Source organism: Burkholderia sp. L27(2015), assembly GCF_009765705.1.
In the GTDB taxonomy this organism is placed as follows: Bacteria; Pseudomonadota; Gammaproteobacteria; order Burkholderiales; family Burkholderiaceae; genus LMUX01.
In genome coordinates, this window is the sequence record NZ_LMUX01000016.1 from 1,030,471 (window position 1) to 1,086,661 (window position 56,191).

A 56,191-nucleotide genomic window follows, 5' to 3' on the forward strand; every position below is an offset into this window, starting at 1 on the left:
CTGCGCCAATTGCAGCAGCCGGAAGGCAATCTGCGGAGCGACGTTGGTCGCGGTGGGGTTATGAAATACGGTGTTGATGAAGAACAACTTCGGCTGGACGCTCTTGAGTAGATATTCCGCGACATCGACATCGGGCCCGGTCGCCAGACGCGGCACACCGATGATCCTCACGCCTTGAAGCTTGAGCAAGCCGACCAGATTGTAGTAACCGGGATCCTCGACGAATACCGTGTCGCCCGGCTTAAGCATGAACCGCACGATCAGATCGAGCGCCTGGCTGGCGCCGCTCGTCACGATGATGTTGGACATCTCGGCTTCGATGCCGATGGGCCCCAGGCGCATCTGGATTTGATTCCTGAGGTTCGCGTCGCCGTGCGGCATCGCATAGTCGATCACGCTGCTGATATCCATGCGCATGACTTGGCGCATGGCCTGGGTGATGCCTTCGAGGTCGCGCCACGCTTCAGGCACGAAGCCGCTGCTTAACTTCAAGGTCTCGCCCGGGTAGTTGAATTGCTGCAGTATTTGATGCGATTCCTCTTCGGCCAGGCGCGGATCGGATCCTCCCGAGCGCATTTCGTGGCCGACGTGAGCCGCGACGTAAAAGCCGGAGCCGTGTTTCGGCACGATCAGACCCAGCGAAGAGAGCCTGTCGTAAGCCTCGATGACCGGAAAGCGGCTGATGTGCTGGTCGGCCGCGAGCCCTCGGATCGACGGCAACTTTACGCCGGGCAGCAGTTGACGAGAGCGGATCAGCGCGGTGATGCCGGTGACGAGCTGATCTGTCATGGGCACACCATTGTGCGCATCTATAACGAAATTCATCGCGCCTGTGCTCCAAGTGTTCGAGAGAATTGACTGAACAGTATGGCGAAAGTGTTCGCTACTGTGCATTCTCAAAATTAGAGTTTAACGAAATAATGCTGTCAAGGGGTTGCCTCTTTGCGCGGCCGTCATTGGGAGAACGTTATGCGTGAGATCCGGACACTGGAGCTGCAACAAAGTGATGTACCGGTAAGCTGGTTCATCGACCGTACGCATACTTTGAGGGTTTGCCAGGGCTTGCTGTGGCTCACGCTCGAGGGTGAGCCCGACGACAGGTGGCTGCGGGCGGGGGAGTCGGTCACGTTGCCGGCCAATTCGACTATCTGGATCAGCTCGCCCGAAGCTGATAGCCGTTTCGCATTGGCATCGACGCCGCCGAAGCCGTGGATCGGCGCGATCGCTTCTTACTTGCCGAGGATATCGTTCGGCCGGGGGCGCCCACGCGTTTTATAAATCTTTCACCGCGTAGAAGGCGGCGGTTTCATAGGGGAGTGTCACGACTTCCCGGCCGCTGAGTTCCGGTTCGGCCGCAATCAACGCGCTTACCTGCTCGTCGATTTTCGCGCGCCCCTCGGGCGGCAGCGTTGCGATAAAGCTGACCGACCTTACCCGGTTCATGATCACGTCTTCGGGCGCGCCGGTATGACCATGAGAGAAGTGCTCTTCATGCAGTGCACCGAAACCCTGAAACGGAAACACCGTGCGCCAGGCGCCTGTGTAATAGCGAGGCGTGTCACCTTCGGCCTGGCTCACGATCGCGTCGAGCTGTGCTACCCAGGGAACGCGCGCATCGCGCATGTTCCACACCAGTCCGAGCTTGCCACCCGGCTTCAGCACACGATGAATTTCGGCCAAGGCTTCGGCGGTGGCAAACCAATGGAACGCCTGCGCACAGACTACGGCATCGACTGAAGCGTCGGGCAATGGAATGGATTGCGCTGAGCCGCAGAGTGCTTCGACGTCAGGCAATGCCGCAGACAACTGACCGCGCATCTGTGAAACGGGCTCGATGGCAATGACCTTGGCGCCCGTGCCCACCAAGCGAGGCGTGAACTTGCCGGTGCCCGCGCCGAGATCCACGACGGTGACGCCGGGCCGCAGGCCGAGGCTGTCGCGCAACCAGTCCGCAACACCGGGCGGATAGTCGGGACGACCGCGAACGTACTTGTCGGCCATCGTCGTGTAGCCGTCAGCGGCGGTATGGTGGACAGATTGCGTGGCATTTGTCATCGGTGCACTCCTGTTCGATAGATCGGTCTATATCGCGAGCTGCAGGCGGCCCCGCATGGAGCCGTCGGACTTGCCATCAGCATAAACAAGAACGCCCGGCTTTGCCATGCCGAAGGGTGACGGGGCACGGGCAGCGTAACGTAAGCGTAACTGTGCTCTGCTATTCTCGAGGATTGCCTCGTTCATTTCCAACGAAACCATGTTCGTCAGACCCGCAGTCGTAGAAGACAAAAACGCCATCCCCGCCTTTCTGTTGCAATTGGATTACCCAGGCACAGAGTTGTTCATCGCCGAAAAAATCGAGCGCCTGCTCGCACACCCGGATGCGGTGCTGCTGGTGGCAGAGGAAAACAACCAAGTCGTGGGCGTCATTTCTCTGCATTTCATTCCCCAATTGGCAGTGAGCGGCGACTTCTGTCGCATCAGTTACTTCTGTGTCGGGGAGGGCGCGCGCGGCAAAGGCGTGGGCGACATGTTGGAAGCCGCGGCTATGCAGGAAGCTGTGGCTCGCGGTTGTGATCGAATCGAAGTGCACTGCCACTCGCGACGATCTCGAGCGCATGCATTTTATTTTCGCCAGGGATTTGAAGAGTCTCCCAAGTATTTGATGAAGATGCTGTGAGCGCGAGCGTCGTCACATTGCGATCATAAATTCCAAGTACGGTGGGCCGTGCATCGTCTGCGGCGCATCGCGCGGGGTAGGCGACTACTGCTTGGAGACGATCGTGGTGAACAAAGTGACGAATCAACTCGGAAAAATCGAACACATCGTCTATCTGATGCTGGAAAACCGATCGTTCGACCAGATGCTCGGTTTTCTCTACAGCGACAGCGGCAACACCTCGCCAGCGGGCCACGCCTTCGACGGACTCACCGGCGAGGAATGGAACCCCGACGACCTGGGCCGGCAGATCCCTGTCTACAAAATCACGGCAAACGACCCGCATCCCTATCTGATGCCAGGCGCCGATCCGGGCGAAGGGTTCCAAAATACGAATTACCAACTCTACTCGACGGACGACCCGACGCCCGGTGCGCAAGCGGACAACAAGGGCTTTGTCCTGAACTTCAAGTCGGCGGTGGCGTCCGATCTCGCCAAGCATTACACGGACACGCTGCCCGGCACCCAGTCCTCGCAGATCATGGGCATGTACACGCCCGAGCTGTTGCCGATCTTGTCTGGGTTGGCCAAGGGTTACGCGGTCTGCGATGCGTGGTTCGCCTCGGCGCCTACCATGACGATGCCCAATCGCGCCTTCGCGTTGGCCGGCACCTCGCAGGGGCATCTGGACGATCATGTGAAGATTTTCACCTGCCCCAGTATCTTCGGGCGGCTGTCGGACAAGAATATCGATTGGGCGATCTTCGGCTACAACCGCGAGCCGCTCACGCGTCACGATTTCCCGGATGTGCAGAACGCCGCAGAAAGTCATTTCGGACATTTCCGTGATTTTCAAGAGCGCGCGGCGCACGGCACGCTACCCGCGTTGAGTTTCCTCGAACCTAGTTGGGACGCCAGCGGCAACAGCCAGCATCCAAACTATGACGTGGCGGCAGGCGAACAGTTTATCCACGATGCTTACTATGCGGTGCGCAATGGTAAAGCGTGGGCCTCGACGCTACTGATCATCACGTACGACGAGCATGGCGGAAACTACGATCACGTCGCCCCGCCGTCCGATGCGACGCCACCGGGCGACGGTACGGTAGGTGAGTACGGTTTCGATTTCACGCGCTTCGGCCTTCGGGTGCCGGCGGTGCTGGTTTCGCCGCTGATCGCGGCGGGCACGGTTTATCGCGCTGCAAGCGGGCGCATCGACCACACATCGGTACTGAAGACGATCCAGGAACGCTGGGGAACCGAAGCGCTTACGCAACGCGATCGGGCCGCCGCGTCGCTGGCCGATGTCCTGACGCTCCATAAGCCCCGCACGACCGACGACGACCCGCTCAAGGGCGTCGCGGTGCCCGTGTCGGGCGTCCATCATCCGAATGCCGCTACGCCATCCAAGCTCGATAAGATCCACGCGGCTCGCGTCGCGGCGCTGCCTCTGCGCAATGAGAAAGGACATTACCAGGAGGCAGCGCCGATGCTGACGTCTACTTCAGAACTCGGCGATTTCATTCGCGACCGGACGGCGGCTTGGAGTCAGCATATCCAGCGCCAGCAGAATCGACGCAAATGAGTGACGTGCGCGATTATTCCCGTTTTGCGCCCGTGACCTTGACGACATTCGCCCAGCGCACGATCTCAGTGTGCAGGTAGTCCTTGAAATACTCAGGCGTTCCGCCGACCGGCGTCAACGCCTGGGAATCGAACAAGGTCTTGACGGCCGGGGTCTTCAGCGCTTTGTCGATCGCATCGCTCATGATCTTGACGTTTGCGGGCGGCGTGCCCTTGGGCGCGAGCACGGCGGTCCAGTTGTAATCCTGGATATCCTTGTAGCCCAATTCATAAAGCGTGGGCACGTTAGGCAGGCTTGCAACGCGTTCCTTGCTGGACACCGCCAAGGCCCGGACCTTGCCGGTCTTGATATAAGGCAGCACCGACGCGAGAGCCACCGAAGCCACTGGCGTTTCGCCGCCCAATACCGCCACCGCCGCCGGCCCTGCGCCACGATAGGGGATGCTCGTCATGTTCGATTTCCAGACGACTTGAAACAAGTAGTCGGCTGAGAGTGCAGGGGTGGTGCCGGCCCCCGGGGTTGCATACCCAAGCGGGCGCTGGGTCGCCAGGACCTTCAAGTCGGCGAGTGTTTTAGCCGGTACCGCATCGTTCACCACGATCACGTTGGGCTGTGAACTGACGAGCGAAACCGGGATGAAGTCTTCCTCGGCGTTATAGCCCGCGTCCTTGCCCCACAGCGCGGGGTTGACGGCAAACGAAGTGGTCGTGACGAGGTACGTGTAGCCATCGGGTGCGGTGATCGCGACGGCGTGCGCGCCGACGTTGCCGCCTGCGCCACCGCGGTTTTCTATGACCACCGACTGGCCCAGGATTTCCGTGAGCTTGGGCGCCACCATCCGTGCCGTGATGTCGGAAATGCCGCCCGGCGGATAGGCGACGATCATTCTGATGGTCTTGTCCGGATAGCCGGCAGCGTGAACCACGCCTGGCGCTGTCGAACCGGCGACTGCCAGGGCAAGCCAACTGAATGCCAGCCACGCCCGCTTGATAATGTGCATCCTCTCCTCCCTATTTATGGTGTGGATACAGTGTACACATTTCGCGGCAATCTTGAATGCTACGTGGACGCGTGGCAACGCGGTAGGGCTCAGCCGATCAAGGGATATCGCCTTCGTCGAACAATTTATGCTGGACCGCATATCGCACCAACATTGCGTCGCTTTGCATCTGCATTTTTTCGAGGATCCGTGCTTTATAAGTGCTCACGGTTTTCGCGCTGATCGAAAGCTGCAGCGCGATATTATTCACCGAATGACCCTCCACCAAGCGACGTAACACGTCGAATTCGCGATCGGACAGCCGCTCGTGCGGTTGGGCGGCAACCGGGCTGCTCAGGTCCCTGGCGAGCCGCTCGGCCATCGGCACGCTGACATAAATGCCGCCACCGGCAATCCGCGCGACGGCCGCGACCAGTTCCTCGCGGGCGGCTTCCTTCGTCATGTAACCGGATGCGCCCGCGGCAAATGCGCGCTTCGCATATTGTTGCTCCGCGTGCATGGTCAAGACCAGGATCTTCAAGTGCGGATGTTCGTCCCTCAATTGTTTGATGATATCGAGACCATTGCGTCCCGGCATCGATAAATCGAGTATCAGTACATCGGCGGATTGCACGCGCGCCAACGCGATGATGGAAGGGCCATCGGCGGCGTCGCCCGCGATTTCGAACTGGCCAGCTTTCGTCAGCAGGTAGCGCAGGCCGTCGCGCACCAGCGCGTGATCGTCGGCGATCAAGACACGGATCATGGTTTTCCTCCGCTGAGTTGACCTTTGAGCGCGGCAGCCGATAACACCACGGTCAGCCGAAAGCCTTTGCCGGGCGCGCTGATGATATCGAGATCACCGTCCAGCAAATGCGCCCGCTCGCGCACGCCGAGCAGCCCAAAGGAATTACTGGGGCTACTCGCATCGCTGGCTATGCCACAGCCGTCATCGCTTACCTGGACGACAAAGCCACGGTCTTCGAGCCGCAGCTCCACATTGACCGTCGTCGCGTGCGCATGGCGAGCCACGTTGGTCAACGCCTCCTGCACGATCCTGAAAATTGCGCTTGCTGCGTCCGGCGAGAAGTCGATGTGGTGAATGTCGACGCCATTCGTCACGGCAATGCCATAGCGCTCGGAAAAATCGGTGATCAGCCATTCGATTGCGGATTCCAGCCCGAGATCGTCGAGCATTGCGGGACGCAAATCCGCCGCGATACGTCGCACCGACGAAACGGCCCGGTCGAGCAGCGTGTAGATCTGCTGCACCTGCTCGAGCAGCACTGCTTTGTCGGCGTCCGCGCGTAATTCGTATTCGAGGATGGTGACATTCAAGTTGAGCGCTGTCAGTTGTTGGCCAAAGTCGTCATGAATTTCGCGCGCAATGCGCTTTTTTTCTTCTTCGCGAGCGGCCTGAATGCCGCCCGACAAGCGCCGCAAGTCTTCGCGCGACGCGTGCAGCGCATTTTCGGCGCGCACGCGCTCCGAAATATCGCGCAGCATCACGGTGTAAAGCTTGCCGTCGCCGACCTTGATTTGGGAGATCGATGCATCGACGGGAAACTCCTCGCCGTTCGCACGCAGGCCGAACAATCGACGCTGGCCGCCCATGGGCCGGTCGGAAACGCCGGTAGCACCGAAACGCTCGACGTGGGCGCGGTGTTCGACCCGATAACGTTCAGGCATGAAACGCTCGAGCGGCGCGCCTATCATGTCCGCCGCCGCGTAGCCAAACACGCGTTCGGCCATCGGGTTGAAAATAACGACGTGTTGGGTTTCGTCGACCACGATGATGACCTCCATCGCGGAGCGAATGATGGCGCGTAGACGCGCTTCGTCTGTTATTGCGCGCGAGTTGGGCATTGAAGGGTCCACGGCGGAAAGTTTGCCTGCACGGCGACTCCGTACAGGCATGAGGGCATGGACGGGATCGTGCTGCCCATAACGGCGCAACGATGGTACGCAGTCGCGACATTCGTCGACGCGACGTCGAGACAATAAGACTCAATTGTCGATACTGCGCCATTCTCCTTCAATTTTCCAGCACATTCAGGCGGGTGGTCGGGTGCGGGCCGAACGGCACCTGAGCGCACTCGACGGCATCCGAGGCTACCTCGCCGCAGGCGGCGGCATCCCGCTGTGCTCTAGGGAATTCCCTACACGCGGCGTAGCCGTACCCTACGCGAACATCCGTCACGTCCGATATCCAAAAAAATGACGTGCGCCGATACTGCTTATAGGGAGCCACTCCCATCGTTCGTCGCGATGAAACCCGTGCAGTATGCGACGCGTGCCATTTCTTCGACAAGCCCATGAAGCTCTACCGATTCGCGATGCGATCGGGATGAGGGTCGGGAAATCAATGTAGCAAGCAGGAGAAATGCCATGATGTCGCTCGATAGTACGTTGGCTCAGCCCCTGGCGTATCGGCCCCTAGCCGGTCGTCGATCCGCCGACGCGGTGCATTGTTCGAATTGCGCGACCCGCAATATCTGCATGCCTAGCGGGCTGAGCGTGGCGGACTTTGTTCAGCTGGACGCAATGATCTGCACCACGCGCAGGATCAGCCAGGGCGAAGCGCTGTATCGCGCTGGAGATCTGTTCCAAAGCCTCTATACGATCAAGGCCGGTTCTTTCAAGACCGTCATGGTGTTACGCGACGGGCGCGAGCAGATTACCGGGTTTCAACTGGTGGGCGAGCCGCTGGGCATCGATGGCGTCAGCACCGAGCGGCACATGTGTGACGCGATCGCACTGGAAGACAGCGTGTTGTGCATCATCCCGTTCCAGATGCTCGAAGCCGTTTGCCACGAAGTCGTGACCATGCAGCGCCATCTGCACCGATTGATGTGTAGTGAAATCGCGCGTGAGTCGGGGCTGCTCACGCTGTTGGGCAGCATGCGTGCGGAAGAGCGCGTGTCGGCGTTTCTGCTGAATTTGTCGCTGCGTCTTCAGGTACGCGGCTATTCGCCTACCGAGTTTCAGTTGCGCATGAAGCGCGAGGAAATCGGCAGTTTTTTGGGCATGAAGCTCGAAACCGTGAGCCGCATGCTCTCGAAATTTCAGAAAGACCATTTGATCGAGGTGCAAGGCCGTCAGATCAAGATTCTCGATGTCGACGCATTACGCCGCGTCAGTGCGGACGGCCCGATGCCGTCGTTGGCACCGGTTCGTGAATGTGTGTCCCAATAAGCGAATCGCGACTTGCCCCGCATTTGATCCATATCAACAGGGCGACTTCTCCCTACTCTTAATCTCGAATGTATCCAGACGGCGCACATGACGCATTCCGTGTCGCCGCAGTGCTCGCGCGGCTCAAGCGCGCGACAGGATCTTGGAGAAAGCCATGGACCCGTCACACAGTGTTGCTCTCGAAGTCGCCGCGAAAGCCCCCCTTGCAGCCAAAGCCAACACCCGAAAGCTCGGCTTGCCGCTGCTCACCGGGGTGGTCATTGCATCGATGATCGGTGGCGGCGCCTTTAGCCTGCCTCAAAACATGGCCCAGGGCGCGGGGCTGGCCGCGGTCATCATCGCTTGGATCATCACGCTCTTCGGCATGTTCTTCCTGTCGAACACGTTTCGCACGCTGGCCGACAAAAGGCCTGACCTGAAGGCCGGGATCTATTCCTACGCGAAAGAAGGATTCGGCTCGCTGGCAGGCTTCGAGATGGCCTGGGGGTACTGGTTGTCCGCTGCGTTCGGCAACGTTGCATTCGCAGTGCTGATCATGAAGACGGTCGGTTATTTCTTTCCCATGTTCGCCAGCGGCAGCAATTGGCCCTCGATCGCCGGCGCGTCGGCGCTGATCTGGGTGATGCATTTCACTGTGCTCTCGGGGGTCAAACGGGCCGCCGTGTTGAACGTGATTTCAAGCGTGCTCAATATCGGCACGATTACCGTCGCGCTGTGCGCCATGGCGGTGGCCATCAAGGGCGGCATGTTTTCGTACGATTTCTGGGGCGCGCAGGAACATCTGGGTGGCCTGCTCGGGCAGGTCAAGAGCACCATGCTGGTCACCTTATGGGTGTTTATCGGCATCGAGGGAGCAGTGGTGGTATCGGATCGGGCAAGCAAGACGTCGCAGGTCGGTGCCGCCACCTTTCTCGGGCTCATCGTATGTACCGTGCTCTATTTCCTGCTGTCCGCGTTGCCGTTCGGCGTGATGCACCAGGCGCAACTCGCTGGCCTCGCGGCGCCGTCCGCCGCCTATGTGCTCAAAGCCGCCGTCGGTGATTGGGGCGCCGTGTTCATCGCCGTATCGCTGCTGATCTCGCTGCTCAGTTGCTGGCTGGCCTGGACCATCCTGGTTGCCGAATTACCGTACGAAGGGGCGAAAGACGGCGTATTTCCGAAGTTTCTTGCTTACGAAAATCGCCATCATGCCGCGGCACCGTCGCTCTGGGTGTCCAGCGCCACCATGCAATTGGCCGTCTTCGTGGTGCTGTTCGCACAAGACGCCTGGACCTGGCTGATTTCGATCACCGGCGTCATGATCTTGCCGCCCTATCTTGCCAGTACCGCATTTTTGTGGCGCTTCGCGGCGCAATCGAAGTATGTGGCCAGCGCTGGCGAAACCGCTCGCGAATCGATCTGGACGGGCGTGCTCGCCACCATTTATGCGCTGTGGTTGCTTTACGCGGCCGGCCCACAGTTCATCCTGATGTCGACCATCCTGTTCGCGCTTGGGTTCCCCGTCTTCTGGTGGGCACGGCGCGAGCATGCACCGGATCAACCCGTTTTCAGCCGCAGCGAAGCCGTGGTGGCCGCAGTGCTTGTGCTCGCCGCGCTTGCCGCGATCGTGTTGTTCATGCTTGGCAAGGTGAAGATCAGTTAGCCCAATGTTTTCCTGGAGATGGCCATGTTGTACGACCGGATGTTCGGCTTTCTGTTTTGCTGCACGATGCCGCTCCCGCCGTCAGTCGCGCCATCGCGTTTGCAGCGCATTGTCGATGAGCTAGGGCGCCTCGGTTACGCCACCACGCTCACCGCAACGCCCGCACAAGCCTGTTCGGCAATTCGCAGCGATGCGGCGCTCGGATGCGTGATCGTGGAATGGTCGTTGACCGAATCGGAAAGCGAGGTCGAGACGTTCGTCCGTTATGTGCGCGATCGCGGTCTGGACATGCCGATTTTTATCCTCGTGGAGCGCCACTTGCTGCAGGAAGTGCCGGTGGCCGTGTTGGGCGATGTGACGGGGTACGTGTTCATCGAAGAGGACACGCCGGAGTTCGTCGCGCGCAATCTGGCGAGCCATCTGCGCAGTTATGCCGAATCGCTGAAAACGCCGTTTTTCGGCGCGATGGTGGATTACGCGGAACAGGCGAACCAGATGTGGACGTGCCCAGGCCATAACGGCGGCGTCTTTTACCAGAAGAGTCCGATTGGGCGAGCGTTCGTGGAGCACCTGGGCGAGGCCGTGTTTCGCAACGACCTCGATAACTCGGTGGTTGAACTGGGCGATTTACTGACTCATGAGGGTCCGGCACTGGCCGCTCAAAAGGCCGCCGCTCGTATCTTCGGTGCCGAGCGCACCTATTTCGTCCTCAATGGCACGTCGACTTCCAACAAGATCGTGCTGACTGCGCTGGTCGCACCCGGCGACCTGGTGCTGTTCGATCGCAATAATCACAAGGCGGCCCATCATGGCGCGCTGATCCTCGGTGGTGGCATTCCCGTCTATCTTCCCACCCAACGCAACGCACACGGCATGATCGGCCCCATCGATTTCGATGCGCTCGACGAACAGCACATACGCGAAAGCATACGTTCCAATCCTTTGATCGAAGACCCGCAGGCCTGGCGGCGCGAGCGACCGTTCCGGGTGGCGGTGATCGAGCAATGTACGTACGACGGCACGATCTACGACGCCCAAATGATCGTGGAGAAGCTCGGCCCCTTATGCGAATACATCATGTTCGATGAGGCCTGGGCCGGATTCATGAAATTCCACCCGCTGTTCAAAGGGCGGTTTGCCATGGGCGTGGAAGGACTGGGTCCGACCACCCCCGGCATTATCGCGACCCAATCGACGCATAAACAATTGGCGGGTTTCTCGCAAGCGTCACAGATCCATATCAAGGACGCTCACCTGGACGGGCAACGTCGGCAGGTCGGCCACCGGCGCTTCAATGAAGTGTTCATGCAGCACGCGTCGACCTCGCCGTTTTATCCCTTGTTCGCATCACTCGATGTGGGCGCGCAGATGATGAAAGGCCGTTCGGGCGAAGTGCTGTGGGACGACACCATCAAGCTCGGCATAGAGATGCGCAAGAAAATGCGCCTGCTGCAACGCGAATTCGAAGCCACCGAAACGGACCCGGCGCGGCAATGGTTTTTCGATCCGTTCGTGCCCGATAGGGTCGACGTGCGCGGCAGCCTGGAGCGCTGGGAGGATGTGCCGACCGACGAGCTGGCCGGCGACGCGCGCTACTGGGCGCTGGTTCCTGGGCAGCAATGGCATGGTTTTGCGCATCTCGCGCCGGGCTATGCGATGACCGATCCGAATAAATTGACGCTGCTGACGCCCGGGTTCGATCGCTGTACGGGCGCGTATGCAGCGCATGGCATTCCGGCAGCACTCTTGGCGCAGTTTCTTCGCGAAAGGCGCATCGTGCCGGAGAAGAACGACCTCAATAGCATTCTATTTTTGTTGACGCCGGGGTTGGAGTCGACGAAAGCGGGCACGTTGCTGTCAGCGTTGGTTCAATTCAAAAAGCTGCACGACGACAATGCATTGCTCGACGACGTGATGCCGTCGTTCGTAGCGACACATTCCGCGCGCTATGCGGGCGTGGGGCTGCGCGACCTGTGCGCCGAAATGCACGGGTTCTATCGTGAGCACAGCGTGAGCCGGCTGCAACGCGAGCAATTTCGTGCGGAGCATTTTCCGACCGTGGCGATGACGCCTCAAGAAGCGACACACGAGATGGTGCGCAACAACGTCGACCTGTTGCCGATCGAGAAAATCGGCGGAAAGATCGCCGCCACCATTGCCTTGGTTTACCCGCCCGGCATCGGCGTGGTGGTGCCGGGCGAGCGGTACGACGAGCGGGCTAGGCCGATGCTCGAGTATTTCCGGATGTTCGAGCAAAGCGCAAACCGCTTTCCGGGTTTCGAAAACGAAATTCAGGGCATTTACCGTAAAGCGGAAGCCGACGGCACGGTTCGTCTCTATACCTACGTAGTGCGCGAGTAACGCCGATAGTAAGAATTAAGGAGCTTGACCATGACTTTAGGCGTGCATTCTGAGGCAGGAAAACTTCGTGCGGTGATGGTCTGCTGCCCGGGCCTCGCGCATCGACGTCTTACGCCCGGTAATCGAGCCTCGCTGTTGTTCGACGACGTCATGTGGGTCGACAAAGCGATCGAGGACCACCAGTTCTTTGCGCGCGTGATGCGCGAACGCGATATCGAGGTGTTGGAGTTTCATCATCTTCTGGCCGAGATATGCCTGGACAGCACGGCGCGCGACTGGATTCTCGATCGACGTATCGTGGAAGAAGAGGTCGGTACGGGCATGTTGCGTGAGCTGCGGTTGTGGCTTGAGGAGATGCCCGCGCAAAAGCTCGCGGACGTGCTGATCGGCGGCGTCGCCAAGGACGAGTTGCCGTTCGACGCGCGCGGGTTGTTCGGCGGATATTTGGAGCATTCGGAGTTCGTGATTCAGCCACTCGTCAACCTGATATTCCAGCGCGACCCCAGTGCGTGGATCTACGGTGGCGTGACCTTGCACCCGATGTTCTGGAATGCGCGCCGCAAAGAGGCGCTGCTGCTTGCGGCAGTGTACCGATTCCACCCCCGCTTTGCGGGCAAGGTCAAGACTTGGTGGGGAGACCCCGACCGCAACTACGGCGTCGAGACCCTGGAAGGCGGCGACGTGCTGGTGATAGGCAACGGTGTCGTGCTTATCGGCATGGGTGAGCGTTCCAGCCCCCAGGCGGTCACGCAAGTGGCGCGGGCCTTGTTCGCAGGTAACGGCGCGAAGCGGGTGATTGCCTGCCAGTTGCCGAAGGAGCGCTCGGCGATGCATCTCGATACCGTGTTCTCGTTTCTCGACATCGATTTCGTCAGCATCTACCCCGACGTTGCCGACGGCATCCGGTGCACGAGCTTGTATCCCGGCGATGCGCTCGGTGAAATCCGCTACGAGCGCCATGACGACAAGTTTCTTTCGGTCGTGACTGCAGCGCTTGGCGTCGGTTCGTTGCGCGTGTTGACCACCGGTGGCGACCGGTACGAAACCGAGCGCGAGCAATGGGACGACGGCAACAACGTGCTGGCGCTGGACCGCCGCGTGGTGCTTGCCTACGACCGCAATACCTACACAAACCGCAAGATGCGTCAGGCAGGCGTGGAAGTCATCGAAATCCCAGGGGGAGAACTGGGTCGCGGCAGAGGCGGCAGCCACTGCCTGAGTTGCCCGATCGAGCGAGACCCTATCCATATTTGATTGCGCATCTGATTTTTCATGTGATCCATCACCGGAACTTGCCATGTTCAACGTACACAACCGCAGCTATCTAAGCCTGATCGAATACACGCCCAAACAAATCCACTACCTGCTGGATTTGTCGCGTGACCTCAAGCGCGCGAAATATGCGGGAACCGAAGTGCCGCGCCTGACCGGGAAAAACATCGCGCTGATCTTCGAAAAGACATCAACGCGCACGCGTTGTGCGTTCGAGGTGGCGGCGCACGATCAAGGGGCACACGTCACGTATATCGATCCGGGCGCGTCGCAGATCGGACACAAGGAGTCGATGAAGGACACTGCGCGCGTGTTGGGGCGCATGTATGACGCGATCGAATATCGAGGCTATGGCCAGGAGGTGGTGGAGGAGCTCGCGAAGTATGCGGGGGTACCCGTGTACAACGGGTTGACCGACGAGTTTCATCCGACGCAAATGCTTGCCGACATGCTCACCATGCGTGAATTCAGCGACAAGCCGTTGCACGAGGTGAGCTACTGCTACATCGGTGATGCGCACAACAACACCGGCAATTCGCTCATGATCGTGGGGGCCAAGCTCGGCATGGATGTGCGTTTGTGCGCGCCGCGCAGCCTGTGGCCGCATGACGCGCTGATTGCGCAATGCCGCGAGATCGCGGCGTCGACCGGCGCGCGGCTCACCTTGACGGATCAGCGCGAGGAAGCGGTGAAGGGCGTCGATTTTATCTATACCGACGTCTGGGTGTCGATGGGCGAACCGTTCGAGACGTGGGGCGAGCGCATCGACGCGCTGCTGCCTTACCAGGTCAACGCCGCGTTGATGGCTGCCAGTGGCAACCCGCGCGTGAAGTTCATGCATTGCCTGCCGGCGCTGCACGATAGCCGCACGGAGGTCGGCAAACAAATCGCCGACAAGTACGGTCTTGCCGACGGCGTGGAAGTGACGGATCAGGTGTTCGAGTCCGACGCGGCTATCATCTTCGAGCAGGCGGAAAACCGTCTGCATACGATCAAGGCGATTCTGGTCGCAACGCTGTCGGCATGAGGAGCGCATCATGAGAATCGTCGTCGCCCTCGGCGGGAACGCACTGCTCAAGCGCGGTGAGCGCATGAGTGCCGATGCGCAACGCGCTAATGTGCGCGTCGCCGCGGCTCAACTCGCCGCGGTGGCGGCCGGCAACGATCTTGTGATCGTGCATGGCAACGGCCCGCAAGTGGGGTTGCTGGCGTTGCAGAGCGTGAGTACGCCGCAGGCCGAGCCGTTTCCGCTGGACGTACTGGATGCGCAAACCGAAGGCATGATCGGCTACATGATCGAGCAGGAGCTCGCGAACTTGCTCCCGCAAGCGCGCGCGTGCGCAACCTTGCTGACGATGGTGGAGGTGGACCGTGCGGATCCGGCCTTCCAACATCCGGACAAGCCGATCGGGCCGCTCTATACCCAGGCCAACGCTGACGCCGCTGCACGTGCCAAGGGCTGGACGATGGCGCGAGACGAGGGTGGGTATCGCCGCGTTGTACCGAGTCCGGCGCCGACGCGGCTGCTCGATCTGCGCCCGGTAAAGTGGCTGCTCGAACACGGCACGATAGTCATTTGCGCAGGCGGCGGCGGGATTCCTGTCGTGGTGGACGAACACGGGTTGCATACCGGCGTGGAGGCTGTCATCGACAAGGATCGCAGCGCTGCGATGCTCGCGCGCGAACTCGATGCCGATCTGTTTGTGATTGCGACCGACGTACGTGCGGTCTACTTGGATTGGGATAGCCCATCGCGCCGGCCCATTGTGCGCGCGAATCCTGGTGCGTTCGGTGCGCTGAATTTTGCGCGCGGCTCGATGAGTCCGAAGGTCGAGGCCGCATGCGATTTCGCGCGCCGCACCGGTCGCCGGGCTGTGATCGGTGCGCTGACCGATATCGAGCAACTCATTGCCGCGACGGCCGGCACATCGATCGTTGCGGATCAGGTCGGGATGGATGTCGGGGTCATGAGCGGGATCGTGAGCGGGGCATCTGCCCCGATAGCTACGGGGATAGTTACCGGATAGCTAGTGGGATAGCTACCGGACAACCGCAGACTCGCCTTAATGCGCCATCAGCACCGGGATCGTCATCGAGGACAGGATGGTGCGCGTGGCGCCTCCCAGCATGACCTCCCTGAACCGCGAATGGCCATATCCGCCCATCACGAGCAGATCGGCGTTGCAATCGAGCGCGTGCGATAGCAGCGCGTTGCCCACGCCCAGATCGGAGGGCGTCGTTTGTTGCGAGACCTCGATGTTGATGCCGTGACGAGCCAGGTAAAGCGCGATGTCCGTACCCGGCTGTTCACCGTGCACCCACGATGGCTTCTCGGCGTTGAAGACCACCACCTGAACGAAGTCCGCCTGCTTGAGTATCGGGATCGCCGCGGTGACCGCGCGCGTTGCGCTCATGCTCGCGTCCCATGCAACGAGTACGCGCTTGCCCACCTGCGCAAAGTGGCCGATATACGGAACCATCAGCACCGGGCGACCGGAATTCACGAGTACGTATTGGGGGAAGTCCGAACCCAGGAAAAGGGCGGGCGCATTGGCATCGATTTGTCCGATCACGACCAGATCAGCATAGCGCGCTTGCAGGCTCAAGGCGGCCCCCGCATCGTCGTCGGCGACGCGTTTCTCGTACGACCTGACGTCGAACTTCTGCGTAATCGTTTCGAATTTCGCGAGTACGTTGTCCGCGCGCTGCCGCAGTGGCTTGAGAATCTCGGCGAAGTTGAACGTGCCTTCGCCCATCGCACCGGGAAATGAAAACTGCGCCGATATCCCGGTCGCGGCCAAGCCGATCAAATGCGCGTCGTATTTCATCGCCAGACGCGCGGCAGTTTCGATTTGCTCGTCGACGTGAGCGGATTCGTCCACATGGACAAGTATGGTTTTATAGGACATGCGACACCCCTGGCGTGGATCGGCTCAGCCTAGCGGCGCCGACAAAATATTTGCGTGCATAGGCCAACAGTTGCAGATCGGTGGGGTGATCGACGGTTTCCAGGCTGATCACCTGTTCTGCAAGATGGTGTTGGTGTTTCAGCAGGTATTTTAGAAAAGCGAGCTTTTCGTTACCTGGCCCCACGATCAAAATCTCAAGCGCACCCTGAAGTGCGTTCGCGATATCGTTGAAGTAGGGTTTGTTCTCGTGACGGCCGCCTCCCGTCTTTTCCGATTTCGTATGGGTCGAGTGCGTCTTGATGATTTCGTTCGCCGCCGTCTCGGGGGTGAAGTGAATAACGTGCGCTTGCGCGTGGTCTAACCACACGATGACGTGGTCGAAAGACATGGTATTAATCCCTGCAATGAGCCTTGCAATGAGCCTTAAAAAGAGGGCGCGGCATGCAAGTGACGGCGCGCCCTATGCGAGTTCAGGACACGGACATCAAGCCACGGACAAATTGTCGACGACTTCCGTGACCCCGGGAACCGCCCATGCCGCGTCTTCTGCGGTACGGCGTTCGTGCCACGCGCCGACCCGGCCATTGAGCGTGATCTTGCCGCCTTCCACGAAAACCTTGATGCCCGACGATTCGAATGCGGCGTTGCGCTGATAGGCTTGGGTGATGCGCGCGTGCACGTCAGCGGTCGTCACCCGCGGTTCGATCTTGATGTGATTGCTCACGAAGACGACGCCTCCGAGGCCGTGCACGGCGTTTTCCACGGCTTGTTTTTGATATTGCCACTTGACGGTGCCGGTGAGCGTCACCCAGCCTTTTTCAACTGTCACCCTGACGCTGTCGGCCGGCAGATAGATGCTCCATGCGAGGACGTCCGCGGCACGGCGCGCGATCTCGTCGTCTTCATATTTCCTGTCGAACGGCAGACGGACTTCGATATCCTCGGCGATGGCCCGCAGGTGTTTCACGTGACCGACCACGCGTTCGACCGCGACCTTCTCGACGTAGGAGGCGACGTGTCCGGTCAGCGTGGCGACGCCGTCCTTGACGGCGACACCGATACCCGCCGCATCGATACTGGGTTCAAAGTCGAGTGCGCGTTCGATGTCGGTGCGAAGTAGGGTGTCGCTGGTCATGATAGGTGCTCCTGTCTGAGTGCGAAAGTACGCTCAGTCATCATCTCAGGCCGGTAGCGGCGCCACTTGATCTAGCGCAAGCCGGCGCCCATAATTTTTTCAAGGCCAGGTATACCGGGTGCTCGGTGACGAAGTGCGCCCGGTTGTGCGCAATTGCTATGCAGCGAACGAGAAATATCCGGGATTTCGCGAAAAATCGTAGATTTGAGGTTCGATTTATCGCTATTCCCAGCTATTGACCATTATGTGGGCGCATACTAGTTGTCTACTCCTTTCGGCGCGACGCTTTCATGTTTGCCATCCCAGCGGCGCTTGCGACCCACTCCAGATTCTCTGCCTCATTAGAGCCTGCTATACCCGATATCGTTGCAATCGGTAGCTCGGCGGGCGCGCTTCCCGTTTTGAAAGCGTTTTTCCGCGCGTTCGGGGCGTTCCAGCATGAGTTTGCCTTCGTGGTGGTGGTTCACTTGCCTCCCGAGGCGCACAGCAACTTTCCCGAATTGTTGGGCATGGATACTGCACTCGCGGTATCGATGATCGAGAACGGCGCGCGGTTACGAGCCAGGCACATCTATGTCATTGCACCGGGAACACGGGTTGAAATTGTCGATGGTGCTTTCGTAACGCATCCGGCCGTCGCGCGGCCTGCGATTCCGATGCCGATTGATTTCTTGTTCCGGTCGTTGGCGAAAGACCAGGGCGAACGCGCGATAGGCATAGTCTTGACAGGGGCGAACGGCGACGGTGCGGCTGGGGTGAAAGCGATTAAGGCCCAGGGCGGCATGGTCATGGCGCAAACACCAGACAGCGCCGAATTCGATGAGATGCCAAAACGCGCCATCGCGACGGGGCTCGTCGATTACACGTTACCGGTTGCAGAAATGCCGGCCGCGCTGCTGGATTACCTCGGTCGTTTTGCCGCGTCGGGTACCACTGCGGCCGCCGCGGTACCCAACGAGGCGAACGTGGACGATCTCGACGAACTGGAGCCCGTAATCGATACGCTGCTAGTCGCGGGGTGCGATTTCCGGGGCTACAAGCGAGGCACGCTGCAAAGGCGCGTCGCTCGCCGCATGACGGTCAATCGCGTCGATGACCTCGCGGCCTATTGCGAAATACTGAAAACCTCGCCTGCGGAGGTAGACGCGTTGGGTCTAGACATGATGATAGGCGTCACGCAGTTCTTTCGCGATCCCGAAGCGTGGGAAGCACTTGCGGAACATGTCCTGAGCCCGTTGCTCGCTGAACCCGATAGCGCCCAACCCGTGAGGATCTGGGTGCCGGGGTGCGCCACCGGTGAAGAAGCGTATTCGATGGCCATGTTGCTCACCGAGCAGATTGAGAAGCGGGGCGTCAAGCGCCCGTTTCTGATACTCGCAACCGATATGAACCGCTTGGCCCTGAGTCGAGCACGGCTCGGTATCTATTCGCCGAGCGTCGCGTCGTCGCTGGGAGGGGCACGGCTGGCGCGTTTTTTCAACGTGCACCGCGACGGATTCCAGATCCGGCAGGAACTGCGCGCAACCATCCTGTTTGCGCCACAGAACTTGATCGCCGATCCGCCATTCTCGCGCATCGATTTGGTCAGTTGTCGAAATTTGCTGATTTATCTCGAGCCTGAGGTGCAGCAGCGGGTTTTCGATTTATTTCACTTTGCGCTGAACCTGAGGAAATATCTGTTCTTGGGGCGCTCAGAAAGCACCGATCCGAGATCTCATCACTTCCAGGAAATATCGAAAGAATGGCGCATCTATCAACGTAGTGCATCGGTTGTCCCCGTGGAAGTCCACTATCCGTTTCCGATCAAAGTGGTTCCTCGGCAGGGTTTTCCCCTGGGCCATCATGCCGGTTCACGCGGCAAGGGGCACGCAGAACTGGTCAATGAAATCCTGCTCGGCCAGGAGCATGCCGCGTCGGTATTGATCAACCACGCGCGTCAGGTGCTCTATGTCAGCGGTGCTGCCGATGAATACCTGAGGCAGCCGGCGGGTGAGCCGACGATGAGCATTCTCGAGATTGCCCGCGAGGAATTGCGCCTTAAATTGCGCGTGGCGTTGCGCCGGGCGTCTGAGCAAAAGACGACCGCCAGCGTGAGCGAAGTGGTACGCGGCGCAGGGGAGCCGGCAGTAAAGATCACCGTGATGCAGTCGCCGGACTCCATGCGCCTGGATCGGGGGCTGCTCGTCGTCTTTTCTCGATTGCCGGAGATAGAGCGCTCGGATGACGTTGTCGTGTTAGGTGAAGAATCGGATATCCGTCACCTTGAATACGAACTTCGCACCACCCAGGTGGAGTTTGGTGGCGCAGTCGAGGAACTCGAAAACAGTAACAGCGATTTGCGCGCGTCGAATGAAGAAATTCTCTCGATTAACGAGGAATTGCGATCGTCCAACGAAGAACTGGAAACCTCCAAAGAGGAACTCCAGTCAGTCAACGAGGAGGTCGTCGCCGTCAACTCCGAGCTGGGCAGAAAGATTCGCGAACTCGAAGTTCTGAGCGCCGACATCTCGAACCTGCTGGCGAGCACGCAAATCGCCACCTTGTTGCTCGACGAAAACGGCGTGATCAAGCGTTTTACCCCAACCGCCGCCCGAATTTTGGGTTTGGGCCAGTCGGATATTGGACGCACGATTATCGATATTCCTTGGAACCCGCTCGGCACCTCCTTGCTCGCCGACGTGCTGCAGGTGGCTTCCAACTCCGCCGAGCAAACTGAAAAGGAAATCGGCACCGCTACGGGCGAATGGTATGTGCGCCGCGTGATGCCTTGTCGTGCCGAAGATGGGACATCGACCGGGGTGGTCGTGACATTGATCGACGTCACCGGCATCAGGCACGCCGACGAACAATCTCGTCGCCTGGCCGCCGTCGTGCGGGACTCGAACGATGCGGTCACCGTATTCGATCTGCAGGGCCACTTCATCGCATGGAATCGGACCGCGACCGCGACGTATGGGTATAGCGAGGCGCAGGCCATGCACATGAACGTGCTCGACTTGCTGCCCAAAGGTGCGCGACAAGATCATCTCGATTTCATCCGGCACGGCTCGCGCGATAAGGCTTTGCATTCGTACGAAACACGACGCGTCGCCAAAAATGGCCAACTGATGGATATGTGGATCACGCTGTCGCTGCTTTCCGATGAATTTGGCAATCCGACTGCCGTCGCTTCGACGGAGCGCGATCTTGCCGACCGCAGCCGCAATAATGCTCAACTGCGCGAGCGGGCGGAGCGCCTCACGCTGGCCGACGAACGCAAGAACGAGTTTTTGGCGATGCTCGGCCATGAGCTGCGCAATCCGCTCGCGGCACTGAGCGCTTCGGCCGATGTGCTCGCTTCGGACGCCGCTCTGGCAGCCCAGAAAACCTGGGCGGTCGGCATCATCCAAAGACAATGTCGCGCCATGACACGCCTGGTCAACGATATGCTCGATCTCACCCGCATCACGCGCGGCAGCATCGAGCTGCATCGCCAGCCGGCCGAGCTGAAGACCATTATCGAGAGCGCGATCGAGGTATGCCAGCCGATTATCGAGGAGCGCAAGCACCGGTTGTTCGTATCGATGCCGGATGAAACGGTGTGGTTATACGTCGATGCCACGCGTCTTTCGCAGGCCGTCGAGAATATCCTGATCAATGCGGCCAAATACACGGCCCCAGGGGGCGAGATCAGCCTGGACGCGCAAAAGATCGGGGCTCGCGTTTCTTTACGGATCAAGGACAACGGCCGCGGCATCGCGCCTTTGATGCTCGATACGCTGTTCGACCTATTCATTCAAGGGCCCGTTTCCGATGACCTGCCGAACAGCGGCCTGGGTGTGGGACTTTCCGTGGTGAGGCGGCTCGTCGAGCTGCATGGCGGAACCGTCAAGGCCTTGAGCGATGGTAGCAACGGGAGCGAATTTGTCGTCGATCTGCCTATCGATGTCATACCTCCGGGCGTGGCCAAAGACGCGGCGCACGTTGCGTTGAAAACCGATCCCAAGCGCATACTCATCATCGACGACAACAGTGACGCGAGCGAAGCGTTGGCCATCCTGCTCAGCAGCGAGGGGCATGAAATCGAGACCAGGGCTGACGGCCGGCAGGGCATCGACTTCATGTCGAGTTTCAAGCCCGATATTGTTTTGTTGGATATCGGGCTGCCGGGAATGAGCGGCTATGACGTGGCCACGGAGATACGTGGTTCCGAGGGAATCGACAGCACCGTTTTGATCGCGTTGACTGGCTATGGGCAACCCGAAGACAGAATCCGGTCGGCCGAAGCCGGCTTCGACTACCACCTGACCAAGCCGGTGGAACTCGATCTGCTGATCGGCTTGCTTGCGTCGAAACCCCCGCATGTAGCCGGCTGAGGCGCTATACCCATGCCGATAGTGTTCGGCGCCCTGGCATCGGGTTATGGCTGGACGGCGGGTTTGCCTCGCGCGGCAGCACGCTTGCGGGTGGACGCGAAATTGAACATGCCGGCCAGCGTGAGTTCGCGCAGCTCGGTGGTGACGAGATCCTTGAGCACCGACAATGCGGAATTGTCCTCGCGCTCGATGCGGGTCGCCATGACCAACTGACGGTTCAACTGAACGCCCGAGACTTCGGACATCGTCACCCGGTTGAGCGCGCGGGCATCCTTGAATACCGACACCGGCATCAGCGTGCAACCCTCTGCCTGCAAGACGAGCTCGCGTATCGAATCGACCGAGTCGATCTCCGCGTGCAGGTTCAAGCGGCCGCCCAGCGGTGCGAGCTGACGCTCGACAATGCCGCGGTGGAGCGTGGTCATCAGGACCGGAATGCGCGCCAACTGGCTGATGGAAACCGCTGGGCCATGCCGGCTACTGGCTGGGCAGATCAACGCGATCGGCTCACCCAACAATGCATGCATCGTGAACGCGCGACCGGGTTCGGGGTTGGTGACCACCGCCATGTCGATCTTGCCACGCTCCAGCCAATCGAGCAGCACGGGCGTAAAAGCTTCGCGCACCGTCAGCTCGACGTCGCTGGACGAATGCCGGCAACGCGTGAACACGCCGGGCACCAGCAGGCGCGCCAGCGTGGGCGAGGCGCCTAGCGTCACGGCCGAGCGTCCCGCGTGGCGCTGCCCCGTCAGCTGTTCACGCACGCGTTGCGCTTCGCCCAGTATGCGGTGTGCCGATTCGTAGAGCGTGGCGCCTGCGGGCGTCAGTCGCACGCCGCGGGTAGTGCGATGCAGCAGTTGCACGCCCAGATCGCTCTCCAGTTCGCGCATCTGCCGGCTTAATGCCGGCTGGGCGATCGCGATGGCTTCGGCCGCTGCCGTCAGGCTGCCGGCATCCACGATGGCGACGAAATACTTCAGGTTACGCAGATTCACAAATACGATCCCGGTTGTCCGTACATAGCAGAATGATATGCCAGCGAAAAAATTGGGTATTGGACGTGCCGTGTGGCCGTAACTAGACTCTCCGGCAATGCGCAACCATAGCATTTGACCACTCACGCTCGATAGATAATGGCAGACAATAACAATACGGTATGGGTCGATGTCGCGGACCTGCAAGCGTTCATCGCCGCGGCATTCGTTCACGCGGGCTTGCCCGCGGCCGACGCAGGCACGGTTGCGCGGTTGATGGCGCAGGCTGACCTGCAGGGCTCGGATGGGCATGGCGTGATTCGCTTGCCGCAGTATCTGAAACGGCTACAGGCGGGCGGCATCAACCTGCATCCGAACATTCGCATCGCGACCGAGCGGGCTGCGATGGCGGTGGTCGACGGCGATAACGGCATGGGGCATCTGGTGATGTCTTACGCTACGAGCGTGGCGATCGAGAAAGCGCGTACGGCAGGCGTCGCATGGGTCGGCACGCGCGCCAGCAATCATGCCGGGCCGGCATCGCTCTATGCACGCATGCCGATCGAGCACGACATGATCGGCCTGTACTTTGCCGTGGGCAATGCCAATCATTTGCCGCCATGGGGCGGCATGGAGATGTTGCTGTCGACCAACCCGATCGCGGTCGGCATTCCCGCCGGCAGCGAACCGGCCGTCGTGCTGGACATGGCCACTACGGTGGCTGCGTACGGCAAGGTCAAGGCCAAGGCCAAACGCGGTGAGCCCATGCCTGAAGGCTGGATGATAGACCGGCAGGGGCAGCCGCTACTGGACCCGACGCGCGCGAATGAAGGCTTTCTACTGCCGATCGGCGGACACAAGGGATACGGCTTGGCGCTCATAGTGGGCCTGCTGGCCGGCACATTGCAAGGCGCCGCGATGGGACGCGACGTCGTCGATTTCAATCAGGATCACACTACGCCGACCAACACTGGCCAGGCGATATTGGTGATCGACCTCAAGGCGTTCGGCGAGCCCGAGGACTTCAAACATGCCGTCGATCGGCTGGTGTGTGACATCCGCACCAGCGAGCGGCTGCCGGGCGTTGAGCGCATCTGGTTGCCCGGCGAGCAGAGCCATGGACGACGCGACGAATACGCCAGGACCGGTATTCCGATTGCGCCGGCGGTCCTTGGCGAACTCGATCAAATGGCCACGCAAATGGGCTTGGCCCCGTTGGTCCGGCACTGATGCGTCTGCGGGGTATCCTTAAGCGCATGCACATACACAGGCGCTAACCTCAACGCTAGCGATTCAACACACTATCAACAGGAACCGATTGCCATGACATCCTCCAATGCGCAACGCCCCGCCATACTGCGTCCCAACGAGCTCAAGAGCTATGACCGAGGGGGCGGTGCCCGTACCACGCCTCTGGTATCGCCGGCGCTTGGCGCCAGCGGCTTTATCAACGGCATCACGGAGTTCGCTGCCGGCGTCGCGATTCCGTTCCACAGTCACAATTGTGAAGAGAGCGTGATGCTGCTCGAGGGCGAAGCGTTCCTCGATATGGAGGGCGAAGCGCATCGCATGAGTCCGCTCGATACGACATGGATTCCGCCGAACGTGCCACATCGCTTTCGCAACATGTCCGACGAAAAGCCAATGAAGATTTTTTGGACGTACGCGTCGGTCGCGGCCACCCGCACGCTGGTTGAAACCGGCGAAACACGCCCGGTCTCCGCAGAACATAAGACCTGAGATCGCGAGCGTTAGTTATACTGCCCCACTCGCGACTGCTCGCCCCCTTGTGTCTGATATGCCCGAACAAAACCGCCATGCGACCATAATCGCGCTGATCGTCGCCAGCGCCTTCTTTATGGAGAATCTCGACGCGACGGTAATCGCGACCGCGTTGCCGCACATGGCGCAGTCGTTCGGCGTGACGGCGGTGAGCTTGAGCATCGGCATGACCGCTTATCTGTTGGCGCTGGCCGTGTTTATTCCGATCAGCGGGTGGGTGGCCGATCGCTTCGGCTCACGTACCGTGTTCGGTGCCGCGATTGTCGTCTTCACGCTAGCGTCGATGCTGTGCGGCTTGAGCAACGGCTCGTGGGAATTTACGATTGCCCGTGTGTTGCAGGGGATGGGCGGCGCCATGATGGTGCCGGTCGGACGTCTTGTGGTGTTGCGCAGCACCGAGAAGCGCAACCTCATGCGCTCGATCGCCTACATCACGTGGCCGGGGCTGGCGGCGCCGGTCATAGGACCGGCCGTGGGCGGGTTCATCACAACCTACTTCAATTGGCGCTGGATTTTTCTGCTCAATGTGCCGATCGGTATCGTCGGTATCGCGTTGACGGCAATTTTCATCGGTAACCACCGTGAACCGGGTCGCCGGCCATTCGATTCGATCGGTTTCGTGCTCAGCGGCATTGCGCTGACCTGTCTGATGTACGGCATGGAGCTGCTAGGGCAGCGCGACGCCGATGGGCGGATAACAGCGGCGATTTTGTTGGGCGGCGCTGTGGTTGGTGCGGCGGCGGTGATTCATTTGTTGCGCGCCCCGCACCCATTGATCAACTTATCGTCGCTACGAATCCCGACATTTCGCACCACGCTGGGCGGTGGTTCGCTCTATGTGGTGTCCGTCAGCGTGTCGCCGTTTATCCTGCCGCTGTTTTTTCAAATCGGCTTCGGGCTCGATGCCTTTGCCGCGGGCCTTTTGGTGCTGACCTATGCAGCGGGCAACCTGGGTATGAAGACGGTCACAACGCCTATCTTGCGTAATTTCGGTTTTCGAAATGTGATGATTTTCAACGGCTTGTTGACCGCCGGGGCGATCGCCGCGTGCGCTTGGCTTGGCCCCCAAACACCGCGCGCCCTGATTGTGCTGGTGCTGTTCATCGGCGGCTTGTGCCGCTCGATGCAATTCACCAGCATCAATACGCTCGCGTTTGCCGACGTCCCTACGCCGATGATGAGCAGCGCCAGCACGTTCTTCAGTATGGTTCAGCAGATGACGATAGGTCTGGGTATCGCGTTCGGCGCGATCGCATTGCATTTCGCTGCCTGGCTACACGGGAACAGCCGACAACTGGAGCTCGCCGATTTTCACATCGCGTTTCTCGTGGTTGCCTCGCTCGTGCTGTTGGCCGTCGTATCGTTCCTCGGCCTAGGTAGGGACGCGGGCGCCGAAGTGAGCGGGCATCGTCAGGCGAGGGCGCAGTAGAGGCCGCCCGTCGATGTTGCCGAGGCGGCCCGGCCGAGTAGGGCTATCGTCGCCGATCGCTTGTTGCAAAGGTCCCACGCGGCGAGTGGCCATCGTCAACCTTGAAGATGGCCACGGCCTCGCGCAACGCCTGGGCTTGCTCGGCCATCGAATGTGCGGCCGCGGCCGCCTGTTCGACCAATGCGGCGTTTTGCTGAGTAACTTGGTCCATCTGGCTGACCGCCTGGTTGACCTGTTCGATACCGGTGCTTTGTTCTTCGGAGGCCGATGATATCTCGCCCACGACATCGCTCACGCGCTTCACCGCCTGAACGATTTCCCGGATCGCAGTGCCGGTTTCTTCGACGAGCTTGGAACCGGCGCTCACTCGAGCCGACGATTCGCTGATCATCTCCTTGATTTCCTTGGCCGCCGTTGCGCTGCGCTGGGATAGCGAGCGCACTTCCGCGGCCACCACTGCGAAGCCACGCCCTTGTTCGCCCGCGCGGGCGGCCTCGACCGCGGCATTGAGTGCGAGGATATTGGTCTGGAACGCGATGCCTTCTATCACATTGATAACATCCGCCACCTTGGCCGAACTGGCGGAAATACCATCCATCACTTCAACGACGCGTCCGACGGTTTCACCGCCATGCTGCGCTATATTCGATGCCGTGCCGGCCAATGCACTCGCTTGCTGTGCGTTGTCCGCGTTCTGACGCACCGCGGCAGTCAGTTGCTCCATGCTCGACGCCGTTTCTTCCAACGATGCCGCTTGCTCTTCGGTGCGTTGCGACAGGTCGGTGTTGCCCTGGGCGATCTCTCCTGCAGCCACCGAAATGGATTCGGCGGACGACTTGATGTTCTGCACACTGCTCGCCAGCCGGTCCTTCATGGCATTGAGCGAAAACATCAGGCTGGAGCGGTCTCCCGGCTTCAGGCGCATCGCGACGCTCAAATTGCCGGCCGCGATTTCGCTGGCCAAGGCCACCGCGTCGCTCGGCTCTCCACCAAGCTGCCTTGAAAAGCCGCGTGCGATAAAGAGCGCTACGGCGAGCCCGAGCGCCACAGCAGCGGCGATCACGGCGAATATGAGCAGAACGGCGCGACTATGGGCTTGATCGGCCGCCTGTCCCTCGCCGTCTGCGCCGGCTTGTTCTACCCGGATAATCGTTCGAAAGTTTTGCTCGATGCCGGCGCGCAGGATCCGCGACTGTCCCTCCATCAAGTCCGCCGCGTCCGTTGGCCTGCCCGCTTTGGTTAGTGTACGGATCTGATGATCGACATCCAGATATTGCGGTGTGAGCGCCATGATCGCGGCGAACGCGTTTTTGGCCTCCGGCTCGCTGAGCAGGGCCTCGTCGCGGGTCGCGTTGTCGCGATAGTTAGCGATCGCTGCATCGATTCCGGCCTCCCGGCTTTCGATTCCCTCGGGCTTGCGCGCCGTCACCACGCCCCATTCGGCGAGACGGATGCCACGTAGGTCGTTCAGCATTTCGAGGCTGTAGCGCACCGACGGTAGCCACTTGTCCCGCATTGCAGCAACGTGATCGTTTTCTGCGCCGATTTCGAATACAGCCAGGCCGCCCAAGGCAACCAGCATGGCAATGACAGCAGAAAACCCCATGAGCAACTGGGTCACAACCTTCTTGTTCTTGAAAGACAACATGTCTCCTCGCGCTTTATTTCTTATGTTGGGCGGTTCTCGCGCCGTACCCCTGTTTGCAGGAGCCGTGCGGGTTCCAATTCCTTAATGTTATATCGGCAGAAACCCGGATAAGTTAAGACATGATGAGTGAAGACTTATCTACCTATGCGCTCAGGGGGGTCGCGTATCGCACGGCGAAAAAAAAGCCCTTGTCCTGTAACGGAAAAGGGCCTGCGCCAACGAACGGTGTTCCAGACTATGCGTGACCGTGCGCCGGGTTGCGGCAGGTTGCCGCGTCATGGTTCGAATCGTTCCATGCGGATCCGAGAATAATGCTGCAGAAATTCAGGCGTTTGTAGTTGGGATCTTTCAATGCCAGCACGTCCGCATTGACTGTGCCAAAGGTCGATTCCGGCTTGCGGATCATGCCTTGTGTAAACGCATCGATGATGCTTTCCTTGAAGTTTTCGACCCGCGGGTGCGCCGCTACCACCAGCTTGCGTTGCGTGTCTGTGAATTCGTCATAGGCCAGACCGAGCACATCCATTTCAACGCCCGCAGTCACCAGTGCGACCACCGGCTTCTTGTGCTCAGGAATGCCGGGAGTGGTATGCAGCGAGATGGCGTCCCACACCAGCTCCACGTCGGTCTCCGCGATGCCATATTGACGCAGGAAGTCGCGTGCCGCGTTTGCGCTATCGACTTCGAAGCGATACTGCGCACTACTGTATTTTTCGGTGAGTCCCATGTCATGGAACATGGCGCCGATATAAAGCAGTTCGGGATCGTATTTCAGTTTTTTCCGCTCGCCTGCCAGTGCACCGAACAGGAAAACACGGTTCGAATGATGAAACAGCAGGTCCGACTCGGTGTCGCGCACCAGTTGGGCGGCGTCGCGCGCCATCTTGCTGTCGGGGATTTTGATACCGGCGATCGTGTTGCTCATTTCTTTCTCCAGAAGGGCGTTTCGCCGCTCGCTCGATGCGGTAGTCCGACGAAAACTGTTGAGGCGGCGTGATGGCTGAAACTGCTAGTCGGAAGTGGTTTCTGCCTGCTTCCGATGAATACAGTCTGAGCGCAAAGCCATAGCGCATCAACTCGCCGGACCCATCGCCGTCTGCCAACCGCACGACGTCTTCTGCCATCGGGGTCTAATTTCGACTGGCGGGTCGGGATGCAAGCGGGATCGGCGCTGCCTGCGTCGACGCGGCCCGCATTTTGATGAGGACCTTGCGGATATTGGTGGTTGGCAATCGATATGGGGTCTAGAGGTGATGAAACGTTTTTGTTTGTAAAACGACTAAGTTAAGGGCCTGCCAAGAATCGAAATGACGGTGCTGGCGAAGATCATCGTCAAGGCTCTGCACGGGGAATGACATGAACGGCAGTCAACTTACGATTTACGCGAATCAATCGCATCGCATCGGGCACTTGAGCGTCGTAGACTGGCTGCTCGATCAGGCAAAACGAAGCGAGGTCACAGGAGCGACGGTGATCGAGGCGAGCGCGGGCATAGGTTCGCACGGAAAATACCATGCGGCCCGCTTCTTCGAGCTTGCTGATCAACCGGTGGGGGTCACGGTAGTCGCGGACGACGCGCTCATCGATCAACTCTTTGCGCGGCTACGCGAATCGGGGGAGTGCCTTTTCTACACCCGCGTGCCGCTCGAATACGGTGAGTTGGGCGACGCGTAGGTGGTAAAAGGATTTAGGCATGCCAGGCTCACCAGGAAGGGGAGGCTGAAATGAACGGGTATCAGGTGACGTTCTACACGGAGCAAAATCGGCGGCATGGACACCAGACCGTCTGTGAGTGGCTGCTGTCCCAGGTTCGCGCGTTGGGCATCGGTGGCGCAACGGTGATCAGCGCTGCCGAGGGCGTGGGGCACGCGGGGGCGCACCACGCCGCGCACTTCATTGCCTTGGCGGACCAGCCGGTTCAGATCATCATGGCGGTGACGGAGGCGGAGGCGGAGCAATTACTCCAGGTTGTGGCCGCCGCGAAGGTGCATGTCTTTTATACGAAATGCCCGGTCGAATTCGGCTTGCTAGGGCAAGGGGACGTAGCGCCGCATGCGAAACGATTCGATTGGCATCATCCGTTAGCCAGACGTAGACCGGCTTAAGGAGGTCAATGAGGAGGTCAATAAGACGGTAAATAAGCGGTCAGTGCAACAGTAACGAAGACGCCTCGGAATCCCGGTCCGACATCACACAATTACGACCGGCCAGTTTCGCGCGGTAGAGGAGTTTGTCGGCGCGCAATAAAAGCGTGTCCATGGTTGCGGATTTGTCTTGGGTGGCAACGGCGATACCGATACTCACCGTCATTGAGAAACCCGTGTTTTCGAACGGTATCGTCATCGACTCGATGCGCTGGCGCATTCGATTTGCCGCATCGATGGCGGTTTGTGGATCGCCGGCGAGCGATAGCACGGCAAATTCTTCGCCACCGATGCGCGCGACGATATCGGGCGCGCTCCAGCTATCGGCGCACACACGGGCAATCATTTGAAGCGCGCGGTCCCCGGCGGCATGTCCATAAGTATCGTTGATCTGCTTGAATCGATCGATATCGAAAATAGCGAGTACCGGCGTTCGTGTGTCGCCCGCCGCTTGCTCCATTAATGCGCAGGCTTTTCTTTCGAACGCGCCTCGATTAAGCAGGCGCGTCAGGAAATCCGTGTCTACCGTGCGCTCCAATTCCCGGATCAACTCATCGCGTTCATGCTGCAGTCGCGTTCTTGCGATGCTGTTTTCCTTGAGGACCTCGATTGCACTGAACAGGCGCCGAACCTCCGGTTGAAAACCGCGCTGCGGGACTTGCGTCGCCAGTTCTCCGTCGGCAATCGCTTTGATGACATCCGTCGCGTCGATGAGTGGTTGCACAAAACGTCGTCGGAACATTTCTGCCGCGACGAAAATCACGAGCAGGATCAATAAGGTGGTGACGGCGGTTTCCACAAATAACGACAAAGCGTGGTCGCGGTGCCCGGTCACTTCCCGATCGGCAATGCCCAATACTTGCTCGCGAAACACCGAAATCGGGGACAGCATCGGAACGTAGACGGTGGCCAGTTGAGCCGGTGAGAGATTTGCGCCGCCCGGTCGGGTGGAGGCTCGACGAACGTCTTGAATGTATTGCCGACCCCGGCCAAAGTAGTCCGTGTCGAGGTTGTGGAACGCTTGGCTATTGAGCGAGGTGTTGTTGTCCACCCTCGCGAAGATCAATGCGCGCAATTCGTCGATACGGCCGCCCGTGCGCTCGAGTCTGAAGATTTCCTCTTCGTTCATCGGGCGATTGGCGCTCAATGCTGCGGTAAATACGGAGCCGAGCTGACCCGCCTGCTCGCGGAGGTCCGCGCTTAGCCTGGCCACGAGCAGGCAATTGAGCGAGGCGGGATCGCCTTCCACGACGGTGGCCGCGCTTGCATTGACGACCGGCGTGAAGGTCGGAATAACGTCGATCATCTGAATCACGGCGCCCGAGATCGAATGGTGATCTCGCTGTGGCTTGGGCATCTGCAACAAGCGATCGACGTCGTTGCGGGCAACCGTCAATTGATCGCGAAGTTTCTCGATAGTGCGTTCGGCGCCCGAACAGTCGCCGCAATCAGGGGCCTTCAACACGTTGAGCAGATCTTCGACGCTGCGGTCGCTATCGCGGCGAGCTTGGGATAAGCGCGCGGCCCAAGCGATGGCCGTTGCCGGGTCCGCACCCAGTGAACTGTTGGTCGGGCCACGCTCCGCGGATACTTTTTCCATCGCGGACAGGCCGATACGAAACCGCTGGAACGCCTTGACCGCAGCCTCGGCAGATGAGTACGCGTGCCACTCCTGCTGTAGCTTACCGGCCGCAAGGAACCCTATCGGCAAGAGAAAGCACAGTGCGATCAGATTGAGGCGCTGACCGAACGACATCGGGCGATAAGGCGTCTTACGCATTGGAGTCTGGATTGGAGCTACGGTGCCATGCGTTTGCCCGAGCAATGGACGGTTACAGCACTTTTCGCTTCGTTGGCTGGGTCAAATAACGTGTCTAGAGCCGCACTGTACGCGAAAGTGCCGGGGAGAGGGGCGGCGAAGGCGCGCGCGCTCGTTGAACGTCGGATCGATAGTAACTAGACGATGCCGTCACAATCGCGAAACGTTTTCGGTAATCGCCATATTTTTCTCGGCAAGGGCATTATCGGCGAGAATTTTATCTCGATGCCACTGTCCACGGAAATAGTTGGTTTTTGTCATGTGTTAGCGTTATCAGATGAACATCCTAAAGATGAAAACGCTCGTTGGACTTCTATTGCTGCTTCTGTTCATCGCAGTGCTGCTGTTTATTCCTGCGTGGACGCTGGACTACTGGCAAGCATGGACGTTTTTGGTCGCCTATTTCGCGGCGTCTTTGGCGATTTCTCTCTATCTGATGAGCGCGGATCCTAAGCTTCTGCAGCGGCGGATGAGCGGAGGTCCGTTTGCGGAGAAGGAAGCGGCTCAACAGATCATTATGGTTTGCACGTCCCTGGGGTTTATTGGCCTTATCGTCGTTCCGGCCTTGGATCACCACTTTAGATGGTCTCACGTGCCGGTGTGCGCGGTGTTGGCGGGGCACGTGTTGATACTGCTTGGCTGGCTTGCGATCTTTTTCGTGTTCAAAGCCAATACGTTTGCCTCAGCCACCATTGAACTGGCCTCGGACCACAAAGTGATATCCACCGGCCCGTATGCGTTGGTGCGGCATCCGATGTATGCCGGCGCATTGCCGCTGTTGCTTGGCATGCCGATTGCGCTCGGTTCTTGGTGGGGTGTGCTTGCCATGGTTGTCATCATGCCCGCGTTGATATGGCGCATCCTCGACGAGGAAAGATTCCTGGCGAAGAATCTGCCGGGTTATGTGGAGTACCAGAGGAAAGTGCGGTATCGCCTGATGCCGCGGGTTTGGTAGTAGGTCGCTAGTTCGAACGTTTTCTAAGCCCCTTCAGTAGAGTCATTTCTCCCGCGTTGATCGCACTAGCCCGCTCAGCGATGGCGGGCGATTGACTGACCACGTGCGGATTCGTCGCGTACGAGTCTGCCACGGCTCGCGTCGACAAATACCACGCCTTGATATCGGTTGGATATAGGAGAAATCTCGAATATTTCATCTCTAAAAAAATATATCGTTTTACTAAATAAATGATGAATTGATAGTAAAAACACGTTTAACCTTCCACTCCGATGACGATACGTGCGATGACGATGTCGCGTGAAAAGGGTGGATCGACCGAGGCTGGTGTGATCACCCAACCAAGCCCATGAACATGAGAAGACTGACTATCCGGTTGTCGCTACTACCTTTGATGTTGCTTGCCGCAGGGTGCGATGTCTTTTCGTCTGAGCCGACCTATGGCGGGCTAAGCATCGAAGGGTTCAATTACACGCTATATAACTTGAGTCGATTTGTTGTTTATGACAAGTACGGCAATACGGCGAGTGGTGGTGGTGATCTGATGCCTGGATCAGGGCAAGGCAGTCTAAGTTGCTGCTACATGTTGAAGGGGGCGGATTTCACCGTGAAATGGGATGTCTATGACGTAGACGACGCGCTCAAGAATCTCTACGCACCTATAAAAATGATTCATAAACTGCTCGTCAATCCAAAATTTGACGAGCATCCGGCCGTTCAGAAGATCTTTAGCGAAACGAAGGATAGACCGGGTGCATTCGGCGCGGCGATGGACGCGCTTTCGGCGCCGCTAGTTGAGCAACTGAAGAGCAATAAATTTGAACACGTCAAGATAGAAGCGACGCATGGCTGAACCGATTCAACTCGATCCCGCCGACCGGACACGCGCGGACATGCCTGATGCAATGTTCAAGAGCCACACGCCTTACAAACGCGATGAGTGCATCCCGTGCGGCGTGGTTCTTCGGATAGGGTTCTTCTTCGATGGATTTGGGCGCAATCGCGATCACGACGATCCGTCTACGTCACGCTATTCCAACATCTGCCGCTTATGGGAAGCCCACCGAGATAATCATGATCGCCGCCGCTTACAGATGCCGAACCAGCTCTGGTAGACTCGGCGCAGCGGATACACAGCTCGGACGCGGTGATGTTTCCGCTTGGCCTTGGTTCTAGCGCCGACTTGGTGGAGGAGACGGCAATGAGCCCCGAACAGATAGCGCTTGTGGAAGCCTGGAAAGACGGCTTGAGTGGCCGCAATCCGCTGCCGCCGAAGGTCATGGCGTTCTTTGACCTGCTGGTGCACGACACGATGCTGACGAGCTGGCACGACCACATCCTTGCGTCACCTCTGTATTTCCGGGTCCGGGCAACCGACACTTTTGGTGAGACGGATTTCAAGGAGGAAGCGAAAGAGCATACGGACGACACGCGTTATAAGGCGCTGGTGGATCGAATGTCGAAAATAGGCGACGCTCGTGCTGGAACCGGTCTGGAAAGTAATCCCCAGTAGCAATGTCGACTGCGGGGTAATTTAGTAGCGTAATCAAACTTGCATTTTTCACCGCGCCGGCAGGACATGAGTCCGATGCCGGCAACGTTAGCTCTACAGCGAACGTCCTCCCCCCCCGCCTCGCAACACCCTAATTCGGTCCTAACTCTCGCATATCAACATTCACCCGTGCCTCACGCAAAACCGCTGACGGAAAGCCCGGCAAGGCCCACCCGAAAAGCGTCTCAAGCGAAGCATAGATGCCGAATCGGTCAATGGCATCGCGAACCGGAGGGTGTAGATCATGGACGATAGAACCGCAAAAATCATCGAGCCCGAAGACGTCGCCTCGGACTTGCCTACAGATTTTGGCGCACGTGAAGATCAAACGGCTAACTACAACGAAGTCCTTCCGTATCTATGGTTGGCGATGGCCGCGAGTTACTGAGCCATTTTTCCACCACGTGCTGCCCGGGCTTTAGCCGCATTTAACGTCGCTATCGCGGCGATCAGACCGAACACAAAACCAAAAAGAATTTCACCAGGACAGGGAGAATATGATGAATCAACGTCAAATGGGTAAGGTGGCCGTAGTCGCTATGGTGCTTTCGTTGATCTCGGGATGTGCCGTGGCCGACGACGCGTATTTCGTCGATCGGCATCCCAACATCGCGGCGGCGGACTTCAACGCAGAACAGGCGATCGAAAGAATGCGCGCCGCCCAAAGAGCCAACAATTACGACATGGGCGGACATGCTGGACGCGCTATCGGTCTGCTGGAGCAGGCGCGTTACGAGATGGCTGCCGCAGCGCAAGATGCGACGCGTTGATAGCCGATGCTTGGCCGGCCAGCCGCGTCCACCCCGAGCCAACTGTTATGATATCTGCCACGCAGCGGGAGATCGCCACCGAGTGCCGATCTCCCGCCCTCGCGCCGTGGCAGGACGACGAGATCGTTTCAATCCGACCTGAGCACCGCGCCCAAAATCTGGAACGGCTCACGACCATGCGCATCCTCATCGTTGAAGACGACCTCGATATCGGTAAGAATCTATTGCGCGCGCTGAAGGACGTCGGCTTCAGCGTCGACTGGCTACGCGATGGCGCGGCCGCCAAGACAGCGATTTCAACGGGCTCCTATTCGGTCGTTTTGCTCGATCTGGGCTTGCCCGGCGCCGACGGCATCGACGTGCTGACATCGATTCGCAGTGAGGGCTGCACAACACCCGTGCTCATCCTCACAGCACGCGACGATATCGACACTCGCGTCAAAGGGCTCGATATCGGTGCCGACGATTACCTCGTCAAACCGTTCAACGCCCCCGAGTTGCTTGCGCGAATCCGCGCCGTGATGCGCCGTCATGCCGGTGCCGCCGTCTCGTTGTTGGGCGATGAAACCCTAAGCCTGAATCTCAGCACGCGCGAGTTGACGTTCCAGGGGCACGCAGAGCCGTTATCCGCCCGGGAATTCGATCTTATGGCAGCCTTGCTGGAAAGGCCCGGCTCCATCCTCTCGCGCACGCAACTCGAAGACCGCATCTATGGTTGGGGCGCGGAAGTTGAGAGCAATGCGGTCGCGGTACTCATCCATTGTGTCCGGAAGAAATTCGGTCACGACGTGATCCGCAACGTTCGAGGGCTAGGATGGGCGGCGGAATTGACGGCCAAGCCGCGCGCCGCGCGAGCTTCTTCCTAGGAAACTGCCGGCGGCACGCCGAGCGGGAAAATCGCAGTCGCGACTATGCCCGAGTGGCCGTCCTTCCGGTTGACCACACGGATCTCCCCACCGTAACGGTTCGCAATGGCCTTGACGATGGACAAACCCAAGCCGCTGCCTTCGATGTTCGAATTCGCGCGAAAGAAGCGGTCAAAAATACGCGGCAACAGCGCCTCGGGAATGCCGGGGCCGTTATCGACCACCTCGATCCCCACGGTCTGCGCCTGCACCCAGATTCGCAAATCTATCGTTCCGCCATCCTGGGTATAACGCACGGCGTTACCCACCAGGTTTTTAACGACGATGCGCACATCCGCCTCGATGGCGTGCACTTTTGCATCGGCGACTTCATTGGCGCCGATGTCGATGTTGCGCGCAGTTGCAATCGGAAGAACCTCGGAAACGACGTCCGTCATCACCTGGGGCACGTCAACCCAAGCGAGCTCCGACGACAGCAGTTGCGCGTCCGCGCGCGCAAGCCGCAGCAACTGCACGAGCAGCGCGCAGTTACGCTCGATGCCGCGCTGCAACTCCCGGAAGCGCTCCTGATTACTGGGGGCGATGTCTTGCTGCAAGTTGTCCGCTTGCAACTGGAGTGCGGTCAAAGGCGTGCGTAACTCATGCGCCGCATCGGAAATGAATTTCCTTTCCGTTTCTATGGAATCGACGAGCCGTTCGATCATGCCGTTGAACGAGCTGACGAAGGGCTGCAGTTCGATTGCCAGCCCGGCCGCGGGCAACGGCGTCAGACGCGCAGGGTCGATGGCTTGCACGGTATCCCCCAGCTCGTTGAGCTCCCGGAACGTACGCCGCACCACGATGACGATAGCGAGCCACACGGCCGGTATCAGCACCAGAATGGGCAAGAGGGCGCTGATGACGCTTTCGCCCGCCAAGCGCTGGCGAACCGACTGCAACTGGGCGACCTGGACGACCTTGCCGGCAGACGGCAGCGTATAGAGTCGCCAGCGCTGATCGTTGACGATCGGGTTGGTGAAACCGGGAGCGGCATTTCGGTCGAACAGCACGGTCGGCTCTGTGGAGCGCGTCGGAAGCGCGTCGTCCCCCTTCCATATCAAGATCACGAGATCCTGCGCATTTTGTGATCCGCGCGTGGGGTTTCGCGGAATGGCGTCGCCGTATACGTCGCGCACCCGGCTCGCCACTTGGCTCAATCGAGCATCCAGCAGCGCGTCCACGCCTCGTTGCGCCAGGTGATAAGAGCTCGCGCCCTGCAGGACGGCGAACAGGCTGATCAGCAGGCCTAGCGTCACGATCAGTCGCGCGCTCAGCGATCTGACCTTGAAATGAGGTCGGAAAAAAGCGGAATCCATCGGTGCCGTCAATCCCCAATAAACGCGCTGATGCGTCGCGCATGGAATAGTCGTTGTCGAGCGCGAGCGGTCCGATCGGCGAAGGTCGGTTCGGGCTGATTCTAGCGGCTGTTGCGTCTTGCCGCAACGCTATTGCGCTGCGCACAAATGCCACTCGAGGCCCGTCACCGCTAATTCTCCACTCACTATCGCGGGGCAGAATGGCCTTAATCCGTGAGAGGTACTGTTTTCCTGGCGTTGTACCGGTAACTGAGCGCCAACTGAACGTGCCGGGCAGGAAAATTCTCAAGCCGAACTGGCGGATCGTTGCCACCTTGGGTTACATAGTGCCGCGGTGCGTCAGCCGATAGGCTGGCCGAGCGGCGGGGAGAAGATAATGAAAAAGATCGTTCCGTTCATGTTCGCAGCCGCGCTGGGTCTTGGCGTGGTCACTTCAGCGCAGGCCCACGTATTTGTCGGTGTTGGGTTCGGCGGACCTGTCTATCCGGCTTATGTACCGCCGCCGGTCTATGTGCCGCCGCCGCCGGTATATTACGCACCGCCGCCCGTGTATCGGGCGCCCGTGGTCGTCGGATATTACGGGCGTCCCTACTATCCGCACTACTACGGTTGGCATGGTGGGTATGGATACGGTTATGGATATTGGGGCCGTTGATCGGCCGACCGGTGGGGCGAACAGGGTTGCTCGACCGACTGGCCCGTTCCGATCGCCCGCAATTGTATCTGTCGAGGTTACGCCAGCGCGTGCAAAATGGATGCTCGATTAAGAAGGGGGCCCCAGCTCTGTCGGATGTGGATGAGCCGGCTCCCCAACGAGATATTCCAAATGACAGCAAGCGCCTTGTTTTCCGCAAACGTTCTACTCGCGTACTCCGCCTATTTCGTCGGCACCGCCAGTCCGGGGCCGAGTAATCTGGCCATCATGGGGATCGCCATGAACGCGGGAAGAAGGGCGGCGTTGGTATTTGCCTTGGGTGTGATATCGGGCTCGTTCTTCTGGGCGCTGCTGGCGTCGTTGGGCTTGTCGGCAGTGCTCGCCACCTATTCGCAACTGGTTGTCGCGATCAAGATCGGTGGCGGACTTTACCTGCTCTGGCTGGCGTTCAAATCCGCCCGAGCGGCCTTTTCGGCCGACACAGTCGTGCGCCCGGCTAGTGCCATCAAGCAGGAGTCTGGGCGGCAGCTCTACCTTCGCGGGCTGCTGCTGCACCTGACCAATCCCAAGGCGATTCTCGTGTGGTTATCGATCGTGTCCATCGCCGTCCCGGTGCGAGGGGGTGCCTCGCAAACAGGATGGGTGGTTGCCGGTTGCATGTGCTTGGGCGTTCTTGTATTTGGAAGCTATGCGATCTTGTTTTCTACTGCGTCGGCACGCCGGATATACGCCGCCATTCGACGGTGGTTGGAGGGGTCTCTGGCCATCGTATTCGGTGTGGCGGGGTTCGAGCTCTTGACCTCGCGCATAGCGCTATCGCGGTAGGCGGGCAGGGCAGTCGGGCGGGAGAAATTCGCTACCGTCCGTGACCGCCTCCGCCCCCGCCCCCGCCGCCATGCATGCCCCCACCGCCACTCCATCCAGTGTGCCCGCCGCCTTGCCCGCCGCTCCAGCCGCCTGAGCCGCCCGAGCCGCCCCAGTTGGAATGACCGCCCCAGCCGGAATGACCGCAGCAGCCGTGTCCACCAAAGTGGCCACTGAATCCGACGCCTATGCCCACGACGGGTCCGCCATAAAAACCGTAGGGATACCCGTACCCGTAAGGACCGTAGTCATACCCGTAAGGACCATACCCGTACCCATAGGGCGGGTAGTAGCCGTATCCGTAAGGCGCGTATCCGTAATCGTAGGGAGGGGCGGCGACACAACCGCCGAGCAAGACGGCCACAGCGAGCGCACAAAGAGTCTTGGTCATGATGAGCTCTCCACAAGTATTGTTAGAGAGATCCGGTCACGATTTTGTTCGCGCTATCTGTATCCGTAGTTACGCGGTTGTGGCCCTGTTACTTCAACTTGGTAGCGGTTTGAAAGACGTTTCCGAAAGATGCCTGCGAATGACGCTTTCGAACGATGCCTAATCAAGCAGACTCATGCACAGGCTGCGTCGTGATCTGGCCCAAGCTGCCATCGGGCCGCTTATAGAGAGTCGAGCCATAGCCGTTCAGGTCCAGCAGTTGAATCGAGGTGGTTTGCGTGAAACCAAACTGGATCTCGAAGTCATTGGTGGGACCCGCATGAATGCCGATAGCCGTTGCCGCGTTCGACGCGCCGTTATTCGTGTTTCCGGCGGTTGCAGCTTTATGCTCGGCCGCGTTGGCTGCAGCTTGCGCCTGCGCGGCGATCTTGGCCAGGCTTTGCAGCAAGGATGTGACTTCTTGCTGCGAAGCCACTCTGACTTCGTTCAAGCTTGAGATCAGGCTTTGTAGACCGGCGTCCGAACTGTCGTTGCTTGACGATGGGGCGGTCGATGCCCCGGCTTGCGGCGTGCTCGTCGAGGAATCCGCGGGCGTATTCGGCGACGCCCCCTGGCTCCCCGTTGCGCCATCGCTCGGTAGAGTCAAAACTCCGGCGACGGCGGATAGCGCTGTGAGCGCGAAGGTATCCGTCTCCGTCTCGGACAGCGGCGAGTTGCCGGAAGCAGACGCGGCCCCCGAGGATGCGCCACCAGATCCCGAGTTCGACGGGTTTGAACCGCTCAGCGCCTGCCCGAAATCAGACCCGCTCGAATCGGCTGCCTCGGACTCGCTCGTCAGAGCCCCCACGGTCGACGCCAACAGATCGCCCGCGACGTTCGCCGGGGCGGATGTCGTCGTGAGATTACCGTAGGCTTGATAGGTGGACGACGTCTGCTCTTGCAACGCAACATTGAGCTCGCCAGTGTCGAGATTGATGCCAATCGAGATCGAACCCGATTGATCGGTCGCGCCCACCGACGAAGCCAAACTGATGCCGCCGGCGGTATAACTGCTGATACTGACTTGGCTGGTTTGGCTGTTGTTATCGTAGGCGGCCGACAGGGTGAGCGAGCCGCTTTTCGCCAATTGCGTAGTGAGGTTCGCGCTAAGCGTGGAAGCTTGCTCGGCGCTGAAGCCGTTTTGGACCAGCAGATTATTGATCGTCGTCGTCAATTGGGCGCCGGCGCCGGCGATGATTTCGCGATTGCCGGTAGAGGGATCGACCTGGGTGGCGCCTTGTATCGCTTGCGCAAATTCCAACGCCAGCTCACCGGTACCGGTGGCGGCCGTCACACCGTTGAGGTTGGCGTTCAGCGATACGGCAGCGTTGGCAGTCTCGGTCGCCTGTTCGCCGCCTGAGACGAGAAACACGCCATTGAAGGTAGATCCGGGCAAAAGGGTATTCTGCGTTCCCGAGATGGGATTGGAAATGCTCGTCATTTAATCTGCCTTTAAAAGAATAAGGTAGACCGCCATCTCTCCCTCGAGTGCTGGCTTTGGTCGGTATCGGATCGTTGGCCTGCAGCAGGCTAACCCCTATTTGAGCTAGTTAACGGTCGGTTTGTACCTTTTCTTTAGTCAAGTGGGAAAAAAATATCGAATCGAAGGAGGGCCGTGAACTGACAGGCCCGAGAGGCTTGGGTTTGTCCGTGTTATGCCGTGGGCATGCTCGTTCCATGACGTTTCACCTTCCGCTTTGAGCAATACACAGATCGGTCAAAATGTGAATGCCTGGCTTGCGTGCCGGCCTGCAGCCGATGGCCAAGAGCTTTGGCGAGTGCCGGATGTACTCGTTGCGGCACGCACAAGATGCGCTTGATTGACGCGACATATCCTTTTATTGTTGCCAGATTTGACAAAAATCATTTATCTTTTTGGCGCTTTTTTTCTAATTCTCGTAAGAATAAACTGCAGCCGTCACCCAGGGCGAGACTGTCATTTCCAACCATTGCAAAGAGGGTCGCGCGCGATGAACATGCTGCGCAACATGAAGATTTTTGCGCGCGTAGCGGAAGTCGGTAGCTTTACGCTTGCCGCGCAACAATTGAAGGTCACCACGGCGCAAGCTTCTCACGCGATCTCCGAGCTTGAGGTGCATTTGCGCACACGCTTGCTCAATCGGACCACGCGACGCGTGGCGTTGACCGAGGCCGGTGATCGGTATTTGAAACGCTGCACGGAAATTCTGGCGCTGCTTGAAATTTCAGAGGCGGAAGCGGGGGCGGCGAAGCTGTCGCCTTCGGGGGTGCTTCGGATTCACGCACCTACGAGCTTCGGCCAGTTCTACGTCGTGCCCGCCCTGATACGGTACCTGGAAGCACATCCCCTGGTGCGCGTCGACCTCACACTTTCGCAGAGGATTCCCGATCTACTCGACGAGGGGTTCGACGTATCGCTGCAAGTCACCACAACCCATTTACCGGATTCCGCACTGGTGTCTAGCCGAATCTGCGACATACCTAGCGTACTTTGCGCATCGCCGGAATACATCGAGCGCAATGGTGTGCCCGAAGCGGTATCGGACCTGCGTCGACACGAATGCCTGCAACTGGTCACGCCTTATTTTCCGATCGATCGCTGGAAATTCGAGGGGCCGGACGGCGTAACGCAAATCGACCTGCCGCCGGGAAAGCTGCGCGTGAATTCGTCCGATGCGTTGGCAGTGGCGTTGGCCGAGGGGTTGGGCGTAGGGCCTTTGCCGTTGCTGACGGCGTTGCCTTGGCTGCGTAGCGGGAAATTGGTGCGCGTATTGCCGCAATACCAGCTGCAGACCGGGACGATCTACGCGATATACCCGTCGCGAGAGTACCTGGACGCAAAAATCAAGACGTGGGTGGCGTTTCTTCGCGACTTCGTTACGGCGGCACTCTCGACGGAACACGGCTGATCTGTGCTCAGGGGATCGGACAGGAGTGCAGACAAGAGCACGAGCACGCGGGCGCGCGGGAAGCCACCGGCGCGGATTACCGAGCACATGGATCTTGCCGGTGAGGTCGCGCGCGGGCGGTGGCCCACCCACCCGCAGACGTCAATGGTGATCGAAGAGCGCGAGTTTGCCGCTACTGTACATCTGGCGGACCTTGGTCTTGAACATCATCTGCGGCGTCTTCTCGCATTCGGTGACGATCGCGGCGACCGGCGTTGCGGTGTCTTCCACCATGGTATCGGTCTCGATTACGCCCAGATGATCGGCGCCGGCCACCCAGTAGACGAGGGCGGGGCGGTACTGTTCGTCGACCGCGACGAAGTCCGCGCATTTCATTTTCGAAACGTTCATTTGCGTGGCGGCTGCGGCGGGCAGCGCAAAGCTCAAGCCGAGGACGAGGGTGCCAATCAGAGTGTGCTTCATTGTGGTGCTCTCCTTTAGAATGTGCAGCAGTGGCCCGCAGCGGGTCGCGTGCGCCATCGGTGCAAAACACGGCCAGACAGGGTGCCCATAATCCGCTAACCCGTTACGTCATGGGTCGACGAGGCAACCGCGCGCCGCCGGCGCTTCCGACCCCGCTGGTTTAGTATAGGCGCTGGTTCGAGCAGAAAAACGACAATTGCCTCGCTCGGGACGGTCCGATCGGGCAGGGTTGGTGCACCGGGAGTTTCTGGAATGAGCGACTTCGCGCCTTGGAGCAGCGGGAATCCTTCCTTGAGTGGAGCGTACGCGCCGGTCTTCGACGAACGGGACGACACGGATCTGACGGTCGAGGGGGAGATCCCGCCGTCGCTGCGGGGCGTGTTCATGCGCAATGGCCCAAATCCGCAGTTCGAGCCCGATGATCGCTATGCCTATCCATTCGATGGGACCGGCATGATCCATGCCATCTATATCGAGAATGGGCGGGCAAGGTACCGCAATCGCTGGGTATTGACCCAGGAGCTACTCAAGGAGCGTGCGGCCGGCCAGCGCATCTACAACTCGAGTTTCAGCGCTGCGCCGCACGCAGACCTCGCCAACACCAACATCGTTTATCACGCAGGGCGTTACCTCGCGCTCTACGAAGGCGGCGTGCCCTATGAAGTCAATCGCGATATCGACACGGTGGGACTGTTCAACTACGATGGCGCGCTGCCCAATTTTATGTCCGCCCATCCGAAACTCGATCCGGCCACCGGCGAGCTTTTGTCGCTGGCGTATGACCTCAATACGAGTGGGCTAACTTACTTGCGCGCCGACAAGACGGGCCGTATCGATCGCGTCGTGCCGTTCCAGGCGCCGTGGCCCGCGATGGTGCATGACGTCGCCATTACCGAACGTCACGTGATCGCTTTCATCTGTCCGTTTGTTTTCGACCGCTCGCACCAAGGTCCGCCGGGCAGCTGGCAGCCGGACAAAGGCACGATGGTCGCGGTGATTCCGCGCGACGCGCGCACCGCGGCCGACGTGAAGTGGATCACAGGCGCGCCTTTCTTCCAGTTCCACACGATGAACGCGTTCGCCGAAGGCAATCGCATCGAAGTGGTCGCTCCTTGGTATGACTCGTTTTCGCTGACGGCTCGCAGTAATCGGCTGGAACTCCATCGCCTGGTCATTCATACCGATACCAACACGCTCGAAGATCAAGCCCTCGATGATCAAGCCTGCGAATTCTCGCGTATCAACGAGGCTTATCTGGGGCGCCGAGCCCGCTATGGTTATGTGGGGCTGCGCGATCCCAGGCCCGGCGAGGCGACTCAAGCGGGCGCGTTCGAAGCGATGGCGCGATACGACCTGACGACAGGACAGAGGGTTGTCCACCGATTTCCCGCAGCGATGACGGTGTGCGAACCGGTGTTCGTGGCGGACTCTGGCGGCCGTAGCGAAGAGGACGGATTTATCTTCACGTTCGCGCACGATGCAGGGAGCGCCGGCGGACGCTTCGTCATCCTTGATGCGCGACATCTCGCCGGTGCGCCGCTTGCGGTTGTGCACCTGCCGCGGCGGGTGCCGGCCGGCCTCCATGGCTCCTGGATACCGGCCTGAGCCGCGATTGCCGCAGTCATCACGCGTTAGCGGCGCTTGAGCTTCGTTTGAGCTTGATCACGCGCGAAATTTGTCCGGGCGTGAAGCTGGTGTTGCGCGCAAAGGGCGCGCAATCCAGCGGAGCCGTCAGCGATTCCGCTGCGGCGTAGTGGCCCACATAGCGAAAGCGATCGGTCGCTTGCCAAATGAAAACGGGGATCGCATTGGTTTGCTTGGCCAGCGTGCGGCCTGCTGCACGCGCTGAAGCGCTGCTATTGACCAGGATGACATCGGGCGCTTGCGGATTAAGCTCGGGCCGCAGGCAGGCAGCGACTACCTTACCTTTGCTGGTCGGTAGGAACGATTGTTTGTTGCCGCCACACAGCGCATGTATATCTTCACGAGTGTAATTCTTGCCTGTTTCAAACACGGGTAACTCCAGGGAACATGCAGCACGAGGCTGCGAAATCAACTGCTGGAAACAATAGCTGGAGACTCGTAAAGTCTTCGTAAAATCGGCAGAGCGCGAAATAAAGGATGCATAATTTCGATTCAATCGGATGCAATGAAATAACCGGGCGGCACATCATGTCATTTCAACACTACGGCTTCTTTCTTCCCGCGTGCTTCGCGATCAACATGGCACTCGGTCCTAACAACGTGCTGTCGCTATCCAACGGCGCGCGAGATGGCGTGCGCTCTTCCGTGTGTGCGGCGTTTGGACGCTTGCTGGCGTTCGCGGTCATGATTGCGATCGCCGGCTTTGGTCTTGGGGCGTTGCTGCTTGCCTCGCAGACCTTGTTCACGCTGTTGAAATTTGGCGGCGCGGCCTACCTGGTGTGGATCGGTATCAAACTGTTCCGCGGCGGCCCGGCTCAGTTTTCCAGTTCGGCTGGCGAGGTGACGGCGAGCAGTGGCCCGGCCTCGGGCAAACTACGTCGGCTTGCCAAACAGGAGTTCCTCGTCGCTGCGGGCAACCCGAAGGCGATCCTGGTCTTCACCGCGTTTTTCCCGCAATTTGTGGATCCGTCCGCTTACGCGACCAGTTTCCTGGTGCTGGGCACGACCTTCTTGGCGCTTGAGCTGGTCGCCATCACGGTCTACTCGGTGATAGGCGCGCGGCTAGGAACATTGGCGAACGGCACACGCGGTTTCCGATGGTTCAATCGCGTGAGTGGATCGTTGATGATCGTATTCGGGGTGTTGCTCGCGTTCCTGCGCCGTCCTGCGGTAGGGTGACATTCACTGCGCGTCGTGGATATGCTCGGCGAGGTAGTCGATCAACACGCGTACCTTCGGCGGCAAAAAACGATTCGGCGGATACAACAGCCATACTGAGCCGACATAGGCACGTGCTTCCAGATCCCAGTCGGCAAGCACCTGCAGCAGGTCGCCACGCTGCAGTGCATCGGCTGCCGCAAACTCGGGCAAATTCGCGATGCCCAGATCCTGCTGTGCTGCTTCGAGCCGCGCGCCTGCATGATTCGCAATGTAGCGTCCTCTCACCTCGACGGTGTGGGCTTCTGTGCCGCGGCGCAAGCGCCAGCGGTTGTCGTCCGCGGTTTCGCCCAGGTACACGCAATCGTGCTGCGCAAGATCGCGCGGATGCTCCGGTGTACCGCGCGTTTGCAGATACGCGCGCGATGCGCAGAGTACCCAACGCACCGAACCGAGCTGCCGACCCGCAAGGCCCGGAGCCGGGTGTTCCGTAAGCCGAATCACGACATCGAGATCGTCGACGAGCGGATCGACTTCATGGTCTGCGAACAGCAACTGAAGGTCGACTTCGGGATAAGCACGTAAGAAGCCAGGAATGAGCGGATGAATCACCGTTTTCGCATACGCTGTCGGCGCGCTCACGCTCACTTTCCCTTGTGGCCGGCCGACCAGTTGTCCGGCTGCGTCGACGGCCCCCGACGCGGCGCCCACCATATCGCGGCAATACCGATACACCTGCGCGCCCGATTCCGTGACACGCACTTTGCGCGTCGAGCGTTCCAGCAGGCGCGTGGCAAGGGCTTCTTCAAGGCGTTTGATCTGGCGGCTAACCGTCGACGGTGTGCTGCCGAGCTGGCGCGCGGCCACCGAGAAGTTGCCGGCATCGACCACGCGTGCGAACACGGCCATGTCGGGCAGCAATGCGAAGAGTTCGGTTGAATTCATCGAGCCATCTCAGCTATTTCGGGCGAAACCGCAGATTAATGCATTTCAGACATAAAAGCTGTGCGCGTAAGCTGGATTATCGCGCCAGACGCAAAGCAGGACAATGAGCGCTCACCTACTGAGAGCTGCCATGTCCAAACAAGAACGCCTGGTATTGCTGTCCGATTTGATGCTGCTTGCGGTTGCAGTGGTGTGGGGCACCAGTTACGGAATCGTCAAGAGTGCGCTGGCATTTTATCCGGTGCTCGGTCTGCTCGCGTTGCGGTTCGGTATCACATTCGTGCTGCTGTCCCCGGCGCTGCGCGCGTTGCGCCATGCCGATGCCCGTGCGCTGCGTGGCGTGCTGGGCGCAGGGGTGCTACTGCTGGGCATCTTCCTGAGCGAGACGTTCGGCGTGTTGCTCACGCCCGCGTCCAATGCGGCGTTCTTGATCAGTTTATGTGTGGTGCTGACGCCGCTAGTCGAGTGGGCGATGCTCAAGCGTAGTCCCAGCCATATCGAATGGGCGGCGGTCGCGCTTTCGCTGCTGGGTGCATGGTTGCTGGCCGGCGGCGCAGCCTTCGCCCTCACGTCTGGCGATGCGTTGATTCTGCTCGCCGCGCTGCTGCGCGCGGTGACCGTGTGCGTGACGAAGCGAGTGATGCAAACCTCGGCCTTGCCCCCTCTGTCGGTGACGGCGGTGCAGTCGGGCGTGGTCGCACTGGGAAGCGCGGCGTTGGCGCTCGCGATCGCGCCGCATCATTGGCCGCGCGTGCCGTCGTTCGCGGCGCATCCTGTGTTTTGGGGCAGCATGTTCTATCTGGTGGTCGCATGCACGCTGTTCGCGTTCTTCGCTCAAAACTATGCGGTCAAGCGCAGTAGCCCGACGCGTGTTGCGTTGTTGATGGGCAGTGAACCTGCGTTCGGCGCATTGTTCGCGTGCCTGTGGCTCGGTGAACGGATTTCGGCAATGGCCTGGGCGGGCGGGGGTTTGATCGTCGTCGCTTCGATGTTGGCGACGGTGCGCTGGCGTAAGCGTGTTGCGGTGCAAACCGGCACAGACCCGGTACCCCCCATCGCGATGCCTGGACAGTCATAATCTGAATTGTCTGAATAGACAGGCAGGCAGGAACCGGATAACGATTTTCGAAGGACGGCCCATCATGGATCCAAAGCCAAAGCGCGCAGAGAGCCGGATGTGGCGTGTCGCATTGCCCAAGTTCGATCCCTCCGTCGCGGTGGGCGAGGGTGCACGCGAGCTCAGGGCAGACGACGCCCTGAAACTCGGGACGCTGTTCTTCACCGCCTTCAAGGGGACTACAGATGACCTTGGGCAAACCGAAGCGGATTACATCGAAGAGGCGTACTCGCTGTTCGACGGTCGTTACGGCGATTGCCTGTTCAGTGCATCGTCGGTGATCGAGCGCGAGGGCGAATTGCTGTCAGTCTGCGTTGTTACCGATCATGAGCTGTACGACTTCCCGGTCATCGTGATGGTGGCGACCCAACCCTCGATGCAGGGCAATGGGATGGCCAGCGGCTTGGTCAAGTCTGCTCTTACCAATCTTGTTGTCGCTGGACATGACGCGTGTTGCGCGATGGTTACTTTGGGGAACACGCCTTCGGAAGGGCTATTCGCGCATTGCGGTTTCGTGCCGTTTAGTGTCGAGCGGTGACGTAAGAGCCCGAGCTTATCAATCTCTGACGTTCCCTCGATCAGACCACTCACTGCGGATTGCCCGCACGACGCTTGGTCATGGTCAGCGTCAGGCTAACCATATGTCCCGCGCCGCTGCATTGCCATTCAGAACATATCCACCGGTCGTGATCCGCGCACCTTTTTCCGCCACCATTTCATCATCCCCCCCTCCTGAATTTCGGGTGCTGCGCCGACTGTCTAATTTCGCACCAATGCTCTAACCGTCATCAGGCTGTACGGAACGTACCCCGTCCAATTCGCGCTCAGCTTCAACCGAATGTCATCGAGAATTTTGAGTTGCTGCGACTCGCGGACACGGAGCAATAAGCAATATTAATCCGGCTAGTTACCACGCCATGGATAGCTTTGATATAAGACGAATCTTGTTTTTTAACTCAATAAAAAAATACATCGTTTTACTGATTAAGTGGTTCACATACCGTCTAAATCCGTTTAGCCTTGCACTCCTCGCTTGTGATGCCCCCGCTCCTTCCTTGTGCCGTGGAATCAGATTGCGTTCGCGTCTTTCGATCACGCTAGTAAGGAGGTTGAGCGATAGCGGATTTTCACACGATAGGGTTATGGGCCAAGCACGTTGCACAAAGGGAATGGGATTTTATAGATGGTGAAAATTGCTAAATGGCATGTCGGAAGTCTTGCCGGTCTGGCCATCCTGGTGGCCGCGGCCATGCTCTTTGCGAAAGAGATCATCGCACCGTCTGTCTATGGAGTCTGCACTGTGGGCTACAACTATCGCGAGTGGCCGATTTACTGGTTTGGGGTTTCGACATCAGAAGGAAAATGCGGAAACAACACGGGTGGCAAGCGTCCAGATGAGACTTATGGCGGCGGCGTTGCCTGCGGCTGCGTGGTTCGTCCTGGCGGGCGAGCCACTGTGAAATGGACCATGGAACAAACAAGAGCCGAGTTCGATAGCCATGCTCCTATTGAGAAGCACGAAATACAGGTGACAGTTCCTCAACCGGAATCGCGCAAATCGCGATATTTGCAAGTCCACTTTTTGGCTAATAACGACGTCGTACTCGATTGGCGCGATGAAGTGGATAACCGCGTAAAACCCGCTACGGAGAGGGTTGATGAACGGCAACACTAAGGTCCTGCAGTCCCTAGTGAGGAAGATTGGCAAGCGGCAAATGGGTGTGGTCCTTGCTGCAATCACGCTTGCCGGCGTAGCGCTCTTCTACGGGCTGCGAGCTACGGTAACACCTTCGAGCCACCCCGTTTGCACAGCGGCGGTTAATTATCGAGAGCGGCCGCTCTATGGCTTCAGTCTAATCGCACCGACGGGAACATGTGGTAACGCGGGTAACGGTGGATTCGCCTGCGGTTGTTCTATTACACCCGGCGAGCAAGCCACCGTGAAATGGAGTATGGAGCAAACAAGAATCGAATTCGATAGTCACGCTCCAATCGAAGAACACGAAACGCAAGTAACGATCCCTCAACCCCAATCGCGCACATCGAGATATGTATTTTTACATTTTTTGGCTGACAGCCGCGTGATCATGGACTGGCGCGACGAGCAAGACAGCCCTATTGACCCGGTGACTGGAGAAATAAGGAACAACGGATGACGAGGATAGAAGGATGGCATGCTGAAAGTCGTGTCGGTGTCGCGATCGTGCTCTTTGCGAAGGGGACGATTGTGCCATCTGTCTATGGAGCTTGAACCGGGTCGTGCTTGATTGACTCGACGCACTGGATAGCCGGGCGAATCCCACTATGGATAAGATTAATGAACGACAACACTAATGTTTTTCCGTCGATGCAGGAGATCAGGGCGCACGCGCAAGATATTTGCTATTCCTGTGAAGGCGTGGTCTGGACCAGCTTTTTCTTTGATGGGTTTGGTTACAGTCTTCCTGAATTCGGCGGCACATCGAGCATAAGCAATATCGGAAAGTTATACCGTGCAGCAGAAAGAGTAACCGAAAAGAAGGATCAAATTCCTTTTTACTACCCCGGTCTCGGTACCCGCTTCGATCCAGAACTGGATGTCATCAGTAAGACCGCCGCATATAAAGTGATGCAGGACGCGAAGGCGAGAGCCATCGATACGCTGAAACCCGACAACCCCATCGATACTGCGCAAAAGAAGGCGGCTGACTACACCCAAATTAAAGCCGTAGATTTACTCAAAGCGCATACCGCCAGCGGTGTAGCGGATGTGCTTGCTGGAGTCGGCAACGAATTCGCCGACGCTGCCAAATCCATTGGTCGCGAAGCCTCGGAGCTGCGTAAGCGGGGCCTGAAAGAGACGTTGGATCGCTATGCCCAGATGGAGGTTCGCAGGCTAAACAGGATAGTCGACCATTGGCGTTCTTTCGTCTCGGAGATTCGCCATCATCCATGGCGTGCTCTTCGTCTGGAAAAAGTCGCGCTCAAATCGGCAATCGAATACACCTTCGGCCGCGCAGTGGAAGCCGTGCCGGCCCGCGATTGGCGCGCGGTTGCGTCGCTATTCAATACCGGTGTCGATACGCGACTGGAAGCGGCCGAGCACGATTTCACCAGAGCGGTCTATCAAGCGCAGAGACTGTTCACGGTAAAACATATCAACGTGGCCTTATTCGGCTACGACAACGGCGGGGCGCTCGCGATCGCCTTCGCACAGCGCCTGATCAACGAGATCTGCAGCAAGGGCCGTTTCGAGGGGCTCGCCGTCAATCTACGGTTCATGGGTCTATTCGATTGTGTCTCGCATCGTTTCTCTGACAATCTCGTGGCGGCTTATGTACCCCTTTCGGACCGCGTCGTGAACGATCTCCGAATGCCCACGCAGGTGGAGAAAGTCGTGCACCTGTGTGCCGCCCATGAGTATCGTTTCTACAAGCCACTGTCGCTCATTGGCGGAAGGGCCGAAATGGGTGCCAAGTACGAGGAGTGGATGTATCCAGGTGCGCAGGCAGACGTCGGTGGCGGCTATGAGGACGGCGAACAGGGTAAGAGCGACCATTTGGCTCGCGTGGCACTCAATTTCATGCACATGCAGGCGCGTAGGCAAGCGGTTCCACTTCTGTCTATGAACCGTCTGTCTGAAGACAATCCCCGGTTACATGAAACATTTGTCGTCGATCCCGCCGTCGAGCAACTCGTTAGAACCTACAGGCGAGAAGCACTGGCATTGGCCGCGCAGGTTGTGCCCTTCACGATCGAGGAATTGAAACAGCCCATCACGGTAACCCGTACCCAATGCCTGCGCGGTCCCTCGTTGATCAAACCGATGATGCACTTGCCCGAGTCGTTGAAAGAAGAGTTCAGAGGGCATCAAGCACTTTTTATCCTTTGGTTCCGCGCGATCTATGATACCCACTTGACCAGTCTCGGTGACGGCAATGAGGACGATTACGTGTTCAGTCAGTTGCGCAAGGAGATGGACGTGCTCGCGCGATCGGAGATTCGAGCACCGCTGTATGGGGAAGTCCAAGAAATGTATGAACTATGGAGAAACGCAGAAGGCCATTCGCTGCCGGAGGCATTGCAGCCTTTATTTTCCAGATACGTGCACAACTCATTTCTGGTATCAGGCGAGTATCGGTGGCAAGGACAACTAGACCTACTTTGCGCGCCCAATCAGCTTAAATACCGCAACACCCTGGAAATCGCAAAGCAGTCGACGACCGACTGGTTGAAGATGCCGGAGGAATATGCCCAGACCCTCAAGGAGCTTGGTTCATCTGGTTACCGGATGCTCTTTTGAACGCATCGAACGTGACTCGGCCGAGGGGCTTTCACACATTAGCGAGCCTGTCGATCACGAGATCGAGCAAAGCGCGCAGCCTCGCGAGTTGGCGCAAATCGCGGTGATACCCGAACCACACGTCACGGCTTGGTGGCGCTTCACCTAGATCGATGCGTTGTATCCCTGCCGTGTTGTCGCCCAGAGGGCACGGCAACACCGCGAGACCTCCACCTTCGGCACACATCCGCGCTTGCGCACCACGATTATTGCTGCCAAACACCACATGCGCCTTGGGCAAGATCGCTTTCACCCAACTGACATCCGGCAGCGTTTCGAATGCACTGTTCATCGTGACCAAGCCATAGCCCTCGCCATCGCCTGCCGTGGGCGGAACAACGTCGATCGGTCCGTATAACGCATACGCCATTTTCATAAGCTTGCGTTGAATGACATCGGCCTCATCGAACGGCGTTATCCGAAAGACGAGATCCGCTTCGCGCCGCGCCAGATTAAGCCGACGAGAATCAGTAACCAACTCGATCGAAAGACGCGGGTGGCTACGCAGGAACGTCGCGAAAACCGGAGTTAGGACATGGATACCAAACCAGTCCGACGAAGATACGCGTAGCGTTCCGCTCAGATGCTGCTCCTTACCGAGAAGGGCGCGCTCGAACGCATTGGCGTCCTCTTCCATCCTTTCTGCGTAGACGAGCACGGCAGTGCCCTCGTCAGTCAGGATCAGGCCATCGGTCGTGCGCTGAAAAAGCGTTTGACCCACCGCCGATTCAAGCGCTCGCAGTCGACGGCCCATGGTCGGCTGCGTTTGCCCGGTCAGCCTCGCCGCGGCGCCCAGCGTGCCCGTGCGCGCGATCGCGAGGAACACGCGGATATCGCTCCAGTCCATATCGTTCCATGCATAAATGTTTGGCCGACGTGCAATAACGTCGATTTACGTACTTTCTCGCATGGGAGATGATCAATCAAGCAAATTCAATCCCCTTCAGGAAATAGATCATGAACATGCAAGCGCTTGTATTGAATCGGTATGACGGCCCGCTGGAAATGACCGAGCTTTCGCGACCGACGGCGGGTCAGGGGCAGGTGCTCGTGCGGATCAAGGCGAGCGGACTCAATCCCCTCGATACCAAGATCCGCGCAGGGAGCGCAGCGCACGCGAAGCATCCTTTGCCGCTGGTGCTGGGAATGGACATGGCAGGCGTGATCGAAACGATCGGAGATGGCGTTAGCGGATTCAAGGTGGGCGATGAAGTGTACGGTTTGACGGGCGGAGTGGGCGGCATCCAAGGTTCACTCGCGCAGTTTGCCGCAGTCGATGCACGCTTGATTGCGCATAAGCCTTCGAATCTATCGATGCGGGAAGCGGCGGCGCTGCCGCTTAGCTTCATCACCTCGTATCAGGGAATCGTGGACCGGGCCAACGTGCAGCCTGGGCTAACGCTATTGGTACAAGGTGGTGCAGGAGGCGTCGGACATATCTCGGTCCAGTTGGCAAAAGCACTGGGCGCTGAAGTGTTTGCGACAGCGAGCGCGAGCGATCGAGAGGTCATCGAGCAATATGGGGCGACGCATATCGACTACCGTGGATTTTCCGTGGAGGAATACGTCAAGCAATATACGCAAGGCTTAGGGTTCGATATTGTCGCGGACACGGTCGGTGGCGCGACGCTCGATGCATCGTTCGCGGCAGTTAAGCAGTTCGGGCATGTCGTGAGCGCGCTGGGGTGGGGAACCCATGCGCTGGCGCCGCTTTCGTTTCGTGAAGCGAGCTATTCCGGGGTGTTCACGCTATCTGCGTTACTGAGAGGCAAGCATCGCGAACACTACGGCGATATGTTGCGCATCGCGACGCGCCTGGTCGAGGAGGGAAAATTGATCCCACGGGTAGATCCGCGCCGGTTCGATCTGACGACCGCCGAGCAAGGATACTTGGCAATCACAGAGGGAACTCCCAAAGCGAAAATCGTCGTGGACGTCGCGTAACGAATAGCAAGGCGGACAGGACGGCGGTATACGACTGCGGTCCTGCAACACGCGTCACGCGTTCACACTATTAGTCCTCGGCTTCCGTCCATTCGATACGCGCGCCAAGCGAAACCAGATTTTTTACAAATCCGGGATGCGCGCGTCGGATTGGCGCCGCGTTGAGAATCTTCGAGCTGCCGTCGATGCTGGCGGCGAGCATCAGCAGCGCGATCGCCACGCGAATGATGTAGGGACTTTCCACCTCCGCGGGCACGAGCGGCTTGCCCCCGAACGTCACGACCCGGTGCGGATCGGAGATAAATGCGTGGGCGCCGAATTTGCCCAGCTCCGACGTCCATCCGAGTGCGCCGTCGTAGACCTTGTTCCAGAACATCGTATTGCCGTCGGCGCGCACGCCCAGTGCAATGAAAATGGGCAGCAGGTCGGCCGGGAAATAAGGCCATGGCGCAGCTTCGACCTTTTGCAGAATATTTTTGGTGAACGGTTCGCGCACGCGCAGGCGGTCATCGACGGTAGCCTTGGACCAGCCATCGATATGGCTCACCGTGACGCCGAATTTGGCGAAGGTCCGATCGATCAAGGGGAAATGTTCCGGCGCTGAATTCTTGACGGCGATGTCGCCACCGGTGATGGCGCCGAGCGCCAGAAAGGTCACCACTTCGTGGAAATCCTGCACGAACGTAAAATCCACGCCGCGCAGACTGTCGACGCCGGTAATCGATAACCGTGATGTGCCCAGCCCCTCGATGCGTGCACCCATCAAGGTCATGAAGCGGCAGAACTCCTGGACATGCGGCTCCGAGGCCGCATTCGTGAGCGTAGAGGTGCCGCTTGCTAGCACTGCGCACATGACGAAGTTTTCGGTGGTCGTCACCGATGCATAGTCTAGCCAGCATTGAAAGGCGCGCAACGGTTGCGGTGCGCGCACAACCAAGGCGCCCGGCGTACGGGTTACTGTCGCACCGAAACCTTCGAGCACATCCACATGCGGGTCGATCTCGCGTACGCCAAGCGTGCAGCCTTGCACATCGTTTTCGATGCGGGCCGCGCCGAACCGTGCGAGCAGGGGAGGGACGAGCATGATGGAGGAACGCATCTCCTCAGGCAGACGGTCTTTCGCTTCGTCGAAGCGGGTGTCGCGATGATGGATCGTGAGCACGCCTTGCTTGAGCTCGCCCTCGATAGAGCTGCCCAATTCGCGGAACACGGCGAGGATCTTTCGCACATCGGTGATATCCGGTACGCCACGCAAACACACCGGCTCGTGAGTGAGTAGCGTCGCGCATAGGATAGGGAGAACGGCATTTTTGTTGGCGGAGGGCGTCACGCGGCCCACTAGGGGAATGCCGCCATGAACGATCAAATCAGACATGTGAAATTTTCTTGATGAATTTAGGTGGGGGTGGCGGGTGTAGCGTCGGGTTTGGCTTCGGGTCTAGCTTCATTAACTGCGGCACGCATCGCGTGGCAGTGTCGGACCAGATTGGGTTGCGACGCGACAAACTGCTTGAGCGGCGTGTCGATTTCATAAAAATAGATATTCGCCACGAAGCCATACACGCTGGCGTCGATGCTGCTCGGTTTCGGGCCGAAGAGGTAACCGTCATCGGCGATCATGTTCGCCAGCGCCTGCAGGTCGGCGATGCCGCGTGCATAGACATCTTCGGGCGCAAAGCGGCCGATGCCCTGATAGTGGTAGCGCTCGAAGTTGTATTTTTGTGCCGCTTCGAGCTCGCTTGCCGCGACCTCGGGGTGCGCTTTGAGGACCGCGTCCCTGAAGCTTGGCCAGAAGCGCGGATCGCGCCAGCGCGAGTACGACATCACCCAATAGAGGTCATCGAGCGTGCGCCGGATCAGGAGGTGCAAATCCCTCTGGGCGCTCGTCAAGGCACGGTCGATCGTCAGGTCGTACTTTTGGATCAGATGGGCGATGATGGTGTCGCTGTCGCCTATCGTTTGCTCGCCGTCCACCAGATACGGAAGCTGCCCACGCGGCGCCGATTTCGTATCGAGAATATGTTGATGATCGAACCGCAGGCCGCATAGCCTCAGGAACGCGAATACCTTCAGGCCATACGCGTTATTGTCTTCGAGGCCGTATAGCCCCGGATACGAAAACAGAGTGATCATGCTGGTTTCCCTGAAATGCGGCTGAGCGCCGAATGTCGCGAGACGGACCAGCAATCCTACTCCGTGAAGGCAGAGTCATCAAACTACGATGAAGGTTTGATGTTCTGATTGTGGCAAAAGAGGTTATGCGGGTCGTAGCGCGTCTTAATAGCCACTAGACGGGCGAAATTCGGACCGTAGGCCGCGCCGACGCGCTCGCTCTCGTCCTCCGTCAGGAAGTTCACGTACACACTGCCCGATGCAAAGG

Annotated in this window: 55 protein-coding genes (2 of these 55 running past the window's edge); 33 read left to right on the plus strand and 22 right to left on the minus strand. The window is 59.1% G+C overall.

Annotated elements, in window-relative coordinates; translation table 11 throughout:
• Positions 1-789, minus strand: the 5' portion of a protein-coding gene (locus GSQ77_RS12585) for a PLP-dependent aminotransferase family protein (RefSeq protein ID WP_254067568.1). 606 nt of this gene lie to the left of the window's left edge; the window shows 789 of its 1,395 coding nt (coding positions 1-789); it begins with the start codon at positions 787-789; its stop codon lies off the left edge, out of view.
• A 180-nt stretch (positions 790-969) separates the two neighbouring features.
• Here GSQ77_RS12585 and GSQ77_RS12590 point away from each other — a divergent pair, with 180 nt between their 5' ends.
• A complete protein-coding gene (locus GSQ77_RS12590) occupies positions 970-1,278 on the plus strand; it encodes a DUF2917 domain-containing protein (RefSeq protein WP_158902450.1) in 309 nt (102 codons plus the stop codon).
• Here GSQ77_RS12590 and GSQ77_RS12595 read toward each other — a convergent pair.
• Entirely contained in the window at positions 1,273-2,055 is a 783-nt protein-coding gene (locus GSQ77_RS12595) for a class I SAM-dependent methyltransferase (RefSeq protein WP_158902452.1), read from the minus strand. The genes GSQ77_RS12590 and GSQ77_RS12595 overlap by 6 nt on opposite strands.
• A 280-nt stretch (positions 2,056-2,335) precedes the next feature.
• On the opposite strand from GSQ77_RS12595, the gene GSQ77_RS12600 reads away from it, so the two are divergent.
• Positions 2,336-2,677 (plus strand): GNAT family N-acetyltransferase, encoded by a 342-nt coding sequence (locus tag GSQ77_RS12600; protein ID WP_254067569.1) that lies wholly within the window; start codon positions 2,336-2,338, stop codon positions 2,675-2,677.
• Between the two features lie 115 nt (positions 2,678-2,792).
• Entirely contained in the window at positions 2,793-4,241 is a 1,449-nt protein-coding gene (locus GSQ77_RS12605) for an alkaline phosphatase family protein (RefSeq protein WP_158903011.1), read from the plus strand.
• 13 nt (positions 4,242-4,254) lie between these two features.
• Here the strand turns inward: GSQ77_RS12605 and GSQ77_RS12610 are convergent, their stop codons facing one another.
• The 3 genes from GSQ77_RS12610 to GSQ77_RS12620 form a co-directional block, all read right to left on the minus strand.
• Complete coding sequence (locus GSQ77_RS12610; protein ID WP_158902456.1) at positions 4,255-5,241, minus strand: tripartite tricarboxylate transporter substrate binding protein; 987 nt, start codon at positions 5,239-5,241, stop codon at positions 4,255-4,257.
• A 97-nt stretch (positions 5,242-5,338) separates the two neighbouring features.
• Positions 5,339-5,986: a response regulator transcription factor gene (locus GSQ77_RS12615; protein WP_158902458.1), complete on the minus strand. Its 648-nt coding sequence runs from the start codon at positions 5,984-5,986 to the stop codon at positions 5,339-5,341.
• Positions 5,983-7,086, minus strand: a complete 1,104-nt coding sequence (locus tag GSQ77_RS12620) for a PAS domain-containing sensor histidine kinase (protein WP_254067570.1) — start codon at positions 7,084-7,086, stop codon at positions 5,983-5,985. Before GSQ77_RS12620 ends, GSQ77_RS12615 begins: the two co-directional genes overlap by 4 nt.
• 522 nt (positions 7,087-7,608) lie before the next feature.
• Between GSQ77_RS12620 and GSQ77_RS12625 the strand changes: the two genes are divergently transcribed.
• From GSQ77_RS12625 to arcC, 6 genes are all read left to right on the plus strand, one after another.
• Positions 7,609-8,415 carry a helix-turn-helix domain-containing protein gene (locus GSQ77_RS12625; protein ID WP_158902462.1) on the plus strand — a complete coding sequence of 269 codons (807 nt, stop codon included), beginning with the start codon at positions 7,609-7,611 and terminating at the stop codon, positions 8,413-8,415.
• A 154-nt stretch (positions 8,416-8,569) separates the two neighbouring features.
• Positions 8,570-10,057, plus strand: coding sequence for a basic amino acid/polyamine antiporter (locus GSQ77_RS12630; protein ID WP_158902464.1), 1,488 nt, complete (start codon positions 8,570-8,572; stop codon positions 10,055-10,057).
• Between the two features lie 24 nt (positions 10,058-10,081).
• On the plus strand, positions 10,082-12,418 hold the full coding sequence (gene speC, locus GSQ77_RS12635) for an ornithine decarboxylase (protein WP_158902466.1): 2,337 nt from the start codon (positions 10,082-10,084) through the stop codon (positions 12,416-12,418).
• A gap of 30 nt (positions 12,419-12,448) precedes the next feature.
• Positions 12,449-13,672, plus strand: coding sequence for an arginine deiminase (locus tag GSQ77_RS12640; RefSeq protein WP_158902469.1), 1,224 nt, complete (start codon positions 12,449-12,451; stop codon positions 13,670-13,672).
• Between the two features lie 43 nt (positions 13,673-13,715).
• Complete coding sequence (locus tag GSQ77_RS12645) at positions 13,716-14,717, plus strand: ornithine carbamoyltransferase (RefSeq protein ID WP_158902471.1); 1,002 nt, start codon at positions 13,716-13,718, stop codon at positions 14,715-14,717.
• Positions 14,718-14,727: 10 nt separating this feature from the next.
• Positions 14,728-15,717: a carbamate kinase gene (arcC, locus tag GSQ77_RS12650; protein ID WP_158902473.1), complete on the plus strand. Its 990-nt coding sequence runs from the start codon at positions 14,728-14,730 to the stop codon at positions 15,715-15,717.
• A 36-nt stretch (positions 15,718-15,753) separates the two neighbouring features.
• Here the strand turns inward: arcC and GSQ77_RS12655 are convergent, their stop codons facing one another.
• The 3 genes from GSQ77_RS12655 to GSQ77_RS12665 all read right to left on the minus strand — a co-directional run bounded on the left by GSQ77_RS12655 (position 15,754) and on the right by GSQ77_RS12665 (position 17,734).
• On the minus strand, positions 15,754-16,599 hold the full coding sequence (locus GSQ77_RS12655; protein ID WP_158902476.1) for a universal stress protein: 846 nt from the start codon (positions 16,597-16,599) through the stop codon (positions 15,754-15,756).
• Complete coding sequence (locus GSQ77_RS12660; protein WP_158902479.1) at positions 16,589-16,987, minus strand: translational machinery protein; 399 nt, start codon at positions 16,985-16,987, stop codon at positions 16,589-16,591. The genes GSQ77_RS12655 and GSQ77_RS12660 overlap by 11 nt, the downstream gene beginning before the upstream one ends.
• A gap of 96 nt (positions 16,988-17,083) precedes the next feature.
• Entirely contained in the window at positions 17,084-17,734 is a 651-nt protein-coding gene (locus GSQ77_RS12665) for a BON domain-containing protein (protein ID WP_158902482.1), read from the minus strand.
• A gap of 290 nt (positions 17,735-18,024) precedes the next feature.
• Between GSQ77_RS12665 and GSQ77_RS12670 the strand changes: the two genes are divergently transcribed.
• Positions 18,025-22,089 (plus strand): chemotaxis protein CheB, encoded by a 4,065-nt coding sequence (locus GSQ77_RS12670; RefSeq protein ID WP_158902484.1) that lies wholly within the window; start codon positions 18,025-18,027, stop codon positions 22,087-22,089.
• A gap of 44 nt (positions 22,090-22,133) precedes the next feature.
• Here the strand turns inward: GSQ77_RS12670 and GSQ77_RS12675 are convergent, their stop codons facing one another.
• Entirely contained in the window at positions 22,134-23,084 is a 951-nt protein-coding gene (locus GSQ77_RS12675) for a LysR family transcriptional regulator (protein WP_158902487.1), read from the minus strand.
• 138 nt (positions 23,085-23,222) lie between these two features.
• Here GSQ77_RS12675 and GSQ77_RS12680 point away from each other — a divergent pair, with 138 nt between their 5' ends.
• The 3 genes from GSQ77_RS12680 (at position 23,223) to GSQ77_RS12690 (ending at position 26,274) form a co-directional block, all read left to right on the plus strand.
• Positions 23,223-24,293 (plus strand): Ldh family oxidoreductase, encoded by a 1,071-nt coding sequence (locus GSQ77_RS12680; RefSeq protein WP_158902489.1) that lies wholly within the window; start codon positions 23,223-23,225, stop codon positions 24,291-24,293.
• 93 nt (positions 24,294-24,386) lie between these two features.
• The gene (locus GSQ77_RS12685; protein WP_158902492.1) at positions 24,387-24,803 is read left to right on the plus strand and encodes a cupin domain-containing protein; all 417 of its coding nucleotides are present in this window, start codon (positions 24,387-24,389) and stop codon (positions 24,801-24,803) included.
• Positions 24,804-24,861: 58 nt separating this feature from the next.
• Entirely contained in the window at positions 24,862-26,274 is a 1,413-nt protein-coding gene (locus GSQ77_RS12690; RefSeq protein WP_158902495.1) for an MFS transporter, read from the plus strand.
• Positions 26,275-26,317: 43 nt separating this feature from the next.
• On the opposite strand, the gene GSQ77_RS29785 is transcribed toward GSQ77_RS12690, so the two are convergent.
• Together GSQ77_RS29785 and GSQ77_RS12700 are read right to left on the minus strand one after the other, a co-directional pair.
• A complete protein-coding gene (locus GSQ77_RS29785; protein WP_158902498.1) occupies positions 26,318-27,922 on the minus strand; it encodes a methyl-accepting chemotaxis protein in 1,605 nt (534 codons plus the stop codon).
• Positions 27,923-28,157: 235 nt separating this feature from the next.
• Positions 28,158-28,847: an HD domain-containing protein gene (locus GSQ77_RS12700; protein ID WP_158902500.1), complete on the minus strand. Its 690-nt coding sequence runs from the start codon at positions 28,845-28,847 to the stop codon at positions 28,158-28,160.
• 431 nt (positions 28,848-29,278) lie between these two features.
• Here GSQ77_RS12700 and GSQ77_RS12705 point away from each other — a divergent pair, with 431 nt between their 5' ends.
• Both GSQ77_RS12705 and GSQ77_RS12710 read left to right on the plus strand, forming a co-directional pair.
• Positions 29,279-29,596, plus strand: coding sequence for a DUF190 domain-containing protein (locus GSQ77_RS12705; protein WP_158902501.1), 318 nt, complete (start codon positions 29,279-29,281; stop codon positions 29,594-29,596).
• Between the two features lie 50 nt (positions 29,597-29,646).
• Positions 29,647-30,027, plus strand: coding sequence for a DUF190 domain-containing protein (locus GSQ77_RS12710; RefSeq protein WP_158902503.1), 381 nt, complete (start codon positions 29,647-29,649; stop codon positions 30,025-30,027).
• 40 nt (positions 30,028-30,067) lie between these two features.
• Here GSQ77_RS12710 and GSQ77_RS12715 read toward each other — a convergent pair whose 3' ends face one another.
• A complete protein-coding gene (locus tag GSQ77_RS12715) occupies positions 30,068-31,846 on the minus strand; it encodes a GGDEF domain-containing protein (protein WP_158902505.1) in 1,779 nt (592 codons plus the stop codon).
• Positions 31,847-32,177: 331 nt separating this feature from the next.
• Between GSQ77_RS12715 and GSQ77_RS12720 the strand changes: the two genes are divergently transcribed.
• From GSQ77_RS12720 to GSQ77_RS12750, 7 genes are all read left to right on the plus strand, one after another.
• Positions 32,178-32,840, plus strand: a complete 663-nt coding sequence (locus GSQ77_RS12720; RefSeq protein ID WP_216854887.1) for an isoprenylcysteine carboxylmethyltransferase family protein — start codon at positions 32,178-32,180, stop codon at positions 32,838-32,840.
• Between the two features lie 355 nt (positions 32,841-33,195).
• Positions 33,196-33,693 carry a hypothetical protein gene (locus tag GSQ77_RS12725; protein WP_158902509.1) on the plus strand — a complete coding sequence of 166 codons (498 nt, stop codon included), beginning with the start codon at positions 33,196-33,198 and terminating at the stop codon, positions 33,691-33,693.
• A complete protein-coding gene (locus tag GSQ77_RS12730; protein ID WP_158902511.1) occupies positions 33,686-33,955 on the plus strand; it encodes a hypothetical protein in 270 nt (89 codons plus the stop codon). Before GSQ77_RS12725 ends, GSQ77_RS12730 begins: the two co-directional genes overlap by 8 nt.
• A gap of 86 nt (positions 33,956-34,041) precedes the next feature.
• Entirely contained in the window at positions 34,042-34,353 is a 312-nt protein-coding gene (locus tag GSQ77_RS12735) for a hypothetical protein (RefSeq protein WP_158902514.1), read from the plus strand.
• Between the two features lie 283 nt (positions 34,354-34,636).
• Complete coding sequence (locus GSQ77_RS12740) at positions 34,637-34,780, plus strand: hypothetical protein (protein ID WP_158902517.1); 144 nt, start codon at positions 34,637-34,639, stop codon at positions 34,778-34,780.
• 112 nt (positions 34,781-34,892) lie between these two features.
• Entirely contained in the window at positions 34,893-35,162 is a 270-nt protein-coding gene (locus GSQ77_RS12745) for a hypothetical protein (RefSeq protein ID WP_158902520.1), read from the plus strand.
• Between the two features lie 176 nt (positions 35,163-35,338).
• On the plus strand, positions 35,339-36,028 hold the full coding sequence (locus tag GSQ77_RS12750) for a response regulator (protein WP_158903013.1): 690 nt from the start codon (positions 35,339-35,341) through the stop codon (positions 36,026-36,028).
• Here the strand turns inward: GSQ77_RS12750 and GSQ77_RS12755 are convergent.
• The gene (locus GSQ77_RS12755) at positions 36,025-37,383 is read right to left on the minus strand and encodes a HAMP domain-containing sensor histidine kinase (protein ID WP_158902523.1); all 1,359 of its coding nucleotides are present in this window, start codon (positions 37,381-37,383) and stop codon (positions 36,025-36,027) included. The genes GSQ77_RS12750 and GSQ77_RS12755 overlap by 4 nt on opposite strands.
• A gap of 376 nt (positions 37,384-37,759) precedes the next feature.
• Here GSQ77_RS12755 and GSQ77_RS12760 point away from each other — a divergent pair, with 376 nt between their 5' ends.
• Entirely contained in the window at positions 37,760-38,038 is a 279-nt protein-coding gene (locus GSQ77_RS12760) for a hypothetical protein (RefSeq protein ID WP_158902525.1), read from the plus strand.
• Positions 38,039-38,209: 171 nt separating this feature from the next.
• The gene (locus GSQ77_RS12765) at positions 38,210-38,863 is read left to right on the plus strand and encodes a LysE family translocator (RefSeq protein WP_158902528.1); all 654 of its coding nucleotides are present in this window, start codon (positions 38,210-38,212) and stop codon (positions 38,861-38,863) included.
• Between the two features lie 31 nt (positions 38,864-38,894).
• Here the strand turns inward: GSQ77_RS12765 and GSQ77_RS12770 are convergent, their stop codons facing one another.
• Both GSQ77_RS12770 and GSQ77_RS12775 read right to left on the minus strand, forming a co-directional pair.
• Entirely contained in the window at positions 38,895-39,293 is a 399-nt protein-coding gene (locus GSQ77_RS12770) for a hypothetical protein (protein WP_158902530.1), read from the minus strand.
• A gap of 163 nt (positions 39,294-39,456) precedes the next feature.
• Positions 39,457-40,773, minus strand: coding sequence for a hypothetical protein (locus GSQ77_RS12775; protein WP_158902533.1), 1,317 nt, complete (start codon positions 40,771-40,773; stop codon positions 39,457-39,459).
• A gap of 529 nt (positions 40,774-41,302) precedes the next feature.
• Here GSQ77_RS12775 and GSQ77_RS12780 point away from each other — a divergent pair.
• Positions 41,303-42,220, plus strand: a complete 918-nt coding sequence (locus GSQ77_RS12780; RefSeq protein ID WP_158902535.1) for a LysR family transcriptional regulator — start codon at positions 41,303-41,305, stop codon at positions 42,218-42,220.
• Between the two features lie 141 nt (positions 42,221-42,361).
• Here GSQ77_RS12780 and GSQ77_RS12785 read toward each other — a convergent pair whose 3' ends face one another.
• Positions 42,362-42,682 (minus strand): HdeA/HdeB family chaperone, encoded by a 321-nt coding sequence (locus GSQ77_RS12785; RefSeq protein WP_158902538.1) that lies wholly within the window; start codon positions 42,680-42,682, stop codon positions 42,362-42,364.
• A gap of 252 nt (positions 42,683-42,934) precedes the next feature.
• Between GSQ77_RS12785 and GSQ77_RS12790 the strand changes: the two genes are divergently transcribed.
• Positions 42,935-44,287 (plus strand): carotenoid oxygenase family protein, encoded by a 1,353-nt coding sequence (locus GSQ77_RS12790; RefSeq protein WP_158902540.1) that lies wholly within the window; start codon positions 42,935-42,937, stop codon positions 44,285-44,287.
• A gap of 19 nt (positions 44,288-44,306) precedes the next feature.
• Here GSQ77_RS12790 and GSQ77_RS12795 read toward each other — a convergent pair whose 3' ends face one another.
• Positions 44,307-44,696 (minus strand): DUF6697 family protein, encoded by a 390-nt coding sequence (locus tag GSQ77_RS12795; protein ID WP_158902543.1) that lies wholly within the window; start codon positions 44,694-44,696, stop codon positions 44,307-44,309.
• Positions 44,697-44,854: 158 nt separating this feature from the next.
• Here GSQ77_RS12795 and GSQ77_RS12800 point away from each other — a divergent pair, with 158 nt between their 5' ends.
• Positions 44,855-45,505: a LysE family translocator gene (locus GSQ77_RS12800; RefSeq protein ID WP_158902546.1), complete on the plus strand. Its 651-nt coding sequence runs from the start codon at positions 44,855-44,857 to the stop codon at positions 45,503-45,505.
• Between the two features lie 3 nt (positions 45,506-45,508).
• Here the strand turns inward: GSQ77_RS12800 and GSQ77_RS12805 are convergent, their stop codons facing one another.
• Complete coding sequence (locus GSQ77_RS12805; protein ID WP_158902548.1) at positions 45,509-46,429, minus strand: LysR family transcriptional regulator; 921 nt, start codon at positions 46,427-46,429, stop codon at positions 45,509-45,511.
• 130 nt (positions 46,430-46,559) lie between these two features.
• On the opposite strand from GSQ77_RS12805, the gene GSQ77_RS12810 reads away from it, so the two are divergent.
• The 5 genes from GSQ77_RS12810 (at position 46,560) to GSQ77_RS12830 (ending at position 51,828) form a co-directional block, all read left to right on the plus strand.
• Entirely contained in the window at positions 46,560-47,507 is a 948-nt protein-coding gene (locus GSQ77_RS12810) for a DMT family transporter (protein WP_158902551.1), read from the plus strand.
• Between the two features lie 64 nt (positions 47,508-47,571).
• Complete coding sequence (locus GSQ77_RS12815) at positions 47,572-48,084, plus strand: GNAT family N-acetyltransferase (protein ID WP_158902554.1); 513 nt, start codon at positions 47,572-47,574, stop codon at positions 48,082-48,084.
• Positions 48,085-48,729: 645 nt separating this feature from the next.
• Positions 48,730-49,221, plus strand: coding sequence for a DUF3304 domain-containing protein (locus tag GSQ77_RS12820; protein WP_158902556.1), 492 nt, complete (start codon positions 48,730-48,732; stop codon positions 49,219-49,221).
• A complete protein-coding gene (locus GSQ77_RS12825; protein WP_158902559.1) occupies positions 49,205-49,702 on the plus strand; it encodes a DUF3304 domain-containing protein in 498 nt (165 codons plus the stop codon). The genes GSQ77_RS12820 and GSQ77_RS12825 overlap by 17 nt, the downstream gene beginning before the upstream one ends.
• Before the next feature lie 161 nt (positions 49,703-49,863).
• Positions 49,864-51,828 (plus strand): DUF2235 domain-containing protein, encoded by a 1,965-nt coding sequence (locus GSQ77_RS12830; RefSeq protein ID WP_158902561.1) that lies wholly within the window; start codon positions 49,864-49,866, stop codon positions 51,826-51,828.
• Positions 51,829-51,859: 31 nt separating this feature from the next.
• On the opposite strand, the gene GSQ77_RS12835 is transcribed toward GSQ77_RS12830, so the two are convergent.
• Entirely contained in the window at positions 51,860-52,714 is an 855-nt protein-coding gene (locus GSQ77_RS12835; protein WP_158902563.1) for a LysR family transcriptional regulator, read from the minus strand.
• A gap of 110 nt (positions 52,715-52,824) precedes the next feature.
• On the opposite strand from GSQ77_RS12835, the gene GSQ77_RS12840 reads away from it, so the two are divergent.
• Complete coding sequence (locus tag GSQ77_RS12840; protein ID WP_158902566.1) at positions 52,825-53,811, plus strand: zinc-dependent alcohol dehydrogenase family protein; 987 nt, start codon at positions 52,825-52,827, stop codon at positions 53,809-53,811.
• A 70-nt stretch (positions 53,812-53,881) separates the two neighbouring features.
• Here GSQ77_RS12840 and GSQ77_RS12845 read toward each other — a convergent pair whose 3' ends face one another.
• The 3 genes from GSQ77_RS12845 to GSQ77_RS12855 all read right to left on the minus strand — a co-directional run.
• A complete protein-coding gene (locus tag GSQ77_RS12845; protein WP_158902569.1) occupies positions 53,882-55,186 on the minus strand; it encodes a UDP-N-acetylglucosamine 1-carboxyvinyltransferase in 1,305 nt (434 codons plus the stop codon).
• Positions 55,187-55,206: 20 nt separating this feature from the next.
• On the minus strand, positions 55,207-55,944 hold the full coding sequence (locus GSQ77_RS12850; RefSeq protein ID WP_158902572.1) for a glutathione S-transferase family protein: 738 nt from the start codon (positions 55,942-55,944) through the stop codon (positions 55,207-55,209).
• An 83-nt stretch (positions 55,945-56,027) separates the two neighbouring features.
• On the minus strand, positions 56,028-56,191 hold the 3' end of the coding sequence (locus GSQ77_RS12855; protein ID WP_158902575.1) for an FAD-binding oxidoreductase. It continues 1,225 nt past the right edge of the window; the window shows 164 of its 1,389 coding nt (coding positions 1,226-1,389); the start codon falls outside the window, past its right edge — the gene reads right to left on this strand; the stop codon is at positions 56,028-56,030.

Excerpts from the sequence above, each read along its gene's own strand:
- GSQ77_RS12590 (WP_158902450.1), top strand. The coding sequence starts at position 970 with ATGCGTGAGATCCGGACACTGGAGCTGCAACAAAGTGATGTACCGGTA.
- GSQ77_RS12595 (WP_158902452.1), bottom strand. The coding sequence starts at position 2,055 with ATGACAAATGCCACGCAATCTGTCCACCATACCGCCGCTGACGGCTAC.
- GSQ77_RS12610 (WP_158902456.1), bottom strand. The coding sequence starts at position 5,241 with ATGCACATTATCAAGCGGGCGTGGCTGGCATTCAGTTGGCTTGCCCTG.
- GSQ77_RS12615 (WP_158902458.1), bottom strand. The coding sequence starts at position 5,986 with ATGATCCGTGTCTTGATCGCCGACGATCACGCGCTGGTGCGCGACGGC.
- GSQ77_RS12620 (WP_254067570.1), bottom strand. The coding sequence starts at position 7,086 with ATGCCCAACTCGCGCGCAATAACAGACGAAGCGCGTCTACGCGCCATC.
- GSQ77_RS12625 (WP_158902462.1), top strand. The coding sequence starts at position 7,609 with ATGATGTCGCTCGATAGTACGTTGGCTCAGCCCCTGGCGTATCGGCCC.
- GSQ77_RS12630 (WP_158902464.1), top strand. The coding sequence starts at position 8,570 with ATGGACCCGTCACACAGTGTTGCTCTCGAAGTCGCCGCGAAAGCCCCC.
- speC (WP_158902466.1), top strand. The coding sequence starts at position 10,082 with ATGTTGTACGACCGGATGTTCGGCTTTCTGTTTTGCTGCACGATGCCG.
- GSQ77_RS12640 (WP_158902469.1), top strand. The coding sequence starts at position 12,449 with ATGACTTTAGGCGTGCATTCTGAGGCAGGAAAACTTCGTGCGGTGATG.
- GSQ77_RS12645 (WP_158902471.1), top strand. The coding sequence starts at position 13,716 with ATGTTCAACGTACACAACCGCAGCTATCTAAGCCTGATCGAATACACG.
- arcC (WP_158902473.1), top strand. The coding sequence starts at position 14,728 with ATGAGAATCGTCGTCGCCCTCGGCGGGAACGCACTGCTCAAGCGCGGT.
- GSQ77_RS12655 (WP_158902476.1), bottom strand. The coding sequence starts at position 16,599 with ATGTCCTATAAAACCATACTTGTCCATGTGGACGAATCCGCTCACGTC.
- GSQ77_RS12660 (WP_158902479.1), bottom strand. The coding sequence starts at position 16,987 with ATGTCTTTCGACCACGTCATCGTGTGGTTAGACCACGCGCAAGCGCAC.
- GSQ77_RS12665 (WP_158902482.1), bottom strand. The coding sequence starts at position 17,734 with ATGACCAGCGACACCCTACTTCGCACCGACATCGAACGCGCACTCGAC.
- GSQ77_RS12670 (WP_158902484.1), top strand. The coding sequence starts at position 18,025 with ATGTTTGCCATCCCAGCGGCGCTTGCGACCCACTCCAGATTCTCTGCC.
- GSQ77_RS12680 (WP_158902489.1), top strand. The coding sequence starts at position 23,223 with ATGGCAGACAATAACAATACGGTATGGGTCGATGTCGCGGACCTGCAA.
- GSQ77_RS12685 (WP_158902492.1), top strand. The coding sequence starts at position 24,387 with ATGACATCCTCCAATGCGCAACGCCCCGCCATACTGCGTCCCAACGAG.
- GSQ77_RS12690 (WP_158902495.1), top strand. The coding sequence starts at position 24,862 with ATGCCCGAACAAAACCGCCATGCGACCATAATCGCGCTGATCGTCGCC.
- GSQ77_RS29785 (WP_158902498.1), bottom strand. The coding sequence starts at position 27,922 with ATGTTGTCTTTCAAGAACAAGAAGGTTGTGACCCAGTTGCTCATGGGG.
- GSQ77_RS12700 (WP_158902500.1), bottom strand. The coding sequence starts at position 28,847 with ATGAGCAACACGATCGCCGGTATCAAAATCCCCGACAGCAAGATGGCG.
- GSQ77_RS12705 (WP_158902501.1), top strand. The coding sequence starts at position 29,279 with ATGAACGGCAGTCAACTTACGATTTACGCGAATCAATCGCATCGCATC.
- GSQ77_RS12710 (WP_158902503.1), top strand. The coding sequence starts at position 29,647 with ATGAACGGGTATCAGGTGACGTTCTACACGGAGCAAAATCGGCGGCAT.
- GSQ77_RS12715 (WP_158902505.1), bottom strand. The coding sequence starts at position 31,846 with ATGCGTAAGACGCCTTATCGCCCGATGTCGTTCGGTCAGCGCCTCAAT.
- GSQ77_RS12720 (WP_216854887.1), top strand. The coding sequence starts at position 32,178 with ATGAAAACGCTCGTTGGACTTCTATTGCTGCTTCTGTTCATCGCAGTG.
- GSQ77_RS12725 (WP_158902509.1), top strand. The coding sequence starts at position 33,196 with ATGAGAAGACTGACTATCCGGTTGTCGCTACTACCTTTGATGTTGCTT.
- GSQ77_RS12730 (WP_158902511.1), top strand. The coding sequence starts at position 33,686 with ATGGCTGAACCGATTCAACTCGATCCCGCCGACCGGACACGCGCGGAC.
- GSQ77_RS12735 (WP_158902514.1), top strand. The coding sequence starts at position 34,042 with ATGAGCCCCGAACAGATAGCGCTTGTGGAAGCCTGGAAAGACGGCTTG.
- GSQ77_RS12740 (WP_158902517.1), top strand. The coding sequence starts at position 34,637 with ATGGACGATAGAACCGCAAAAATCATCGAGCCCGAAGACGTCGCCTCG.
- GSQ77_RS12745 (WP_158902520.1), top strand. The coding sequence starts at position 34,893 with ATGAATCAACGTCAAATGGGTAAGGTGGCCGTAGTCGCTATGGTGCTT.
- GSQ77_RS12750 (WP_158903013.1), top strand. The coding sequence starts at position 35,339 with ATGCGCATCCTCATCGTTGAAGACGACCTCGATATCGGTAAGAATCTA.
- GSQ77_RS12755 (WP_158902523.1), bottom strand. The coding sequence starts at position 37,383 with ATGGATTCCGCTTTTTTCCGACCTCATTTCAAGGTCAGATCGCTGAGC.
- GSQ77_RS12760 (WP_158902525.1), top strand. The coding sequence starts at position 37,760 with ATGAAAAAGATCGTTCCGTTCATGTTCGCAGCCGCGCTGGGTCTTGGC.
- GSQ77_RS12765 (WP_158902528.1), top strand. The coding sequence starts at position 38,210 with ATGACAGCAAGCGCCTTGTTTTCCGCAAACGTTCTACTCGCGTACTCC.
- GSQ77_RS12770 (WP_158902530.1), bottom strand. The coding sequence starts at position 39,293 with ATGACCAAGACTCTTTGTGCGCTCGCTGTGGCCGTCTTGCTCGGCGGT.
- GSQ77_RS12775 (WP_158902533.1), bottom strand. The coding sequence starts at position 40,773 with ATGACGAGCATTTCCAATCCCATCTCGGGAACGCAGAATACCCTTTTG.
- GSQ77_RS12780 (WP_158902535.1), top strand. The coding sequence starts at position 41,303 with ATGAACATGCTGCGCAACATGAAGATTTTTGCGCGCGTAGCGGAAGTC.
- GSQ77_RS12785 (WP_158902538.1), bottom strand. The coding sequence starts at position 42,682 with ATGAAGCACACTCTGATTGGCACCCTCGTCCTCGGCTTGAGCTTTGCG.
- GSQ77_RS12790 (WP_158902540.1), top strand. The coding sequence starts at position 42,935 with ATGAGCGACTTCGCGCCTTGGAGCAGCGGGAATCCTTCCTTGAGTGGA.
- GSQ77_RS12800 (WP_158902546.1), top strand. The coding sequence starts at position 44,855 with ATGTCATTTCAACACTACGGCTTCTTTCTTCCCGCGTGCTTCGCGATC.
- GSQ77_RS12805 (WP_158902548.1), bottom strand. The coding sequence starts at position 46,429 with ATGAATTCAACCGAACTCTTCGCATTGCTGCCCGACATGGCCGTGTTC.
- GSQ77_RS12810 (WP_158902551.1), top strand. The coding sequence starts at position 46,560 with ATGTCCAAACAAGAACGCCTGGTATTGCTGTCCGATTTGATGCTGCTT.
- GSQ77_RS12815 (WP_158902554.1), top strand. The coding sequence starts at position 47,572 with ATGGATCCAAAGCCAAAGCGCGCAGAGAGCCGGATGTGGCGTGTCGCA.
- GSQ77_RS12820 (WP_158902556.1), top strand. The coding sequence starts at position 48,730 with ATGGTGAAAATTGCTAAATGGCATGTCGGAAGTCTTGCCGGTCTGGCC.
- GSQ77_RS12825 (WP_158902559.1), top strand. The coding sequence starts at position 49,205 with ATGAACGGCAACACTAAGGTCCTGCAGTCCCTAGTGAGGAAGATTGGC.
- GSQ77_RS12830 (WP_158902561.1), top strand. The coding sequence starts at position 49,864 with ATGAACGACAACACTAATGTTTTTCCGTCGATGCAGGAGATCAGGGCG.
- GSQ77_RS12835 (WP_158902563.1), bottom strand. The coding sequence starts at position 52,714 with ATGGACTGGAGCGATATCCGCGTGTTCCTCGCGATCGCGCGCACGGGC.
- GSQ77_RS12840 (WP_158902566.1), top strand. The coding sequence starts at position 52,825 with ATGAACATGCAAGCGCTTGTATTGAATCGGTATGACGGCCCGCTGGAA.
- GSQ77_RS12845 (WP_158902569.1), bottom strand. The coding sequence starts at position 55,186 with ATGTCTGATTTGATCGTTCATGGCGGCATTCCCCTAGTGGGCCGCGTG.
- GSQ77_RS12850 (WP_158902572.1), bottom strand. The coding sequence starts at position 55,944 with ATGATCACTCTGTTTTCGTATCCGGGGCTATACGGCCTCGAAGACAAT.